This window comes from Rhizobium sp. GW821-FHT14E12 (genome assembly GCF_058803745.1).
This window is the reverse complement of the sequence record NZ_JBXAPH010000010.1, coordinates 115001-172417: the sequence shown is the minus strand read 5'-3', so window position 1 is coordinate 172417 and position 57417 is coordinate 115001. Positions and strand designations below refer to the sequence as shown.

General features: G+C 61.7%; 50 protein-coding genes (1 of these 50 running past the window's edge). 31 read left to right on the top strand and 19 right to left on the bottom strand.

Going from position 1 to position 57417, the window contains the following annotated elements; genetic code table 11:
• Both AC1RO0_RS27515 and AC1RO0_RS27510 read right to left on the bottom strand, forming a co-directional pair.
• Positions 1 to 670: the 5' portion of a carbohydrate ABC transporter permease gene (locus tag AC1RO0_RS27515; RefSeq protein ID WP_498595747.1), read on the bottom strand. It extends 149 nt beyond the left edge of the window; the window shows 670 of its 819 coding nt (coding positions 1-670); it begins with the start codon at positions 668 to 670; its stop codon lies off the left edge, out of view.
• 169 nt (positions 671 to 839) lie between these two features.
• Positions 840 to 2030, bottom strand: coding sequence for an ABC transporter substrate-binding protein (locus AC1RO0_RS27510; RefSeq protein ID WP_498595746.1), 1191 nt, complete (start codon positions 2028 to 2030; stop codon positions 840 to 842).
• 202 nt (positions 2031 to 2232) lie between these two features.
• Here AC1RO0_RS27510 and AC1RO0_RS27505 point away from each other — a divergent pair, with 202 nt between their 5' ends.
• Positions 2233 to 3147: a helix-turn-helix domain-containing protein gene (locus AC1RO0_RS27505; protein WP_498595728.1), complete on the top strand. Its 915-nt coding sequence runs from the start codon at positions 2233 to 2235 to the stop codon at positions 3145 to 3147.
• Between the two features lie 34 nt (positions 3148 to 3181).
• Here the strand turns inward: AC1RO0_RS27505 and AC1RO0_RS27500 are convergent, their stop codons facing one another.
• Positions 3182 to 3628, bottom strand: a complete 447-nt coding sequence (locus AC1RO0_RS27500) for an anthrone oxygenase family protein (protein WP_498595727.1) — start codon at positions 3626 to 3628, stop codon at positions 3182 to 3184.
• Between the two features lie 65 nt (positions 3629 to 3693).
• Positions 3694 to 4062 carry an antibiotic biosynthesis monooxygenase family protein gene (locus AC1RO0_RS27495; RefSeq protein WP_498595726.1) on the bottom strand — a complete coding sequence of 123 codons (369 nt, stop codon included), beginning with the start codon at positions 4060 to 4062 and terminating at the stop codon, positions 3694 to 3696.
• Positions 4063 to 4157: 95 nt separating this feature from the next.
• Here AC1RO0_RS27495 and AC1RO0_RS27490 point away from each other — a divergent pair, with 95 nt between their 5' ends.
• Both AC1RO0_RS27490 and AC1RO0_RS27485 read left to right on the top strand, forming a co-directional pair.
• Positions 4158 to 4631 (top strand): MarR family winged helix-turn-helix transcriptional regulator, encoded by a 474-nt coding sequence (locus AC1RO0_RS27490; RefSeq protein ID WP_498595725.1) that lies wholly within the window; start codon positions 4158 to 4160, stop codon positions 4629 to 4631.
• A complete protein-coding gene (locus AC1RO0_RS27485) occupies positions 4615 to 5142 on the top strand; it encodes a cytochrome b (protein WP_498595724.1) in 528 nt (175 codons plus the stop codon). Before AC1RO0_RS27490 ends, AC1RO0_RS27485 begins: the two co-directional genes overlap by 17 nt.
• An 80-nt stretch (positions 5143 to 5222) precedes the next feature.
• Here AC1RO0_RS27485 and AC1RO0_RS27480 read toward each other — a convergent pair whose 3' ends face one another.
• Positions 5223 to 5852 carry a TetR/AcrR family transcriptional regulator gene (locus AC1RO0_RS27480; protein WP_498595745.1) on the bottom strand — a complete coding sequence of 210 codons (630 nt, stop codon included), beginning with the start codon at positions 5850 to 5852 and terminating at the stop codon, positions 5223 to 5225.
• Between the two features lie 129 nt (positions 5853 to 5981).
• Between AC1RO0_RS27480 and AC1RO0_RS27475 the strand changes: the two genes are divergently transcribed.
• From AC1RO0_RS27475 to AC1RO0_RS27460, 4 genes are all read left to right on the top strand, one after another.
• A complete protein-coding gene (locus AC1RO0_RS27475; protein ID WP_498595723.1) occupies positions 5982 to 7061 on the top strand; it encodes an efflux RND transporter periplasmic adaptor subunit in 1080 nt (359 codons plus the stop codon).
• Positions 7058 to 8143, top strand: a complete 1086-nt coding sequence (locus AC1RO0_RS27470; RefSeq protein ID WP_498595722.1) for an efflux RND transporter periplasmic adaptor subunit — start codon at positions 7058 to 7060, stop codon at positions 8141 to 8143. The genes AC1RO0_RS27475 and AC1RO0_RS27470 overlap by 4 nt, the downstream gene beginning before the upstream one ends.
• A complete protein-coding gene (locus AC1RO0_RS27465; RefSeq protein ID WP_498595721.1) occupies positions 8140 to 11208 on the top strand; it encodes an efflux RND transporter permease subunit in 3069 nt (1022 codons plus the stop codon). The genes AC1RO0_RS27470 and AC1RO0_RS27465 overlap by 4 nt, the downstream gene beginning before the upstream one ends.
• Before the next feature lie 199 nt (positions 11209 to 11407).
• The gene (locus tag AC1RO0_RS27460) at positions 11408 to 11821 is read left to right on the top strand and encodes a hypothetical protein (protein WP_498595720.1); all 414 of its coding nucleotides are present in this window, start codon (positions 11408 to 11410) and stop codon (positions 11819 to 11821) included.
• Between the two features lie 64 nt (positions 11822 to 11885).
• Here AC1RO0_RS27460 and AC1RO0_RS27455 read toward each other — a convergent pair whose 3' ends face one another.
• The 10 genes from AC1RO0_RS27455 to AC1RO0_RS27410 all read right to left on the bottom strand — a co-directional run bounded on the left by AC1RO0_RS27455 (position 11886) and on the right by AC1RO0_RS27410 (position 22734).
• Complete coding sequence (locus AC1RO0_RS27455; protein ID WP_498595719.1) at positions 11886 to 13388, bottom strand: aldehyde dehydrogenase; 1503 nt, start codon at positions 13386 to 13388, stop codon at positions 11886 to 11888.
• 11 nt (positions 13389 to 13399) lie between these two features.
• Positions 13400 to 14983 carry a GMC family oxidoreductase gene (locus tag AC1RO0_RS27450; protein ID WP_498595718.1) on the bottom strand — a complete coding sequence of 528 codons (1584 nt, stop codon included), beginning with the start codon at positions 14981 to 14983 and terminating at the stop codon, positions 13400 to 13402.
• A gap of 92 nt (positions 14984 to 15075) precedes the next feature.
• A complete protein-coding gene (locus AC1RO0_RS27445; protein ID WP_498595717.1) occupies positions 15076 to 15375 on the bottom strand; it encodes a putative quinol monooxygenase in 300 nt (99 codons plus the stop codon).
• Complete coding sequence (locus tag AC1RO0_RS27440) at positions 15375 to 16889, bottom strand: amidase (protein WP_498595716.1); 1515 nt, start codon at positions 16887 to 16889, stop codon at positions 15375 to 15377. Before AC1RO0_RS27440 ends, AC1RO0_RS27445 begins: the two co-directional genes overlap by 1 nt.
• A gap of 77 nt (positions 16890 to 16966) precedes the next feature.
• Positions 16967 to 17668 (bottom strand): ABC transporter ATP-binding protein, encoded by a 702-nt coding sequence (locus tag AC1RO0_RS27435; protein WP_498595715.1) that lies wholly within the window; start codon positions 17666 to 17668, stop codon positions 16967 to 16969.
• Positions 17665 to 18393, bottom strand: a complete 729-nt coding sequence (locus AC1RO0_RS27430; protein ID WP_498595714.1) for an ATP-binding cassette domain-containing protein — start codon at positions 18391 to 18393, stop codon at positions 17665 to 17667. The genes AC1RO0_RS27435 and AC1RO0_RS27430 overlap by 4 nt, the downstream gene beginning before the upstream one ends.
• Position 18394: 1 nt before the next feature.
• Positions 18395 to 19444: an ABC transporter permease subunit gene (locus AC1RO0_RS27425; protein WP_498595713.1), complete on the bottom strand. Its 1050-nt coding sequence runs from the start codon at positions 19442 to 19444 to the stop codon at positions 18395 to 18397.
• Positions 19444 to 20310, bottom strand: a complete 867-nt coding sequence (locus tag AC1RO0_RS27420) for a branched-chain amino acid ABC transporter permease (RefSeq protein ID WP_498595712.1) — start codon at positions 20308 to 20310, stop codon at positions 19444 to 19446. The genes AC1RO0_RS27425 and AC1RO0_RS27420 overlap by 1 nt, the downstream gene beginning before the upstream one ends.
• A gap of 67 nt (positions 20311 to 20377) precedes the next feature.
• A complete protein-coding gene (locus AC1RO0_RS27415; protein WP_498595711.1) occupies positions 20378 to 21616 on the bottom strand; it encodes an urea ABC transporter substrate-binding protein in 1239 nt (412 codons plus the stop codon).
• Positions 21617 to 21684: 68 nt separating this feature from the next.
• A complete protein-coding gene (locus AC1RO0_RS27410) occupies positions 21685 to 22734 on the bottom strand; it encodes a substrate-binding domain-containing protein (protein WP_498595710.1) in 1050 nt (349 codons plus the stop codon).
• Positions 22735 to 23023: 289 nt separating this feature from the next.
• On the opposite strand from AC1RO0_RS27410, the gene AC1RO0_RS27405 reads away from it, so the two are divergent.
• From AC1RO0_RS27405 to AC1RO0_RS27395, 3 genes are all read left to right on the top strand, one after another.
• Positions 23024 to 23434, top strand: coding sequence for a MarR family winged helix-turn-helix transcriptional regulator (locus tag AC1RO0_RS27405; RefSeq protein WP_309550658.1), 411 nt, complete (start codon positions 23024 to 23026; stop codon positions 23432 to 23434).
• 293 nt (positions 23435 to 23727) lie between these two features.
• Entirely contained in the window at positions 23728 to 24237 is a 510-nt protein-coding gene (locus AC1RO0_RS27400; protein ID WP_498595709.1) for a (2Fe-2S)-binding protein, read from the top strand.
• Complete coding sequence (locus AC1RO0_RS27395; protein WP_498595708.1) at positions 24234 to 27791, top strand: molybdopterin cofactor-binding domain-containing protein; 3558 nt, start codon at positions 24234 to 24236, stop codon at positions 27789 to 27791. Before AC1RO0_RS27400 ends, AC1RO0_RS27395 begins: the two co-directional genes overlap by 4 nt.
• Before the next feature lie 39 nt (positions 27792 to 27830).
• On the opposite strand, the gene AC1RO0_RS27390 is transcribed toward AC1RO0_RS27395, so the two are convergent.
• Together AC1RO0_RS27390 and AC1RO0_RS27385 are read right to left on the bottom strand one after the other, a co-directional pair.
• Entirely contained in the window at positions 27831 to 28673 is an 843-nt protein-coding gene (locus AC1RO0_RS27390) for a ferredoxin--NADP reductase (RefSeq protein WP_498595707.1), read from the bottom strand.
• A 141-nt stretch (positions 28674 to 28814) separates the two neighbouring features.
• Complete coding sequence (locus tag AC1RO0_RS27385; RefSeq protein WP_498595706.1) at positions 28815 to 29261, bottom strand: MarR family winged helix-turn-helix transcriptional regulator; 447 nt, start codon at positions 29259 to 29261, stop codon at positions 28815 to 28817.
• 341 nt (positions 29262 to 29602) lie between these two features.
• Here AC1RO0_RS27385 and AC1RO0_RS27380 point away from each other — a divergent pair, with 341 nt between their 5' ends.
• From AC1RO0_RS27380 to AC1RO0_RS27350, 7 genes are all read left to right on the top strand, one after another.
• Positions 29603 to 31096, top strand: a complete 1494-nt coding sequence (locus AC1RO0_RS27380) for a 6-hydroxynicotinate reductase (RefSeq protein WP_498595705.1) — start codon at positions 29603 to 29605, stop codon at positions 31094 to 31096.
• Positions 31097 to 31115: 19 nt separating this feature from the next.
• Positions 31116 to 32057: a UPF0280 family protein gene (locus tag AC1RO0_RS27375; RefSeq protein ID WP_498595704.1), complete on the top strand. Its 942-nt coding sequence runs from the start codon at positions 31116 to 31118 to the stop codon at positions 32055 to 32057.
• A complete protein-coding gene (locus AC1RO0_RS27370) occupies positions 32050 to 32634 on the top strand; it encodes an amino acid synthesis family protein (RefSeq protein WP_498595703.1) in 585 nt (194 codons plus the stop codon). Before AC1RO0_RS27375 ends, AC1RO0_RS27370 begins: the two co-directional genes overlap by 8 nt.
• Entirely contained in the window at positions 32631 to 33215 is a 585-nt protein-coding gene (locus AC1RO0_RS27365) for an amino acid synthesis family protein (RefSeq protein WP_498595702.1), read from the top strand. Before AC1RO0_RS27370 ends, AC1RO0_RS27365 begins: the two co-directional genes overlap by 4 nt.
• A 73-nt stretch (positions 33216 to 33288) precedes the next feature.
• Positions 33289 to 35388 (top strand): hydantoinase/oxoprolinase family protein, encoded by a 2100-nt coding sequence (locus AC1RO0_RS27360; protein ID WP_498595701.1) that lies wholly within the window; start codon positions 33289 to 33291, stop codon positions 35386 to 35388.
• Positions 35385 to 37130 carry a hydantoinase B/oxoprolinase family protein gene (locus AC1RO0_RS27355; protein WP_498595700.1) on the top strand — a complete coding sequence of 582 codons (1746 nt, stop codon included), beginning with the start codon at positions 35385 to 35387 and terminating at the stop codon, positions 37128 to 37130. The genes AC1RO0_RS27360 and AC1RO0_RS27355 overlap by 4 nt, the downstream gene beginning before the upstream one ends.
• 43 nt (positions 37131 to 37173) lie before the next feature.
• Positions 37174 to 38355: an acyl-CoA dehydrogenase gene (locus tag AC1RO0_RS27350; protein WP_498595699.1), complete on the top strand. Its 1182-nt coding sequence runs from the start codon at positions 37174 to 37176 to the stop codon at positions 38353 to 38355.
• Between the two features lie 54 nt (positions 38356 to 38409).
• Here AC1RO0_RS27350 and AC1RO0_RS27345 read toward each other — a convergent pair whose 3' ends face one another.
• A complete protein-coding gene (locus tag AC1RO0_RS27345; RefSeq protein WP_498595698.1) occupies positions 38410 to 38910 on the bottom strand; it encodes a MarR family winged helix-turn-helix transcriptional regulator in 501 nt (166 codons plus the stop codon).
• Between the two features lie 253 nt (positions 38911 to 39163).
• Here AC1RO0_RS27345 and AC1RO0_RS27340 point away from each other — a divergent pair, with 253 nt between their 5' ends.
• From AC1RO0_RS27340 to AC1RO0_RS27325, 4 genes are all read left to right on the top strand, one after another.
• The gene (locus tag AC1RO0_RS27340) at positions 39164 to 40351 is read left to right on the top strand and encodes an ABC transporter substrate-binding protein (RefSeq protein WP_498595697.1); all 1188 of its coding nucleotides are present in this window, start codon (positions 39164 to 39166) and stop codon (positions 40349 to 40351) included.
• Positions 40352 to 40458: 107 nt separating this feature from the next.
• Positions 40459 to 42372, top strand: a complete 1914-nt coding sequence (locus tag AC1RO0_RS27335) for an ABC transporter permease (protein ID WP_498595696.1) — start codon at positions 40459 to 40461, stop codon at positions 42370 to 42372.
• The gene (locus AC1RO0_RS27330; protein WP_498595695.1) at positions 42369 to 43151 is read left to right on the top strand and encodes an ABC transporter ATP-binding protein; all 783 of its coding nucleotides are present in this window, start codon (positions 42369 to 42371) and stop codon (positions 43149 to 43151) included. The genes AC1RO0_RS27335 and AC1RO0_RS27330 overlap by 4 nt, the downstream gene beginning before the upstream one ends.
• Positions 43148 to 43852 carry an ABC transporter ATP-binding protein gene (locus tag AC1RO0_RS27325; RefSeq protein ID WP_498595744.1) on the top strand — a complete coding sequence of 235 codons (705 nt, stop codon included), beginning with the start codon at positions 43148 to 43150 and terminating at the stop codon, positions 43850 to 43852. Before AC1RO0_RS27330 ends, AC1RO0_RS27325 begins: the two co-directional genes overlap by 4 nt.
• Positions 43853 to 43894: 42 nt before the next feature.
• Here the strand turns inward: AC1RO0_RS27325 and AC1RO0_RS27320 are convergent, their stop codons facing one another.
• Positions 43895 to 44650 carry a GntR family transcriptional regulator gene (locus AC1RO0_RS27320; protein ID WP_498595694.1) on the bottom strand — a complete coding sequence of 252 codons (756 nt, stop codon included), beginning with the start codon at positions 44648 to 44650 and terminating at the stop codon, positions 43895 to 43897.
• 128 nt (positions 44651 to 44778) lie between these two features.
• On the opposite strand from AC1RO0_RS27320, the gene AC1RO0_RS27315 reads away from it, so the two are divergent.
• From AC1RO0_RS27315 to AC1RO0_RS27270, 10 genes are all read left to right on the top strand, one after another.
• Entirely contained in the window at positions 44779 to 46101 is a 1323-nt protein-coding gene (locus AC1RO0_RS27315; RefSeq protein ID WP_498595693.1) for a M20 family metallopeptidase, read from the top strand.
• A gap of 12 nt (positions 46102 to 46113) precedes the next feature.
• On the top strand, positions 46114 to 47664 hold the full coding sequence (locus AC1RO0_RS27310; protein ID WP_498595692.1) for an ABC transporter substrate-binding protein: 1551 nt from the start codon (positions 46114 to 46116) through the stop codon (positions 47662 to 47664).
• Positions 47665 to 47781: 117 nt separating this feature from the next.
• Positions 47782 to 48729, top strand: coding sequence for an ABC transporter permease (locus AC1RO0_RS27305; RefSeq protein ID WP_498595691.1), 948 nt, complete (start codon positions 47782 to 47784; stop codon positions 48727 to 48729).
• Positions 48722 to 49552 carry an ABC transporter permease gene (locus AC1RO0_RS27300; RefSeq protein WP_498595690.1) on the top strand — a complete coding sequence of 277 codons (831 nt, stop codon included), beginning with the start codon at positions 48722 to 48724 and terminating at the stop codon, positions 49550 to 49552. The genes AC1RO0_RS27305 and AC1RO0_RS27300 overlap by 8 nt, the downstream gene beginning before the upstream one ends.
• Position 49553: 1 nt before the next feature.
• Positions 49554 to 51191, top strand: a complete 1638-nt coding sequence (locus AC1RO0_RS27295) for a dipeptide ABC transporter ATP-binding protein (protein WP_498595689.1) — start codon at positions 49554 to 49556, stop codon at positions 51189 to 51191.
• A 23-nt stretch (positions 51192 to 51214) separates the two neighbouring features.
• Positions 51215 to 52435 (top strand): M20 family metallopeptidase, encoded by a 1221-nt coding sequence (locus AC1RO0_RS27290; RefSeq protein ID WP_498595688.1) that lies wholly within the window; start codon positions 51215 to 51217, stop codon positions 52433 to 52435.
• Between the two features lie 6 nt (positions 52436 to 52441).
• On the top strand, positions 52442 to 53563 hold the full coding sequence (locus AC1RO0_RS27285; RefSeq protein ID WP_498595687.1) for a M24 family metallopeptidase: 1122 nt from the start codon (positions 52442 to 52444) through the stop codon (positions 53561 to 53563).
• 359 nt (positions 53564 to 53922) lie between these two features.
• Positions 53923 to 54141: a hypothetical protein gene (locus AC1RO0_RS27280; RefSeq protein ID WP_498595686.1), complete on the top strand. Its 219-nt coding sequence runs from the start codon at positions 53923 to 53925 to the stop codon at positions 54139 to 54141.
• Between the two features lie 107 nt (positions 54142 to 54248).
• A complete protein-coding gene (locus AC1RO0_RS27275; RefSeq protein WP_498595685.1) occupies positions 54249 to 56009 on the top strand; it encodes an ABC transporter permease in 1761 nt (586 codons plus the stop codon).
• 23 nt (positions 56010 to 56032) lie between these two features.
• Positions 56033 to 57364 (top strand): ABC transporter ATP-binding protein, encoded by a 1332-nt coding sequence (locus AC1RO0_RS27270; RefSeq protein WP_498595684.1) that lies wholly within the window; start codon positions 56033 to 56035, stop codon positions 57362 to 57364.
• Positions 57365 to 57417: the final 53 nt, after the last annotated feature.

The window sequence follows — 57417 nt, the reverse complement described above, 5'->3', positions numbered from 1 at the left end:
GAACCCGGCTCGATCCGTAGGGACCGCCGGCCGTCATGACGGAGACGAGGTCGAAGGACCGAAGCGCGCCGATGACCGTCACCACCACCGCGATGAAGGTGGCCGGCCGCAGCTGCGGCAGGACGATGTTCCAGAACAGGTGCCAGCCTTTGGCGCCATCCATGCGTCCGGCTTCGATCTGTTCCGAATTGATGTTGTTGAGGCCCGTCAGATAGAGGATCATGCAATAGGCGATCTGCGGCCAGAGGCCGGCGGCGATAATGCCGTAAGTCACCAGGCGCTCATCCGCGAGGATGGCGATCTGCGTTCCCGTCAAAGCCTCCGTCAGCACCGAGAACAGCCCGAAATTCGGCGCGTAGAACCAGGTGAAGATCAGGCCGACGACGACCTGGCTGATCACGAAGGGGAAGAAGAACAGCGATTTATAGATGCGGATGCCGGCAACGGTCTGGTTCAGGAACAGGGCCGCGGCGAGGCCCGCCGGGACCGCCAGCAGATAGAGGACGAGCCAGATGATGTTGTTTTCCAGCGACGTATAGAAGGCGTCGTCGGAGAAAAGCTCGACGTAATTTCCAAGACCGATCCAGGTTTTTGGCCCCAGACCATCCCAGTCGTGAAAGCTGATCCATACGGACTGGAAGACCGGGAGGATCACATAGACCAGGAACATCAGGGCGCCCGGTGCAAGAAAGAGCCAGGGTGCGAAGGTCCGCTGATTGCGTTTCCAGAACCCCGGTAGAGCGGTGCTGCTCGTGCCCACTGTCTGCTCCTATGCAAATGCGAGTAAGAACGCTGCCGGACGTCGTGAACGTCCGGCAGCGGGTCATTGTTGGAATGGGCTATTTGTAAGCGCGGGCGCGCACCTTATCGAGGCGTGCCAGGATCGCGTCGAGCTTGTCGGGCTTCACCATGAATTCCTGGAAGCCTTCCATGCCGGCCTTGGCCATGTCAGCCGGGGCGTCGCGGTCGTAGAACTGCGAGAGAGCCTGAGCCTTCGACACCAGCTCGAAGCCGGCCTTCAGGAACTTGTCGTCCGCAGGCGTCGACTGGTTGTTGACGGGCAACTGGCCGAGGGTCGCATTCATTTTCGTCTGCGCTTCCGGGGATGCCAGATAGGCGAGGAACCTCTTCGCGTCTTCCTTGTTCTTCGCACCCGACGGGATGTGGAAGGTGTCGAGCGGCGCTTCCTCGGCGGCAGGCAGGCCAGCCGTGATTTCCGGGAATGGCAGGAAGCCGATCTGGTCTTCCTTCAGCCCGCCATCCTTCATCGGAGCGACGGCGAAGTTGCCCATGAGATACATGGCCGCCTTGCCCTGAACGAACTGCGGCATGGCATCCTGCCAATCGAGCGCCGCATGGTTCTCAAGGAAATAGCCAGGCTTCACCAGCTCTGCCCACTTGGCGAACACGGCCTTCACCTTTGGATCGGTATAGGGCACCTTGCCGGAGGTCAGGTCCATGTGGAACTGGTAGCCGTTGACGCGCAGATCGAGATAATCGAACCAACCGGCCGTCGGCCAGAGTGCCTTGCTGCCGATCGTAAACGGCGTGATGCCGGCGCTTTTCAGCTTGGCGCAGGCGGCCAGCAGCTCGTCCCAGGTCTTCGGCGGCGTAATGCCCTTATCCTTGAAGATGTCGGCGCGGTAGTAGATGCCCCACTGATAGTAGGTGTAGGGAACGCCCCACTTCTTACCGTCGATGGTCATCGATGCCGCGGCGGACTTCAGCTGGTCGTTCAGGCCGTTTGCAGCCCAGACGTCGCTAACATCTTCGAAAAGCCCTGCCTTGACGAAAGGCTCCATGCGGTTGCCGGCGTACCAGGCAACGACATCAGGCGGCGTAGCCGTGAGAAAGTTGCGGATCGCGGACTTATAGCCTTCGTGATCGAAATTGTTCCACTTGACCTTGATATCAGGGTTTTTCGTCTGAAAGTCCGCAATCAGCTGCTCCATTGCCTTTTTCGGCACAGGATCCGACTGGTCGGAATTGAGAACGATTTCACCGGCGCAAGCCGCCGAGGCGACCAGCATGTAGCTCAATGCGATCGAGCCGAGATTCTTCAAAAGGGTCACGTATATCCTCCACTGACCTGTTGCGGCGCGAAGCGCCAGCGCGCACATCGCCCCCAATGTGCGGCGTTGATATTCATCATTCAAATTCGTAGACCTCTACCGCCATATTAAAGTTCGTTTCCGGTTTTCTAAGATCGCGACCGCAATGGAGACTCTTGCAATGCTGATCGAAGACGAGTCAGTTCCAGTTCACGATGGCCCGACGCGCCATCCCCTCGTCGTCTTCGGCGATCATCGCTTCTGTGCCGGCGAACGGTTGGACGTGCGGCGAATGAGTGGTCCGCACATGCACAGCCAGGTGGAGCTCAACTATGTCCTGGACGGCCGTATCACATATTGGTTCGACGGCCGCAGGCTTCAGATCTCGCAAGGGCAGCTCTGCCTTTTCTGGGGAATGATCCCGCACCAGGTCGTCGATGTCACCGAGCCGGCGAATTTCGTCTGTCTCTATGTCCCCATGTCCGTGCTCGTCAACTTGCACAGCATGGGCGCCTTTCGCGACGCCGTCTTCCGTGGCGGGTTGATAGAGGCACTGAGCGTCAGGGCACACGACCGCGATGTTTTTCTGAAATGGCGCGAAGAGCTGCTATCGGGAGATCCGGAGCTAGAGCAGATCGTCCGTGACGAACTTGTCGCCCGCATACGCCGGATTGCACGAGAGGGCTGGCAGGACTTGCGGGAACAGGGCTCCGCCATCGAAGCCTCGCGCAACCAGGATCCCGATCGCCTGCCGAGGGTGGAAAAGATGCTCCGCTTCATTGCCGAACGCGCGCTGGGCGAAATATCGGCCGTTGACGTCGGATCGGCTGCCGGACTGCATCCCAACTACGCCATGTCGATCTTCAAGAAGACCGTGGGGCTGACCGTCAATCAGGCGATCACCCGCCATCGGCTCGACACCGCCCAGTCTTTGCTGATCTCCAGCGACTTGCCAGTGGCCGCGGTCGCATTCGAATCCGGATTTGGCTCTCTGTCACGATTCTATGAAGCCTTCGAAGAGCGCTTTTCCACGACGCCGGCCAAATATCGCAGCGGCTTCGGTCTGGTGACGACAAAGGGAGCTTCAGTGGCCTAGCATCGCCATTTTGCACTTGGGGCCTGCCCGCCTCTCAGCGTGCGACCGCCAGAATGCCGAGCACCGAAGCCATGGCAGCAAGCGCGATCCGTACATTGTGGATCAAGAGCCAGGTGTCGAGCCGCGCGGAGACCTGATCGAGAGGCACCGACTTGGCGGCAAATTGCCCGTTGCTCGGGACGAACCAGGCAAGGGTGAGCACCAGAACAGCCGCGATGCAGGCGATCGCCCCCAGCCAGAACACTCGTGCTCCTCCCTCGCTCCAGCCAAGCCAGAGAGAGCCGATGAGACCAATGAGGGTCGGGGCGACCACGAGCGGAATCGCGCGCGCAACAAACTGACCATTCTGGCTGAACCAATCAAGAAAGTCGGAGGCCGGGAGGCTTTTCCAGTAGCCGCCAAGCGTCACGCCGATCGCCAGCATGACGCCGGCGAACATCGCGGAGCCGGAGATGGCGAGAATGTTGAATAGGAGCCGCATCGGACTCTCTCCTGTCGTCGTTGATTTCATTCTTGATGATGCCAACGCTACGGGTGACGTTGGCTCTAAGCCACGCAAATGCCCGGAACGGCGATCTTCTGGAACAGATGCGGGGAGGCAATCGCCGAGGATGGATAGGTCGAGAGCTTCTCCCTGAACTCCGGATGCGTGAACGCGGCGCGAAAATCAGCCATCGTCTCCCAGACGGCATAGTTGAAATAAGTCGGGCTTTCGCCGATCGCGCGGTGAAGCTGGGTCGAGATGAAGCCCGGTTGCCGCTTCATGAAGGCCGCGTCGTCCTGCCATACCTTGAGGAAAATCTGCTCATCCGCCTTATCGAGCGTGAAGACGTTCACGAGGATGACGGGGGCGGAATCGACCGCGACCTGGCGTTCGATAGGAAATGAGGGGTCCATTGGACGCATTTGCGACATGGCATACTCCGTTCGATGTGGTTACATGATGTCAATCTGGCATGACAGAGATAATATATTGACATGATGATGTCAAATTGATTATATGGTGACAAATGAGCGAAACCAAACTGACCCCCGCCGCAACTGCCTTGACCGACCTGATGCTGGACCTGTTCAGGCTCAACAGCCGCGTGCTCGCCTCCGGCGACAGGCTTGTTGCCCCCCTTGGCCTGACGAGTGCCCGCTGGCAGATCCTCGGCGCCATCATCACGGCTGGCCGACCGCAGCCAGTCGCATGGCTGGCGCGCGACATGGAAGCCAACCGCCAGAACGTCCAGCGCATCGTCAACGATCTGGAAAAGGATGGGCTCATCGCTTTTGAAGCCAATCCGCATCACCGGCGGGCGCAACTCGTCGTGCTGACAGACAAGGGCAAGCAGACATTCGACGCCGCCATGCGCCTGCAGGCGCCGTGGGCCAACGAACTCTCGGACGGGCTGCAGGTCGAGGACATCGAAACGATGCGCAGGGTCATGGCCGCGATGCGCAGCAAACTGGAAGGAAACGGAGATGAAGAGCACGCCTGATCGTTACGGCACGGTCGCAATCTCAATTCACTGGATCAGCGCCATTCTGATCCTGGCTCTGCTCGGCTCCGGTTTCCGGGCCGCCAATGCCATGGATGCCGCCACCAAGGCCGGTCTCCTGCGTTTTCATATTCCGGTGGCGATCACCGTTCTGCTTCTCACCATCTTGCGCATCATCTGGTGGCGGTTCGATCGGAAGCCGCTTCCGGTGAAGGGATCGCCGGCATGGCAGGAGCGCGTCGCCCGCTGGGTCCATATCGCCTTCTACATCGTCATTCTTGGCATGATTGCCAGCGGCATTGGCATGATGGTCCTGAGCGGTGCCGCCCCGGCGGTCTTTGGCGAAGCCGGTGCCGCGCTGCCGAACTTCACCGATTATCCGCCACGCGCGCCACATGGCCTGGGCGCCTTCCTGCTGGTCGGGCTTCTCATTTTCCACGCGGGGGCAGCCCTCTACCACCAGTTCGTTCGTCACGACGGGCTGCTTCGGCGGATGTGGTATGGCGGCTGATCAGGAATATCCTCAATCTACCCTGTCGCTGCGTCCTGCTCGAAGGCCGGCGATCGACAGCCGTCTCATTCGCAACCGGCTCAGTCCCTTGCGATCAATCCGTGGAGAATGACATCCACATGCGCCTCAAAAAACGCTTCCACGTCCTGCGGCTTGCGATCGGCAAAGAGCATCTGCCATACGGACAGCATCATGGTCGCCCCTATCGCGGCATCCGGGATCTTGATGACCGGCGCATTTCGAAATTCGCCGGCAGCAACACCTCCTTCAAGGATATCCCTTGCCGCCTCTATGAGTGGCTTGATGAATTCATCATGGTTACGGTCCACCACATGCGGGAACCGCGAGCCTTCCGTGAGAACGAAGCGCAGCAGTTCTCTCGTATTCCGGTCCATCACGATACGATCGTAAAACAGGCGGATAAATGCCCGGATCCTCGAGGAATAGGGTCCGCTCAGGTTTTTCGCGCCGGCGCTGACATCGGAGAACGGGACGGAGATATGGCGGATCATCTCTTCAAACAGCCGCTCCTTCGTCTCGAAATAGAAATAGATCGTCCCTTTGGTAACGCCGACACGACTGGCGATGTCCTCGATGCGCGTCGCCACATAGCCGCGCTCGACGAACTCCTCAAAGGCGGCTTCGAGAATTTCCTGAGGACGCTGTGCTTTGCGTTGCGCCCGCTGTCCAAGTTGTTTTTCCGCCGGCATGCAACCTCCTCGTTTTCTTAGAAAATCATGATATAACAATCTTGATTGTAACACATTATTTCATTGACTAGTCAGTCAGTCAATAATATTGGACAAGCGCAATCGCAAAAACCCGAGCTCGGGGGAAGTATGAAAAGATCAGCACCCATCATGGGGTTGCTCACACTGACGCTGGCCCTATCGTCCTGCGATCAGAAAGACGCGCCCGCCGTACAGGCGTCACAAAACGTCCGAACCATCGCGACAACGCTCAGCAAACCCACCGCACAGACAACCGTCACCGGCGAAGTGAAGGCCCGCATCGAATCGGAGCTTTCGTTTCGCGTCAGTGGCAGAATCATCGAGCGCAGCGTCGATGTCGGCGCCAGGGTCAAGGCAGGCGATCTCTTGGCGAAGATCGATGCCGAGGAGCAGCAGGCCGACGTCGACGTTGCGACGGCAAGCCTCCAGGCCGCCGAAGCGCAACTTACCCAGGCGCAACTCGCCGCGACCCGCCAGGAAAGCCTCTTCAAGAATCAGGTCACGACCCGCGCCGCCTATGATTCCGCCAATGAAGCGCTTCTGACTGCCCAGGGATCCGAGGAAGCCGCAAAGGCTCAGCTTGAGACCGCCAAGGATGCGCTTTCCTACACGGAACTGCGCGCCGACGCGGACGGGATCATCACGGCGCGCAACGCCGAGGTCGGTCAGGTGGCGCAGGCGGCGCAATCCGTCTTCACGCTTGCCCATGACGGCCCGCGCGACGCGGTTTTCAATGTCTTCGAATCGCTATTTCTGAAGGAACAGCCCGACAAGCAGGTCGTGGTTACCCTGCTGTCCGGTACACCCAAGCAGGTAACGGCAACGATCAGGGAGATATCGCCGACGATCGATGCCTCGACCGGCACCATTAAGGTCAAGGTCGGGCTGGATAATGGCGCGGACCTGCCGCTTGGCGCGGCCGTCTCCGGAACATTCAGCAAGCCGTCGCCGGAAGCCATCCTTCTGCCCTGGAGCGCCATGACGTCGGCGAGCGGCCAGCCAGCGGTATGGGTCGTCGACCCCGCGACGAGCGAAGTCTCCTTGCGGAAAATTCAGGTCGCCGAATATGAGACCGGACAATTCGCGGTCAGCGGCGGACTGAAGCCGCAGGAAGTCGTCGTCACCGAGGGTGGCAAATTCCTGCGCGCCGGCCAGCGCGTGGCCAGCTCCCAGGAGTCTGCGAAATGAGAAACGCCCTGATTGCAGCATCGCTATTGCTGGCCGCATCGACGTTATCTTCCTGTGACAGCAAACCCGCCGAGGCCGAGCAGAAAGTACGGCCGGTTCTTTCGACCATCATCAAATCGGTGCCGGTCGTCAGCCTGCAACTGCCGGGCACGATCGAGCCGAGGATCGAGACGGATCTTGGTTTCCGCGTTCTCGGGCGGGTCATCGCGCGCGACGTCAATGTCGGCGATCTCGTCACCAAGGGGCAAGTGGTCGCCGCCATCGATCCGCTTTCCCTCGAACTTGCCGTCCGCAGCGCCCGCGCCGATCTTTCGAACAGCCAGGCGCAATTGACCAATGCTTCGGCATCGGAGGAACGCCAGCGCGCGCTTGCCGAATCCAGATCGGGCAGCGAGGCAGCGCTTGAAAGCGCCGAGCAGGCGCAGAAATCGGCCGTCGCATCCGTCGCCAAGGCGCAAGCCAATCTGGCGAAGGCGGAGGAACAGCTTGGCTATGCCCAGCTTAAGGCGGAATTCGACGGCGTCGTCACCGCAACCTCGGCGGAAGTCGGTCAGGTCGTCTCGGCGGGACAGACCGTCCTCACGGTCGCCCGCCCCGACGTGCGCGAAGCGGTCATCGACATTCCGGAGGCAAGCCTCGACGGGCTGAAGCCGGGATCGCCCTTCGAGATCTCCCTGCAGCTCGATCCGACCATCAGGGTCACCGGCATCGTGCGTGAAATCGCCCCTGAATCGGAGGCAACCACGCGGACGAGACGGACAAAGATCACGCTCAGCAATCCGCCGGACGCTTTCCGCCTGGGCTCGATCATCACCGCAAGCGCCGTCATCAACGCGGAGCCCACCGTGTCCCTGCCATCGACCGCCATTCTGATGCAGGACGGCAAGCCGAATGTCTGGGTGATCAACACGGAAAACGCAACTGTATCCCGCAAGCCGGTCACCCTGGACAGCTCCTTTACCGATCCTGACCGCGTGCGGATTCTCGACGGACTCAAGATCGGCGACCATGTCGCGATTGCCGGCGTTCATCATCTGACAGACGGCCAGAAGGTCAAACTTACGCAGGAGAACCAGCTTTGAAGACCTTCAACCTCTCCGACTGGGCGCTCGAACATCGTTCGATGGTCTGGTATTTCATGATCGTCTTCATTCTCGCCGGCGTGTTTTCCTATATGGGGCTTGGCCGCGAAGAAGACCCTTCCTTTACCATCAAGACCATGGTCATCCAGGCACAATGGCCGGGAGCCTCCGCCGAGGAAGTCACCAAGCAGGTGACCGATCGCATCGAGAAAAAGCTGGAGGAACTCGAAACCCTCGACTACACCCATAGTGAAACCGTCGCAGGGCAGACGACTGTCTTCGTTGATCTGTTGCCGACGACAAAAGCCAAAGATGTCGACAATAACTGGGTTCGCGTCCGCAACATGATCGCGGATATCAAGGGCGATTTCCCGTCCGGCGTGGTCGGTCCGTTCTTCAACGACCGCTTCGGCGATGTCTACGGCAACATCTTTGCCTTCACCAGCGACGGCCTCACCCAGAGGCAGCTTCGCGACCGCGTCGAAGACGCGCGCGCCAGAATCCTGACGGTTCCGAATGTCGGCAAGGTCGATATCATCGGCGCGCAGGACGAGGCCGTCTACCTGGAATTCTCGACCCGCAAGATCGCGGCGCTCGGCATCGACCGATCCGCCATCATCTCGACGTTGCAAGCGCAGAACGCCGTCACCCAATCCGGCTTCGTGGAGGCAGGGCCTGAGCGCATCGCGCTCAGGGTCGGCGGCCAGTTCTCCTCGGAAGAGAGCCTGCGGGCCATCAACCTCAGGGTCAACGACCGCTTTTTTCCGCTGACCGATGTCGCGACCATCAAGCGCGGCTATGTCGACCCGCCATCCTCGCTCTTCCGTGTCAACGGCGAGCCGGCAATCGGTGTCGCCATCGGTATGAAGCAGGGCGCCAACCTGCTCGAATTCGGGAAGGCTTTGGAAAAGAAGGTCGACGAGATCGTCGCCGACCTGCCGGTGGGCGTCGATGTCCACCGCGTCTCGGACCAGCCGGCCGTGGTCGACGAGGCCGTCTCCGGCTTCACGCGTGCCCTGTTCGAAGCCATTGCCATCGTGCTTGCGATCAGCTTCGTCAGCCTCGGCCTGCGAGCAGGTCTCGTGGTCGCAATCTCCATCCCGCTCGTCCTTGCCATTACGTTCCTGGTGATGGCCTACTTGGGCATTTCGTTGCAACGCATTTCGCTCGGCGCCCTGATCATCGCGCTCGGTCTGCTGGTCGACGACGCCATGATCGCGGTCGAAATGATGGTGGCGCGCCTGGAGGTCGGCGACGACCTGCGCAAGGCTGCCACCTATGTCTATACCTCGACGGCATTCCCGATGCTCACCGGCACGCTCGTCACCGTTGCCGGCTTCATTCCGATCGGCCTCAACGACAGCTCGGCCGGCGAATTCACCTTCACCCTCTTCGTCGTCATCGCGGTGTCGCTGCTCGTCTCATGGATCGTGGCGGTTCTCTTCACCCCGTTGCTGGGGGTGACGATCCTGCCCAAGACCATGAAGAAGCATCACGACAAAAAGGGCTGGTTTGCCGCGCTGTTTTCGCGATTGCTGACGACGGCGATGCGCTTCCGTTGGGCAACCATCGCCCTGACCGTCCTTGCATTTGCCTTTTCCATCTTCGGCATGGGCTACGTGCAACAGCAGTTCTTCCCGTCATCGGATCGTCCGGAGCTTATCGTCGACTGGAACCTGCCGCACAACAGCTCGATTACCGAGACGAACCGGCAAATGGCCCAGTTCGAACGGGAAAAACTCGCGAACAACTCGGGCATCGACCACTGGACCAGCTATGTCGGCCAGGGCGCGCCGCGCTTTATCCTGTCGTTCGACGTTCAGACGCCGGACGTGACCTTCGGCCAGACGGTCATCGTCACGAAGAGCCTGGAGGTGCGCGACAAGGTGCGGGTGGAGCTTCAGGACTACCTCAACAAGACCTTCCCGGGCACCGACGCCTTCGTGAAGCTGCTCGACATCGGCCCGCCCGTCGGCAAGCCTGTTCAATACAGGATCAGCGGCCCGGACATCCAGAAAGTCCGCGGCATAGCGCAGGACTTTGCCGGCGTAATGGGTAGCAATCCGTCGCTGGCCGGCATCAACTTCGACTGGAACGAGCCGGCGCGGGTCGTCAAGATCGATGTTCTCCAGGATAAGGCGCGCCAGCTGGGCGTTTCGTCCGAAGACATCGCGACGGCGCTCAACAGCATCGTCGAAGGATCGAGCACCACCCAGATCCGCGACGACATCTACCTGATCGACGTGATCGGGCGTGCCCAGACGGCGGAGCGCGGTTCCATCGAAACGCTCCAGAACCTGCAATTGCCGGCCTCGAACGGAAAAGCGGTTCCCCTATCGGCCGTGGCGACCTTCCGCTACGAGCTGGAACAGCCGACCATCTGGCGTCGCGCGCGCATCCCGACGATCACGATCAAGGCCGGCGTCGTCGGTGCGATCCAGCCAGCAACGGTCGTCAGCCAGCTCGACGCCAAGGTCAAGCAGTTCGAGAAGACATTGCCGGTCGGCTATTCCATCGTCGTCGGCGGTGCCGTCGAGGAAAGCGCCAAGGCACAGGGACCGATCGCCGCCGTTGCACCCATGATGATTTTCATCATGGCGACGATCCTCATGATCCAGCTGCAGAGCTTCAGCCGGCTGTTCCTGGTCTTTGCGGTCGCCCCCACAGCCCTCATCGGCGTGGTCGTCGCACTGTTGATGAGCAATGCACCGCTTGGCTTCGTTGCGATATTGGGCGTGCTAGCGCTGATCGGCATCCTGATCCGAAACTCGGTCATCCTCGTGGTGCAGATCGAGCATCTGCGAGAAACCGGGGTCAGCGCATGGCATGCGGTGATCGAGGCAACCGAACATCGCATGCGGCCGATCATGCTGACGGCCGCCGCCGCGACCCTGGCTCTCATCCCCATTTCGCGAGAAGTGTTCTGGGGGCCGATGGCCTACGCCATGATGGGCGGCATCGTCATCGGCACCGTCCTGACGCTGCTGTTCCTCCCCGCCCTTTACGTGGCATGGTTCCGGATACCGAGAGAAGAAGCGGTCAAGGAACCGGAAGTATCCGCATAACCCAAGATAACAGACCCACGCCGCGCGCTATCGAGCGGCGTGGGTCTGTTGCCAGGCTCTAGACCGCTGCCCATGCGTCAAGGATCGGTGATGATCTTCCGTGGTGGGCAAGCGCAACCAGATAGCGAAAAACTGACTTTACTAATACCGTATTTATTGCAACATTCCCGGCATTCAAAAAATCGTTCGGGATGCGAATATGAAACGAGTTGTTGGAATGCTGATTGCTTTCGCCATGTCGGCCGGCGTGGTCAACGCAGCCTCATGCGAAAGCAATTTCAAGACGAGCGGAGTGCCGATGGTCACGGCTGTCAGCTACAAGACCTGGCAAGAACTCCCGAAGGCAAAGGCGGCAACGGTTCTGAAAACGCTTGCCCAAGCCGTTGCGGCAGAGGGTTTTTCCGGCATCAAAGTCGACCGGGAACTTTCGGCCATCGACGCTTATCAGGAAACCACAGGGTCCGGCAGAATTCAGACTCTCCGAGTGGTCGCGCGCCAAAAGGGCGCCGGCGTGCGCGTCGACGCGATCTTCGATATTCAAGCCGGCCAGGTTACGTCCAACAATGCTGTCCGTACGGGCCTTTGCAACATCGTGAACTCCGTATCGCGGTGAAAACCGGACGTTTCAGCGCGTAAACGATGCGGAAACGCCGATTGCCCGTTGACGATCTCGCGCCCTATCCGATCGTCGCCCAGACGCCCTTGGTCTGGGTGTAGGATGTAAGCGCATCCATGCATTTGTCGCGGCCGTTGCCGCTTTCCTTCCAGCCGCCGAAGGGAAGCTGCATGTCGCCGGTCATATAGCTGTTGATGTAGACCATCCCGGCCTCCACATCGCGCGCGAAACGATGCGCCTTGCCAAGATCCGAGGTCCAGATGCCGGCGGCAAGGCCAAAGCTGGTGTCATTGGCGATCGAAACGGCCTCCTCGAAACCATCGAAAGCGATGATGCTGGCGACGGGACCGAAGATCTCCTCGCGGGCGATGGTCATCTGGTTATTGACGCCGGTGAAGATCGTCGGCGAAACAAAGGCACCCTTTTCCAGCCCTGCCGGAATGCCGCCGCCGAGCACGCATTCCGCGCCCGCCTGCCTGCCGATGCCGATATAGTTCAACACCCGCTTCTGCTGGCCGAAATCCACCAGCGGTCCCATGCTGGTGTTCGGGTCCAGCGGATCGCCGGGCCGATAGCCCGTTTCGGCCTTTTCGCGGAAGATGTCGGTGAAGTCCTTGAGGATCTTGCGCTCCACCAGAATGCGCGAGCCGGCGCAGCAGACCTCGCCCTGGTTGCCGAAAATGCCCATGGCCGCCCAGGAGGCTGCGGCCTGGAGATCGGCGGCGTCAGCCATGATCACATGCGGAGACTTGCCGCCGCATTCGGTCGAGACCTTCTTGAGGTTCGACTGGCCGGAATAGACCATCATCAGCTTGCCGATCTCGACCGAGCCGGTAAACGCGATCTTCTCGACGTCGCGATGAAGCGCGAGCGCCTTGCCGGCCTCTGGCCCGAAACCATTGACGACGTTGAGCACGCCCTCGGGGCCTCCCGCCTCGACGAAAAGACGCGCGAGAAGAATGGCCGACAACGGCGACTGTTCGGCTGGCTTCAGCACCACCGAATTGCCGGCCGACAGCGCCGGAGCGATTTTCCATGCGGTCATCAGCAACGGGTAGTTCCAGGGCACGATGCACCCGACGACTCCAAGCGGCTGGCGCAGCACATAGGAAAGGATGTCGGGGGAGGTCGCGCCCACGCTTCCCTGCACCTTGTCGATGCATTCGGCGGTGAAACGAAAGCAGAGAAGCGCAAGCGGAATGTCCACGTTCAACATCTCGCTGATCGGCTTGCCCATGTCCATGGTGTCGATCAGCGCGAATTCCTCGCGATGCGCCTCGATGAGATCGGCAAAGCGCAGCATTATCGCCATGCGCTCGCGCGGCGCCTTTCGCGACCAGATACCGGATTTGAAGGCCTTTAGGCCGGATGCAACGGCGCGATCGATATCGGCGGCATCACCCTCAGCCACTTCGGCGATCACTGCGCCGTTCGCCGGATTGATGCTTTCGAACAGCTTGCCGGATCTTGCCGGCAGCAGCGTGCCGTCGATGAACAACCCTCCTTCGAGCTTCAGTTTTTCGGCCTTCTGATGCCAGGTCGCATTGGTGGAAACAGCGGTCATTTTCATTCTCCTCAAGCCGCAAGTATTTTCTGGCAGGTACGCTCGGCAAGCATGATCGTCGGCGCGTTGAGATTGCCGGACACCATTTTTGGAATGGCGGAGGCATCGGCGACGTGCAGACCTTCAAGGCCGTGTACCTTCATGGTGACGGGATCGGTCACGGCGAGCCTGTCGATACCCATCCGGCAGGTGCTGGAGGGATGGTAGAGCGTCGTCATGTGCCCACGGACATAATCAGCGATCTCGGCATCCGTCTCGCACTCCGCACTCGGCGACAGCTCGTAGTCGATGAGCTCTCTTATCGGCGATTGGGCGAGGATATCGCGGTTGATCCGCACGCCGGCGATCATGGTCGCAAGGTCCATGCCGTCGGAATCGGAGACGAAATACTTCGGATCGATCGCCGGATGCTCCATGGGGTCCGCCGAGCGCAGCCTGATCTCGCCCCGGCTGTTCGGTCGCTGGAGAACGCAATGGGCGGTGATGCCGGAGCGGCCGCCGAGGAAACGGGCATAGTCGCGATGCGGGCTGATGGCGCCGTAAAGCTGGAGATCGGGCTCGACGCCTTCCTGGCTACAGACGTGAGCACCCGCCGCTACCCAGGGCGAGGTGCGAATGCCGCTCCGATGGTCACGCCATTCCGCAAAACTGTCGTCAAGGATTTCCTCCGTCCACGCCCCGATCCCCATCGGCTCCCGAGCGTAGAAGGATATCGGGATATTCAGATGATCTTGTAGATCCTTGCCGACGCCGGGGAGATCGTGAACCGGCGTAACGCCTGCCGCTTCCAGCTCCGTGGCCGGGCCGATGCCGGACAGCATCATGATCTGGCATGTCCCGACGGCACCGGCCGCCATGACGACCTCGCTCGCCGCATAGGATGTGTCCGGAATGCCGTTCACCAGGTAGTTCACACCAACGACCCGGCCCTTCTCGATGATCAGACCGGTGACGAGAACGCCCTTCTTCAAGGTCAGGTTCGGCCGGTCGAGCACGGGGCGCAGATAGGCCTTGCCGGTCCCCCATCGTTCGCCATTGCGGATCGTGAACTGGAAGAACCCGACGCCCTCCTGGCTCTCGCCGTTGAAATCCGGGTTGAGCACAAAACCGGCCGCCTGGGCGGCTTCGAGCCAGAGACGCTCGTGCCTGTCGACATAAGGCACGTTGCCGACATGAAGCGGCCCGTCATTGCCGTGATAGGGATTGGTCTGGAAATTGGCATTGCTCTCGGCGGCGAGGAAGGCCGGAAAGACATCTTTCCACCCCCAACCGGCGCAGCCCATCGCCTGCCAGGCATCATAGTCCGACGGCAGGCCGCGAATGTAGATCATGGCGTTGAGCGCGCCGGACCCGCCGACCATTTTGCCGCGCGGCCAGAAGATGCGACGGCCCCGGCAACCGGGCTGCGGCTCGGTATAGTAGCTCCAATCGGCGCTCGTGTTGAACATCGTCACCCAATCGGACGGGATATCGGAGGCGACCAGCGCATCCCGCCCGGCCTCCAGTACCAGAACCTTTCGCTTCGCATCCGCGCTCAGGCGGTGGGCCGCCACGCAGCCGGCGGAGCCCGCACCGATAATGATCGTATCGAACATCATCCCATTCTTTCGTTGGAAAATCGGCAAACAGCCATGCGTTGTCCCGTGCCGGCGAACGCGACGTCGCCGGCACCTTGGGACGGTCAAAATCAGGCTTTCGCCGATGCTTCGAGCGCCGTCACCAGCGTCACCGGCCCGTCCAGGATCGGGCTTGCGATGGCAAAAAACACACCCACCGCATCCGAACCATTGTGGCGATCCATGGCGGCGCGATCCGTGAAGCGTTCATAGGTGGTGAACAGGCATGGATCGTCCTCGCTCTGGGAAATGAAGAAGCCGAGAGTTTCCGGCTCGTTCATGTTCACATGTGAAGCCACCGCCATCAGGGCGTCGCGCATGGTCGCCTCCTGCCCGGCCTTGACCCGGATGATCGCGCTGATGGTGTGCATCAGAACGACCTCCAGTCACCGTCGGCCTCAAAGGCGCTAGCCGCACGATAGATCGTGCTCTCGTCGTAATCCTTGGCGATCAGCATCAGCCCGACCGGCAATCCGTCCACGAGGCCGCAGGGCAAGGACATGGCCGGATGGCCGGTGACGTCGAAGGGGCTGGTGGACGCGGTCATCTCGAAGGCGCGCTCGATGATCTCGGACAGCGGCGCATCTTTCTCGGGCAATTTCGTTGCCACGCAAGGCAGGGTCGGCATCAGCAGCAGATCGTATTCACCGAAGACCGCGTCATAGGCAGCCTTCGCAGCAATAGCGATGTTGCGGGACTTGGCGTAGTAGCGCCCGCGATAGTGGGTAAGGCCCCACTGACCGACCAGCATGCAAAGCTTGAGGGTCTTCGACAGATCGTCAGCCCGGTTCCGCCAGGACGAATGCGCGTCCAAGAGACCGACATCATAGAGCCCCTTCCAGTTGAAGCCCATGCCGTTGCCATGCATCATCTGCACCATGAAGCCTTCCAGCGTGATCGGGTTCCAGGCCGCAAGCGCATTGAGATGATCAGGAATGGAGACCTCGGAGATTTCGGCGCCGAGGCCAGCCAGACGCTCGGCGCCCGCCCGCACCTTGTCGGCAACCGCCTCTTGCATGTTCGACACGGCAAAGCCTTCCTTCAGCAGGCCGATCTTCAGACCCCTGACACCCTTGCCGAGCGCCTCGGTATAGGACGAAACCTTCGGCGCATATTGGCGCGGATCGAAACCGTCGGCGCCGGCAAGCACTTCGAGCAACAGGGCATTGTCGGCCACGGTCGCAGTCATTGGCCCGGTATGGTCGATGGTCGATTCAATCGGCATGACGCCGGTATAGGGAACGAGACCATGCGTGGCCTTCATCCCGTAGATGCCGCAATAAGAGGACGGAATCCGGATCGAGCCGCCCTGATCGCCGCCGATCGCCATGTCCACTTCGCCGGCCGCCACCAGTGCCGCGCTGCCGGAGGACGAACCGCCCGCCGAATAGCCCATGCGGTGCGGGTTATGCACGGGGCCAGGATCCGAGGTATGGCTGCCGCCGGAGAGGCAGAAGTGCTCGCACACCGCCTTGCCGACGATCGTCGCGCCGGCATCGAGCATGCGGGTGACGATGGTCGCGTCGGCCGCCGGCACGAAGCCTTCGAGCGTCGTGGAGCCGTTCATCATCGGAACGCCGGCGAGCGCGACATTGTCCTTCAGCGCGACGGTTCGCCCCTTGAGCTTGCCCTCGGATGCGCCCTTTACCTCGCTCTTATAGGCCCAGGCCCCGTATTTGTTTTCCTCGAGGCCCGGCTTGTAGCCCGGAGTGCGCGGATATTTGGCCGGCGGCAGGGGATTGGGCAGCGAGTCGACCACATCATAGGCATCGAACATGCCGCCCATCAGAGAGTGATAGCTGGCGGCCTCCTCGGCGGACATATTCATGTGCAGGCTGGAGGCCAGCTCGACGACATCGGCAACGGTTGGACGGGTAATGGACATGAGTCATCCTTTCTTGTGAAGACAAGCGTTTCAGGTCGGATTTTCAGTGGGAACGGAGCCGGGGCGGCTCCGGTGAACTAGACGGGGGCCATGCCTACCTCCCCGGACAGGATCGCATCCCGATCGATTTCGCCGGTGATGCGCCCCTTCTGGATATGCAGGATCCGGTCGGACAGTGACGTAATGAATTCGAGGTTCTGTTCGACGACGATCAACGACAGTTTCCAGCGGCTCTTCAGCGCAATCAGCGTCTCGATGATCTCCTCGATGATCGACGGCTGAATGCCTTCAGTCGGCTCATCGAGAAGGATGAGCCTCGGCTTGGTGCACAGGCAGCGGGCAAGGGCCAGAAGCTGCTGTTCGCCACCGGAAAGCGCTCCGCCACGACGATCGAGCAGACGCACGAGACGTGGAAAATCCTGAAGAACGGTATCGATGATCGATCGGTCTTCCTTCCGCGCCGCCACAAGCCCCATCCGCAGGTTTTCATAGACGGAAAGCTCCGGAAAGATTTCACGCCCCTGCGGCACCAGCCCCATGCCGAGCCTCGACCGCTCGAAAGGTTTCATCCCCGTCACGTTGCGGCCGGAGAACTCCACCGTGCCGGCGGTGGCGGGCAGATGCCCCATGAGAGTCCGCATCAGCGTCGTCTTGCCCATGCCGTTATGGCCGAGGATGCCGAGATATTCGCCCTCCTCCATCACCATATCCACACCGGCGAGGATCGGAATCCGCCCATAGCCGGATCGCAGGTCCTTCACGCTCAGAAGCTGTGTCATGCGACCACCTTCTTTCCGAGGTAGATGTCCCGCACCCTCTGATCGGCAAGCACGCGGTCGATCGTGTCTTCCACCAGCACTTTGCCCTGATGAAAGACCGTGACCTTCTTGGCGATCAGCTTGATGAAAGCCATGTCGTGCTCGACGACGATGATGGCACGCGACTGGTTGATGTCGCGGATGATCTCGGCGGTTCTGAGTGTCTCTTCGTCCGTCATGCCGGCGGCGGGCTCGTCGAGCAGGATGAGATCCGGCTCAGCGGCGAGTACCATGCCGATCTCGACCCATTGGCGCTGGCCGTGCGACAGCGTCGCAACGACCCTGTCGGCGAAGTCGCTCAACCGGATCAGGGAAAGCACGCTCTCCACCATGGGTGCGAGCCCCCTGGGCGTCGCCTTGCGGCGGGCCGCCATCCAGATATTTTCGCGGACACTCAACCCGTTGAAGACGCTCGGAACCTGCGTCTTGATGCCGATCCCCATGCGGGCGATCTCATGCGGGAGCTTTCCCGCTATCGGCTGGCCCCGGAAGGCGATCGTCCCCGATGTCGGCGTCTGCTGGCCGGTGAGCGATTTGAAGAAGGTGCTCTTGCCGGCACCGTTTGGGCCGATCAGGCAGCGTAGCTCCATCTCGTCAAGGGTGAAGTTGATGTCGTCATTGGCGACGACGCCGCCGAAACGCATGGTCAGATTTTCTGTCTTGAGAAGCAAAGTGGGGGCTGGCATGTCACTTGGCTCCTACAGGCTGGACGGAGGGTTCCTGCGCTGGATTGGCCGATCTCGGCTCGATCTTGGGAACGAGACGCAGCAGAAGGTCGCGGACGGTCGGCACCAAGCCCTTGGGCAGCAGCAGCACGAAGAAAATGAGAACCGCGCCCAGGACGAGGTTCGAATTCAGGGTCTGCTGCGAGCCGATGGCGGCAACGGCATATTCGATCAATATGCAGCCGATGATCGGGCCGAGGAGCGTACCAAGACCGCCGATGGTGATCCAGATGATGATCTCGGCCGACAGCGACAGGCTGAAGATCGTCGGCCCGACGAAGGCGCCCCAATTGACATAAAGGGCGCCAGCCAATCCCGCGATCGCGCCGCCGATCACGAAAGTCACCAGCTTGATCAGACGTGGGTCATATCCCAGCAGGGAGGCACGAACCTCGTTTTCCCGGACGGCGACCACGACACGGCCGAAAGGGCTCGCCAGAATGAGGCGCAGCAGGAGGTAGACAGCAATGAGCGCACCGCCGGTCACCCACCATGATTGCTCCGGCGACAGCGGGGTCGAAGGATCGAAAGGCATATTGAAGGTCGGCACCGCCGGGATGCCGTTGAAGCCTCCCAGCATCGCGGTGCCGATGTGATATTCGTTCCCCGACGTCGAATTGATGACGTTGAACAGGATCAGGGTCACCGTCAGGGTGATGACCCCGAGATAGACATCGGAGATCCGCCCGTAGAAGACGAAGTAACCGAGCAGCGCCGAAAACACCGCCGGGATGAACAGGGCCAGCATGATGCCTTGCGTGGAATCCTGGAAATTGATTGCGGAGATCGCATAGACATAGCCGCCGAGGCCGAAGAAGGCCGTCTGTCCGAAAGACAGAATGCCGCCAAAACCCCAGATGAAAGCTAGGCTGAGCGACAGCACCGCCATGGCGGCAAACAGCGTGAACTGCATCAATGTAAAGAGTTCGAGCTGGCCGGGTGCGATGGCGACGGCGATGATGGCGGTGAGAACGGCCAGGCTCTGGGCAATCAGGCGAAGACGCGGCGTCATCACAGGTTCCCCTTGAAAAAGCGCCCGGAAACGCCCTGGGGCAACAGCCGGATCAGGACGATAGCCGCAGTGAAGACGATGACCTCGCCATAGACGGGGGTGGTGAGATAGGCGCCGATCTGGTTGATGCTGCCGAACAGGGTCGCCGCCGAAAGTGTTCCGGACAGAATGGCCGCGCCGCCGCCGACAACCGTGATGAAGGCCTTGGCGACATAGGCGCCGCCCATGACCGGCGTGACGCCCGATACCGGCGCCAGCAGGCCGCCGGCAAGGCCAGTAATGGCAGCGCCGGCCGCGAAGGTCGTCATATAAACACGGGCCGGATTGACGCCGAGCGTGTTGGCCATGGCCGGGTTCTGCATGGTGGCGCGCGCGATCAGGCCGAACCTAGTGTAGCGCATGACGGCATAGACCAGGGCTATCATGATGATCGCCATCGCCAGCAGGAACAGCGTGTAATAGCTCGACCGATAGGCGCCGATCGAGAAGCCGCCGAGCGGCGTCGGCACGCCCTGAATGGTATTGCCGAAGATCGTCGTGACGATGCCGATGATCAGCAGGCTCAATCCCCAGGTCGCCAGCATGGAATCGACCAGCCGCCCGTAAAGAAAGCGGATCAGGCAGCGCTCGACGATAAGCCCGACCAGTCCGACGAAAAGCGGCGCGACAACCAGCATGGCGACCCAGATGTTGACGCCCGCATTGGCGGAAATAACCGTGGCATAGGCGCCGAGCATGATGAACTCGCCATGCGCCAGATTGATGATCTTCATCATCCCGAAGATGATCGCCAATCCCAGGCATAGGAGGAACAAAGAGGCCGTGCCGTTAATGACGTCGAGCGCCACTATGATGTAGATATCCAAAATCGAGCTCCTTTCTCGCGAAGACTGCGGATTGCCCAGGCTTTGCCGCGCAATCCGCCGGCGGGCTTCAGAAGCTGATGACGTATTGCTTGTTGTCGGCCGGATTCTTCACCAGATCGCAGACGCTGGCCGTGTCGAGTGGCTTGACGTCGGGAAAGCTCTCGAGAACGCTCCACTTGCGATCCTTCACCTCTGCGAGGAAGGCGTTGCGCGTAGTGTGATGGGTCGCGTGATCGAGGGTGGCGGTGCCGGTAGGCCCGGCAAAAGAGAGACCCGATTCCAGCGCATCGACGACCTTGGCGCGGTCGATGCTGCCGGCCTTGCGCACGCCTTCGGCCCAGAGCTGCGCCCCTTCATAGGTGGCCGCGGCAAGCTCGCTGATATAGGGCGTATCCGGATGGGCCTTCTTGATCTTCTCGACGAAGCTTTTGCTCGCGGGCGTATCCAGTTCCTCGAAATAGCCGTAGGCGCCCAGGATGTTCTCACTTTCCGCCGCATCCAGTGTCGTCGGCTCGTTGACGAGGCCAAAGGTGGTGGAGGCAATCGGGATCTGCCCCTTCATTCCGGCGGAAGTCCACTGCCGATAAAAGGCGGTGTGGTTGCCGCCCACGAGAGCCGACAGGATGAGATCGGGCTTGGCCGCCTGGATCTTGGAAATGGTCGGGCCGAAATTGGTGACATCCAGCGGGAAGAAGTCGATAGAAGCGACCTCACCACCATTGTCCTTGACATATTTGGTCATCCACTTCGCGGTGATCTGACCGTAATTATAGTCGGCGGCGATGATGTAGACCTTCTTGCCGCCCTTCTTCATGGCTGCGGGTACCAGTTTTTCGACGGTCTGCGCCGGCGTCGTGCCCGTGCAGAACGTATTGCGGTCGCAGACGCCACCCTCATAAAGCACGTTGTAGAAATAGAGCACCTTGAATCGGTCGAAGGTCGGGCGGACGGCCTCGCGCGAGGCCGAGGTGATGCCGCCGTGAACAACGGCGACCTTGTCCTTCAAGGCCAGCTGCTGGGCATATTGCGAATACATCTGGATGTTCGATTGCGTGTCGTAATGCACGATCTTGACCGGCCGACCAATAAGGCCGCCTGCCGCATTGATCTCATCGACCGCTAGCTGAAGCGCATGCACCATCGGTACCCCGGACGCCGCAATCGGGCCGGACTGGTCGTGCAGGCTGCCGATCAGGATGGGGTTGTCCGCGCCAAGAGCCGAATGACGAAGGATCATGGGGGCGGTGAGGAGCGTGGCGGAGGCGAGCGCGGAGCGATGCAGAAAGCGGCGGCGAGACAGGTGCATTGAAGAGTTCCCCTTGTTGCTTATGGCGGGGATACTTAAATCCGCAATATTTGAAAAATCAAGTTATTTTATGCACTGGTGAGAATTCTGAAATCGTAGCCGTCCAGACGCGCGACATGCACAGGATGGCGCCCGCCGACCACCGCCCGGGGCTCGCTGCCACGAGCGGTGCGTTGCTGCAGGATGCGGCCATAGAGGCGTCCGAGCTGTTTGGTATCGAAGCCGCCAGCCTCTTCGACAAGGGCGGCCAGGGAATAGACGCCTTCGTAGCAGGATTGCCCGAAGGCATTGGCCGGCGGCGGATTTTCACCATAGGCCATGTGATAGCGCTCCAGGAAAGCGCCGTTGTTGCGAGACCGGATCGATGAAAAATAGGCTGAACTGGCGTAAAGATTTTCCGTCTCGTGCGGCGCAAGGCCATAGACGATGGTCTCGTCGATCGCCGAGGTGAAGCGCAAGACGCTGGAGCTCAGGCCCGCCGCACAAAAAGCCCGGTTGAAGACAATGGCGTCGGAACCGAGGAAATAAGGCAGGACGACATCCGTGCGCGTCGTCTTGATGCGATCCAGGATTTCATCATAGTCGAGCACGCCGACGGGAACGAAGCCCTCTCCCGTGACAATACCGCCGGCACGCTGGATAAGTTTCCGCGCGATGGAGAGGCTCGAGCGCGGCCAGACATAATCATTGCCGCAAAGAAAATAGCGGCGCGCGCCCGTCTTTTCCGAAAGCCAATTGATCGCCGGTGCCAGGAGCTCGTCGGCCGTCTCTCCGGTGGTCATGACCTGCCGCTCCGGCGCAAAGCCTTCGAATTGCGGGGTATAGACGAACGGCACCGTGTCATTGGTCGCGGCGGCGACGGCTTCGCGCGCATAGCTCGGCAGCATTCCGATGATTCCATGAATGCCATCGAAGCGGATCGCATGCTCCGCCGCGCGGCCGGCGGTCTCGCTCGTCGGCCCGGCATCGATAACCGAAAGCTCGACAGGCCGGCGCAAGATTCCGCTCGCACGGTTGATCTCGTCAACCGCCAGACGGCCGCAAGCCTCGGCAGACGGCGCCCATAATCCCGCCGAACCACTTTGAGGAGTGAGCAGACCAAGCCGAATCGTGAACAAGACCGTTGCCTTTCATCTTCGTCGCTTCGCCAGGAATTTATGAAAGCAGGAAATGTGCCAACCCTTCTTGGCCGTCTGTTTGCACCCCTCGGACGGCCATGGACCGCCGCAAGCCATCAGATTCAGACCCTTGAGAGGCGCCGACAGCGATTGTGCACAAAAAACGACAGGACCGGATGCTCAGTTGTTAAGCATATTAGCCCAATCGCCGGCTTGATCATTTGAGTTTGAAAATTTATATGGAAAGGAAAATATTGAAAATGAATATATGCACGCGAGGATCAACCAAGTGCAACTGACGCGCCTCATTTGCGGCGTCAACCGCAAGCTCGAGCAGGCCATGGAGGCACATCTGAGACCGGTTGGCCTGTCCATAGAACAATACAGGGTCCTGGAAGCGCTCGACGAACATGACGGCATGTCGATGGGAGAGCTGGCGGCCAGGGTTTTCGTCGATTCACCGACCCTGACCAAGATCATCGACAAGATGGTCGCATCTTCCGACGTCTATCGCGCGCCCGACGCCAAGGACCGGCGCAAGGTCCTTATTTTTCGCTCGAACAAGGGCAAGGACATTTTCCTGACACTACAGGGCCTCAGCACGAAGGCCCAGCAGGATGTGATGAACATATTGGGCCACAAGGAAGCAGCCGATCTTTCCAATCTGCTTTCCGAGGTTTTCCAGAAGCTGGATCAGTAAGCAATCGGTTAGAACCCAAAGATATCGGGGCACTCAGAACTGAAGTCTTCCGGATGACGTCCCGCATGCAAGATAAAGCAACATCGCCATAAATAGTTTTCAAGCTCTGCCCATTGACAGATAGCCGCCCCGCGGCAATCATTCGTATACAAACGAAGGGCGATTAAGACCCTTGGGAACAGAGCGATGATTATCTTGACAAAGCGCGGCGGCGACTGCTCGGTTTCGCATGGCTTCTTGCCGTCGGGGCGGATGAGTATCCATTTCATCGCGCTTGCAACGGGAAGGGAGACGTGGTGAAGACTCGTCCGATCGCCCTGGATGTCAATGGGCACCGCCACACGCTCGATCTGTCCCCCGAAACGCCACTCCTCTACATCCTGCGCAACGATCTCGGTCTCAACGGGCCGAAATTTGGATGTGGTCTCGGCGAATGCGGCGCTTGCGCGGTGCTGATCGGCAAACGCGCCGTGCGCGCCTGCACGATATCGGTCGCCGCCGCCGAAGGACGCGCCATCGTCACCCTTGAGGGTCTCGGCACGGAGGATAGACTGCATCCGGTGCAGCAGGCCTTCATCGAAAAGCAAGCCGCGCAATGCGGCTATTGCCTGAACGGCATGATCATCGCGACGACAGCCCTGCTCCTTCGTAACGCGCAGCCGGACGAGACCGCCATTCGCGCAGCCCTCAGCCGCCATCTCTGTCGCTGCGGCACGCATATCGAGATCCTCGCCGCCGCCCGCCGCGCCAGCGAGCTGATGGCCGCCCTTCCCTCCTCGGCAATCGCGGAGGATGCGCCATGACCGCGCCGCAGGAGATGCCTCGCGCCCGCTATCTCGAAGCCAATGAAATCCTGCTGGTGGTCAAGCCTGGCGATGCACTCCAGCCTGACATCTTCCTCGCCCTTCATCCCGACGGGACCGCCAGCGCCTTCAATGGTCATGTCGATCTCGGCACCGGCATCCGAACGGCTTTGGCGCAAATCGTCGCCGAAGAGCTCGATCTGCCTTTCGAACAGGTCCGCATGGTGCTCGGCAGCACGACGGCAGCGCCCGATCAGGGTGCGACGATCGCTAGCGAAACCATTCAGGTGACGGCGATCCCGCTGCGCCAGGCCGCGGCAACCGCGCGGCGCTGGCTTCTCGAACAGGCGGCTCTTCGCCACGGCGTCACGCCACAGACACTCTCGATCGAAGACGGCATCATTCGTCCGGATGCATCGGCCAATTGGTCGATCACCTTCGGAGAGCTGATCTCAGGGCGCCACGAGCGGATCGCCATCGACGTCACCGCGCCGACAAAGCCGGTGGAGAACTACCGGATCGTCGGCAAGCCGCAACCGCGTAACGACATCGCCGCCAAGGCGACGGGACAATGGACCTATGTGCATGACGTCCGCGTACCGGACATGCTGCATGGCCGCGTCGTCCGCCCGCCCTATGTCGGCTTCGACCATGGCCCGCATGTCGGCCATAGCTTGATCTCCGTCAACGAGGCCTCGATCGCCGATATCCCCGGTCTGGTCGGGGTGGTGGCGATCGGCGATTTCGTCGGCGTCGTCGCCACGCGCGAGGAGAATGCCGCCGAGGCCGCGCGCCGGCTCGAAGTCGTCTGGCGCGACCCGCCGCTATTGCCCGACCTCAACGATCCGGAACAGGCGCTCCGCGACAACCCTGCCACGAAGCGCATTCTTGCCGATCAGGGCGATGTCGAGCGCGCGCTCGAAGGGGCGTCACCGCGTTTCGACCGCAGTTACATCTGGCCCTATCAAATGCACGGCTCCATCGGTCCATCCTGCGCCGTCGCCGATTGGCACCCGGAGCGGCTGGTCGTCTGGTCGGGCACGCAGAACCCCTATCCGATGCGTCGCGATCTGGCGCTTCTTCTCGACATGCCGGAAGAGGCCGTGCTCGTCGAACGGCTGGAAGCGGCCGGCTGCTACGGGCGCAATTGCGCCGACGACGTGACAGCCGACGCCGCCCTGCTGTCACGCGCGGTCGGCCGACCGGTGCGCGTACAACTCACCCGCGAACAGGAGCACGGCTGGGAACCGAAGGGCGCTGCGCAGGTGATCGACGTGCGCGGCGGGCTCGATCTCGAAGGCGGGCCGGCGGCCTATGATTTCGAAACGCGCTATCCGTCGAACCTGTCGCCGACGCTTGCCCTGATCCTGACCGGCAAAGCCTCGAACATTGCGACCGTGGCGGAGATGGGCGACCGCACGGCGATCCCGCCCTATGCCTTCAGCAATATGCGTATCGCCGTGCAGGACATGCCGCCGATCGCGCGGGCCTCGTGGTTTCGCGGCGTTTCGGCCATGCCGAACAGTTTTGCGCACGAAAGCTACATCGACGAACTCGCCTTCGCGGCCAAGGTCGATCCGGTCGAATACCGGCTGCGCTATCTGAAGGATCCAAGAGCCGTCGATCTGGTCCATGCCGTCACCGAACGCGCCGGCTGGACGCCGCGCACTGAGCCGGGAACGATGGGCGGCGAAGGCGACCTGCTCTATGGCCGGGGCTTTGCCTATGCGCTCTATGTCCACGGCAAGTTCCCGGGAACGCCGGCCGCCTGGTCGGCCTGGGTCGCCGATGTCGCCGTCAACCGCAAGACCGGCGAGATCGCCGTCACACGCGTCACCGTCGGCCAGGATTCCGGCATGATGATCAATCCGGACGGCGTGCGCCACCAGATCCACGGCAATGTCATCCAGTCCACCAGCCGCGCGCTGAAAGAGAAGGTGGATTTCTCCAGCACTGCGGTCGAAAGTGCCGAGTGGGGCGGCTATCCGATCATCACCTTCCCGGAAGTGCCTGAGATCGACGTGCTGATGTTGTTGCGCCAGGACGAAGAACCGCGCGGCGCCGGCGAATCCGCCTCGGTGCCGTCAGCTGCCGCCATCGTCAACGCCGTCTTTGATGCGACCGGCATCCGGTTCCGCGAACTGCCGCTGACACCGGAGCGCGTGCTTGCAGCCCTTGGCGAAACACGCCCGGCACTCGCTCCGCCGGCACCAGTCAGGAAATCATGGTGGCGGAGAGGATCGATGTTCGCCGGAGCAGGCGGCATCGTCGCTGGCGTGCTCGCCGGCGGCATTCTTGCCGCCTCGCCCTGGCGCGGTGCCTACCCCGAAATCACGCGACCGGACCCCGGCACCTACAGCGCCGCCACGATCGAACGCGGACGGTTGGCGGCGGCGGTCGGCGCCTGCAATGTCTGTCATACCGGAACGGACGGAACACCCTTTACCGGCGGCCGCGCCTTCGACACGCCGTTCGGCGTGGTCCATGCCACGAATATCACGCCCGACGCTGAAAACGGCATCGGCGCCTGGTCCTATCCGGCTTTCGAACGGGCAATGCGCCAAGGCGTGCGCCGGGATGGAAAGCATCTCTATCCGGTCCATCCCTACCCCTCCTTTGCCGGCGCTACCGACGCGGATCTCCAGGCACTCTATGCGTTCCTGATGACGCAGACACCTTCTGACGCAAAGGCTCCGGAGAATGCCTTGCGCTTCCCCTTCAACATCCGGCCCTTGCTGGCCGGCTGGAATATGCTTTTTGCTGGCGGACGGACGGTGCCGGCGGATGCAACGAAGAGTGAAGGCTGGAACCGTGGCGCCTATCTCGTCGAGACGCTCGGCCATTGCGGCGCCTGCCATACGCCGCGCAATGCGCTTGGTGCGGAAAAGAAGGGCGACTTCCATCTTGCGGGTGGCATCGCGGAGGGCTGGGATGCACCGGCGCTGAACGGCGCGGGCCCCGCCCCCGTCGGCTGGAACCAAACCGCTCTCTACGACTATCTGCGCACCGGTACAGCCAAGGGCCACGGCAGCGCCGGCGGGCCGATGGGTGCAGTCGTCAAGGCGCTCGCTCCGCTTCCGGACAGCGATATCCAGGCCATGGCGACGTATCTGGCAAGCTTCTCGGGGCAGACTGAAGAGGATGTCGCCGCGCAACAGACTGCCACACTTACCAACGTGAAGGCGGCGGAGGCCACGGCAGCACGGATCGCGCCGGTGGGGGCAAGGCTGTTCGAGGGTGCCTGTTCAGCCTGTCACACTGAGACCTCGCCGCTCGGATCGCTCGCTCTCAATAGCAACCTGCACGCTGACAGGCCCGACAATGTCCTGCTGACGATGCTGCACGGAGCGGAGGCGCCGGCGCTGCTTGCCCATAAGGCGGGCACGGATGCCGCCGAGATCATGTCGATGCCGGCTTATGGCGAAAGCCTTAGCGATCGCCAGTTGACCGACCTCGCAACCTATCTGCGCGCCCGCTTTGCCCCCGGCAAGCCTGCATGGCAGGAACTTGGCGTGGCGATCGAACGCGCTCGCGCCGTCCAGCCGATGGATTGAGATAGACGCGAATTCCGCCTCCGCGCTTTAACGGCTCACTTAACCGACGAAGGCGCGCTCGATGACGAAGGTGGCCGGGGCATTGTTGGCGCCTTCGATGAGACCGAAGGATTCCAGAACAGCCTTGGTATCCTTCAACATCGCCGCCGAACCGCAGATCATGCCGCGATCCTCATTCGGATTGATGCGCGGCAGGCCGGTCTCTTCGAAGAATTTACCGCTGGTCAAAAGATCAGTGATCCGGCCCATGCGCGCAAAAGGCTCGCGCGTCGTTGTCGTATGCAGGCGCAGCCGCTCGCCGACAAGCTCGCCGATCAACGGATCGTCCTTTAGCGTCTCGACCATCTGCGTAATATAGGTGAGCTCTTCCACGTCACGGCAGGTCTGGATGAGGACGATTTCCTCGAATTTCTCATAGGTTTCCGGATCGCGGATCAGGCTTGCGAAAGGCGCAACGCCGGTACCGGTCGACAGGAGATAGAGCCGCTTGCCCGGGATCAACGCGTCGAGCACCAGTGTGCCGGTCGGCTTCTTGCGCATTAGCACGGTATCGCCGGGGACGATTTTCTGCAGGTGCTCTGTCAGCGGACCGTCCTGCACCTTAATGGAATAGAATTCGATCTCCTCGTCCCAGAAGGGGCTGGCAATGGAGTAGGCGCGGAAGACTGGCTTTTCGGCATTCGGCAAGCCGATCATGATGAACTCGCCCGAACGGAAGCGGAATTCCGCCGGCCGCGTGATGCGGAACTTGAACAGCCGGTCGGTGAAATGCCGGACCTCGGTCACCGTCTGGACGAAGACATTGGCGGGGATCGGAAAGGCCGGCGCGGAACCTGCCTGCTGACCGTCAATGATGACTGCTTCTTCCGTTGACAAGCTCATCCGTCTTCCCTCGCCTTGGTCACTCATATTCATTTGTACACGAATGAATTTTACTGCGCAATCCATTCCTTGCGCCGACGACATGATGTTTCATCATCGACGAACGCAGAGGAATGGGAGCGAGGGCTTTGGGCCGGCTGGTCAGCAGATTTTCTGCAGCAATTCGAGGAACATCATCCGCTCGCCGGAGGTAAGCGGCGCCAATGTCCCCTCGGTTGCCACAAGCGCCGCGCCGACATTCGCGGCGATGACGGCAAGGCCGTCTTCGGTCAGCGACAGGACGACCCGGCGGCCATCATTCCGGTCCGGCGCGGTGGCAACGAAGCCGCGCTTCACCAGGCGATCCACCACTCCTTTGATGGTCGCGACGTCCATCGCCGTCTCGCGCCCAAGCTGGTTTTGCGAGCAGGGCTGGATTTCCTTGAGCTTCGAAAGCGCCGACCATTGCGTCGTCGTCAGCTTGTCGCCGATGGCACTGGCGAAGATTGCCACATGCCGCTGGTTGGCCTGCCGGAGGAAGAACCCGACCTGCCGATCGACATGGTATTCGGGCGCGGCGGATTGTTTGTCTTCAAGCGATTTCTGCATTTGTCCCGCCCCGGTTCCGCGCATATGGCTGCGACGTCGATAAGCTGCTCTAGATTCAAAAGATTAGAGCGCCATTGCTCGATGATGTAAACGCTCGAGGTTCCAAGCGTCTACTTTGAAGTCAGCATTTGTCAACGCCGCAGGCTCGCTAAGAACCGAACCGGTCGAAGGCAGAGACAGCATTTTTGTCCGACCTCCCCGCCCTCGCTTGACAGGATCGATAGACGGGCTGATACTCATTCGCATACAAATGAAAAATGGGAACAATGACGGTCAAATATCTGTCCATGGGCTGATGGCAGCACCACCAGACGAGCGGCCGCGTTAAAATGGAGAGTGCCATGGTCAAGCAACGCGTGGAAAGCGTCGCGAACGGCAAGATACGCTGCGATGCCTGTCCCGTCATGTGCTACATTTCCGATGGTCGCTCCGGCGCCTGCGATCGCTATGCCAATCTCGGCGGCGAGCTGATCCGCGTCGATCCGCTGACAATCATCGAAAACACCATTTCCGAAGGCGGCAATGTCGTGCCATTCCTCGCCCAGCCGGACGAGAGCGAATGGGACGGCGACATCGTCCACGCCACCAGACGCTTCGTTACCGCCGTCGGCGCCGGAACGACTTATCCCGATTACAAGCCGGCACCCTTCATCGTGTCGCAGAAGGAAAACGGCATCGATATGGTGACCGTCGTCACCGAAGGCATCTTCAGCTATTGCGGCGCCAAGGTGAAGATCGACACCGACCGCTTTCTCGGCCCGGAAACGGCGACTGTGCTGGTCGACGGCGAAGCGATCGGCCATGTCACAACAGGCGAATACGGCTCGCAGATGCTGTCGCTCGGAGGCGTCCACCACCTGACGGGTGGCTCGAAGAAGGAAGGTCGCGTTACCTGCGACGCGCTGTTGAAACTCTGTAATGGCGACGCCGTCGACATGCAGATCGACGGCGGGGTCAGCCTGACCATCAAGGCAGGCGCTGCACCAGTGATCAACGATGTCGAGGAAAGCCGCATGCGCGTCGGCTGCGGTTCGGCCACCATTGGGATGTTCGCCAAGCAGTGGATGGGCCATGTCGACGAGGTCGTCGTTGTCGACGACCATATCACCGGCGTACTCTCCGAACATCAGGCCGGACGGCTGCTCGATGTGCCGGCTACCGGCATTCGCATCAAGGGCCGGCGCTCGACGCCAGGTCGTTACTTCCAGGTGGCCGAACCCGGCATTGGCTGGGGCGGCACCAACATATCCGATCCCCTGACCATCCTCGGCGATTTCGACCCCAAGACCGCCTGGCCGGGCATGCGCATGCTGATGGTGTCGACCACCGGCGAGCAATACGGCTACTACATTCTCGACGACAATCTGCGGCCGGAGCTGCAGACGATCCTTCCAGCAGCCTTGCAGGAATCGGTCGAGATCATCGCCGAAAACTGCGAACCGGCACTCACCTCGGTCCTGTTCATCGGCGGCGCTGGCGGCAGCCTGCGCGCCGGCGTCACCACGAACCCGGTCCGCCTGACGCGCTCCGTCAAGGAAGCGCTGACCCATGTTTCCTGCGGCGGCGTCCCGGCCTATGTCTGGCCGGGCGGCGGCATCACCGTCATGGTCGACGTGACGCAGATGCCAAGCAACGCCTTCGGCTATGTACCAACGCCTGCGCTCGTCGCGCCGATCGAATTCACCATGCGGCTCGATGATTACCGGGCGCTCGGCGGCCATATGGAGGCCGTGATGCCGATTGAGCAGGCGCTGGAAATGGCCGAACGCAAGGTGACGCCGATCGGCCGTGGCCCCTGGCCGACAGAAAGCCGAAACTTCAGATGGGGCGCCTGACGGCAAAGGGAGCGATAGCATGTCGCGGCCTGTTGCCCGATATCTCGATGGCGATCCGAACGGCCGGCTGCATCTGCAGCACGGGCCGATCGATCTCGTCATTGGCGTCGATGACGGCGGCGCGGCCCGCAAGGGCGAAGCCGAACGACGCGTCCGTGCCTTCGCGGCTGCCATTGCCCGTTTCCAGACTGTCCTCGACGAATTGGTGAGCGAACTGCCGCTGCTGCGCACTCCCGCGGAAATTGGCGGCCTAGTGCCTGCGGGCGCGATCGCCCGACGCATGGTCGCCGCAGTCCGCCCCTTTGCCGCTGATCATTTCATCACGCCGATGGCAGCCGTTGCCGGTGCCGTCGCCGACGAAATTCTGGCGTCGCTGCTGGCGGCATTCGATAACGACGACCGCCCTCACCGCGCCTATGTCAACAATGGCGGCGACATCGCCGTCCATCTTGAAGACGACGCGGAATTTCATGTCCGCATGGCGCGCGAAGACGGCGCAGCACTTGGCGATTTCGCGCTCCACGCTTCTGGCCCAACGCGCGGCATCGCCACCAGCGGACGCGGCGGGCGCAGTCTGTCGATGGGGATTGCCGATTCCGTGACCGTGTTGGCGACGAATGCGGCGGCGGCCGACGCGGCGGTCACGCTTATTGCCAATGCCGTCGATCTCCCCGGCCATGCCGCCATCAGCCGGGCGCGCGCCATTGACGTCGTCGATGACAGCGATCTCGGCGAGCGCCTTGTTGTCACCGACTGCGGCCCCCTGACGGATGCGGAAATCGACACGGCTCTTTCGCGTGGCCTTGCCAGAGCCGAGCGCTTCATCGCGCTCGGCCTCATCGATCGCGCCGGTCTCTTTCTCGCGAAGCAGGGCCTGCTCGCCATGCCGGCCGCAGCTGAGCCACTTACAGCCTCACCTCTTTCAATCGATCAATCCATGGAGCGGTTTTCCAATGCCTGACGTCAAGATCCGCAAGTTCCTCACCGTCATCGAGGAGATTTATCACGAGGGCGGCAAGCCCGTCGCAAAACCGCTGAAGCGGGGAGCGATCGTCGCCGTCATCGAGAACCCGTTCGCCGGCAGCTATCATGAGGAAATTACCGGCTTCATGAAGGATCTGGAACCGCTCGGCCTCGATATGGCGAACCGGCTGGTCGCGGCACTTGGTGGCGATCCCACCATAGTCGAGGGATACGGCAAGGGTATCATCGTCGGTCAGGCCGGCGAACTGGAGCATGGCGCGCTCTGGCATGCACCGGGCGGCTACGCCATGCGCGAAGTGCTGGGCGGCGCCAAGGCGATCGTGCCTTCCTCGAAGAAGGTCGGCGGCCCCGGCACGCGGCTCGACGTGCCGGTCACCCATATCAACGCCTCCTACGTACGCAGCCATTTCGACTCGATCGAAGTCGGCGTACCGGACGGTCCGCGCGCCAACGAGATGGCGGTCGTGCTGGTGATGACCACCGGCCCGCGCGTTCATGCCCGTAGCGGCGGCCTCAAGGCCGAGGACATCAAGGGCGAGGACGGCCTGCGTTGACCGCCGAGATCCGCAAGATCACCGTCTTCATCGAGGAGACACTGAGCGAGATGGGCCAAACCATCTCGCCGCCGACGCGCAAGGCGGCGGCCGTCGCCGTGATCGCCAATCCTTTCGCCGGCCGCTATGTCGAGGATCTGACGCCGCTGATCGACATCGGCGCCGAACTCGGTGGCCTGCTTGGCCGCAAATGCGTCGAAGCACTCGGGATTTCGCCGGCGCAGGCCGAGAGCTACGGCAAGGCGGCACTGGTTGGTGAGGATGGCGAGCTGGAACATGCAGCCGCCCTGCTCCATCCCTCGCTCGGCAAGCCGCTGCGCGAGGCCGTGGAAAAGGGAGCGGCACTTGTGCCCTCCTCAAAGAAACGCGGCGGCCCCGGCCGGCCTCTCGACATTCCGCTCGGGCACAAGGATGCCGCCTATGTGCGGTCGCATTTCGACGGGATGGAAGTGAGCCTCGCTGACGCACCGCGTCCGGCGGAAATCATCGTGGCCGTCGCCGTGACCGATAGCGGCCGGCCGCTTGCCCGCGTCGGTGGGCTGAAGGCGTCCGAGGTCGAAGGCACGGATGGCCTGCGCTAGGGGCGTGCTCCAGGATACTCGCGCTTGACAGGCAATCGATCAGGTCCGTAAATTCATTTGTATACAAACAATAATGGGAACAGTCGTGACTCAGCCTTCTTCGAATGAACCATCGAGCCCGACACCTGAACAATCGCAGGTCGCGGGTATCGATGTCGGCGGCACATTTACCGATCTCGTACTCTTCGACACGATCTCCGGCAAGGTTCGCCTCGCCAAGACGCCCACCACGCTCGACAATCAGGCGTTTGGCGTCCTTAACGCGCTGGATGCAGCAGAAGCCGATGTCGCGGCGCTCGACCTCATCGTTCACGGCACCACCACCACCACGAATGCCGTTCTCGAGCGCAATCTCTGCCGAACGGGTCTGATCACCACACGCGGTTTTCGCGACGTGCTGGAGCTCGGCCGGCGCACCCGCCCCAACCCCTATGGTATGAAGGGCGAATTTCTCCCGATCATCCCCCGCGACCTCCGGCTCGAAGTTCCCGAGCGCATGGATGCCGCCGGCAACGTGCTGATCCCTCTCGACGAAGAGGCGCTTCGCATCGCCTTGAAAGCCCTGGTGGATACTGATTGCGAGTCGCTGGTCATCCACTTCCTGCATGCCTATGCCAATCCGGCGCATGAATTGCGCGCCGGCGAGATCGCCGCCGAGATCTGGCCGAACGACAACATCACGCTCGGCCATGCGCTTCTGTCCGAAAGCCGTGAGTTCGAGCGCGGCGTGACGGCGGCCGTCAATGCGTCGGTGCAGCCGCTGCTCGCGCGCTATATCGAGCGCCTGGCCGACCAGCTCGCCACCAAGGGCTACAGGCACGACGTTCTCGTCATGAACGGCAATGGCGGCATGGTCTCCGCGCGCCACGTCGCCAAGGAAGCGGCAAAGACTGTCATGTCCGGCCCCGCCTCCGGCGTCATGGCCGCCGCCTATACCGGCCGGCGCGCCGGTATCCCGAACCTCATCACCTATGACATGGGCGGCACATCCACAGACGTCGCCCTCATTCGCAACGCCGAACCGGCAGTCTCCAACGAGATCGAGATCGAATACGCCATGCCGATCCATGTGCCGATGGTCGATGTCCGCACCGTCGGCGCCGGCGGCGGTTCGATCGCCAAGATTACCGCTGCGGGCCTTCTCCAGGTCGGCCCGGAAAGTGCCGGCGCCATGCCGGGGCCGATCTGCTATGGCCGCGGCGGCACGACGCCAACCATTTCAGACGCCAACCTTTTGCTCGGCCGCCTCAACCCTTCCAAGCTCAACTCGGTTCCGGGCGGCATTTCCATCGATGGTATCCGCGACCTGTTCGAAGAAAAGCTCGGCCGACCGCTTGGGCTTGACGCCACGGCGGCCGCCGCCGCCGTCATCCGCATCGCCAATGCCCGCATGGCCGACGCCGTGCGCATGGTGTCTGTCAGTCTCGGCGAGGATCCCCGCGATTTCGCTCTATTCTCCTTCGGCGGCGCCGGGCCGCTGCACGCAACCTCGATCGCACGCGAGCTCGGCATTCCCAGGGTGCTGACGCCGTCCCGTCCGGGGATCACCAATGCGCTCGGCTGCGTCGTCGCCGATCTCCGGCATGATTTTGTTAACACGGTCAACCGCCCGCTCGATGTCGCCGATATGGATGTCGTGCACGCACTCTTTGAAAAGCAGTCGGCGGAAGGGCGTCGTCTGATCGGCAAAGAAGCTGTCGCCATTCGCGAGATCCGCGAGATTTACTCCGTCGACATGCAGTTCATTGGTCAGACGCATCTGCTGCGCGTGCCGCTGCCGAGCGCCATGCCGACGAGGGTCGAATTGCAGGCGCGGTTCGAGGAGGCTTATTTCAACCGCTTCCATGTCGAGCTTCCGGAAATCCGTGCCAGCCTCGTCAACGTCAACACCTCGGTCATCGGCCGACGCACAGAGATCGATCTGTCCATGCTGATCGATGCGGCGGGGCGCAAGGCGACGCTTGCCGAGGCGCAGACGGGCACACGCTCGGTCTGGTTCGACGGCTGGCGGGAAACGCCGATTTACTGGCGCGATCACCTGCCGATCAAGGCGACGATATCGGGACCGGCGATCATCGAGCAGATGGACACGACCATCATCCTCGAGCCCGGCGACGTCGCCACCCAGGACGACGACGGCAATATCATCATCACGATCGGAGCCGGCCAATGAGCATCGACCCCATCACGCTGAGCGTCATCCAGTCCGGCCTGCAGCAAGTCTGCGATGAGATGGACCTGACCTTCTCCCGCGCTGCTTTTTCCCCGGTCATCGCCGAGGCCAATGACCGCTCCGACGGCATCTATTCAGCCGAGGACGGCTCGCTGATCGCCCAGGGCGCCGGCGGCCTGCCGGTCTTTGTCGGCACCATGCAATATTCGACGCGCACGCTGATCGAGATGATCGCGTCGGGCAAGGCGGCCGCGCCGAAGCCGGGCGATATCTATATCGTCAACGACCCCTATCTCGGTGGCACGCATCTGATGGACGTGCGCTTTGCCATGCCGGTCTATCGCAATGGCGAGATCTTTTGCTGGCTATCGAACACCGGTCATTGGCCGGATACCGGTGGCGCTGTCCCCGGCGGCTTTTCGGCCTCGGCCACCTCCGTCGAACAGGAGGGCCTGCGCCTGCCGCCCGTCCGTCTTTTCAAGGAAGGCAAGCTCGACACCGAAATCTATGCCATCATCTGCTCGAACATCCGCGTCTCCGAGCAGCGCATCGGCGATGTGAAGGCGCAAGCCGCCGCCCTTCTGGTCGGCCAGGAGCGGCTGGTGCGTATTCTCGAACGCTATGGCGACGATACGGTCAGCCAAGCCATCGGCGAGCTGCGCCGCCGCGCCGCCGAGCAGATGCGCGCCAATATCCGGCTGATCCCGGAAGGCACTTATCGCTCCGTCGCCTATATCGACAGCGACGGCGTGGTCAACGAGCCGCTCGAAATTCGCCTGACGATCACCGCGACAGGTGACGAACTTTCCTTCGATTTCGAGGGATCGTCGAAGCCCTGCGCCGGGCCGATGAATTCGGTATTGGCGACGACGCTATCCTCCGTCTACCTCGCCATGCGCCATATCTTCCCGGATGTTCCGATCAGCGCCGGCGCCTTCGAGCCTTTGAAGGTGAAAACGCCCGAGGGAACCTTCCTCGATGCCCATTATCCGCGCCCGGTTTCCGGCTGCGCTGCTGAAGTCAGCCAACGGATCGCCGAAGCCGTCTTTGCAGCCCTGGTCGAGGCGCTGCCCGACCGGGTGACGGCCTCGCCCGCCGGAAGCTCCGGCAATTTCGCGCTTGGCGGCCACGATCCGGAGCGCGGTCGCGGCTATGTCATGTACCAGATTTCCGGCGGCGGCTATGGCGGCAACAGCGATCACGACGGGCTCGCCAACGGCTGCTCGACCATCGGCATTTCCAAGGCGCCGCCGGTCGAGATCATGGAGCAGCAATTTCCCGTACTTTATCATCGCTATGCCCTGCGCGAGGGATCCGGTGGTGCCGGCAGGCATCGCGGCGGCTTCGGTCTCGACTACGAAATCGAGCTGAGGCGCGGTGCAGCGACCGCGAGCTTCGTCATGGATCACGGACGCTTCGGACCGCAGGGCGCACTAGGCGGCAGTGACGGCCGAACGAACAGCGTCACGGTCTGGCGCGGCGGCGAAGCGATGACGCCGGAGCATCTGTCGAAAGCGCAGGATATAGCATTGAAACCCGGCGACCGCGTCCGCGTCGGCACGCCGGGCGGCGGCGGCTACGGCGACCCGTTGACACGCGACCCGCAAGCCGTTGTAGAAGATGTGCGGCTCGGTCGTTATACATCGACCGAAGCGCTCGATCTGTTCGGCGTTGTCTTAACAGCGGATTGCCATCCGGATGCGACCGCCACCGAGCGAGCCCGCGCCAGCCGCAAGGCATAGACTACGCCATGATTGAGAAAAGAGAGAATTGGGAGACGAGAGCATGAGCCGCGAGATATTCGACTGGGCCGATCCGTTCCGGCTGGTGGATCAGCTGAACGATGACGAACGCATGGTGCTGGACACCGCCCATGCCTATGCGCAGGAGAAGCTGGCGCCCCGCGTGCTCGACGCTTTCCGCCATGAGAAGACCGATCCTTCGATCTTCCGCGAGATGGGCGAACTCGGCCTGCTCGGGCCGACCATTGCCCCCGAATATGGCGGCGCCGGCCTCGGCTATGTCGCCTATGGCCTGATCGCCCGCGAAGTGGAGCGCGTCGACAGTGGCTATCGCTCGATGATGAGCGTGCAGTCCTCCCTCGTCATGGTGCCGATCGATGCCTTCGGCTCGGAAGCGCAGAAGCAGAAATACCTGCCCAAGCTGGCCACCGGCGAATGGATCGGCTGCTTCGGCCTGACAGAGCCGAACCACGGTTCCGACCCCGGCTCGATGGTAACACGGGCGAAGAAGGTCGATGGCGGCTATAGCCTCACCGGCGCCAAGACCTGGATCTCCAATGCGCCGATCGCCGATGTCTTCGTCGTCTGGGGCAAGACCGAGGATGGTGTCATCCGTGGCTTTATCCTAGAGAAGGGCTGGAAGGGACTGTCCGCGCCCGCCATTCACGGCAAGGTGGGCCTGCGCGCCTCGATCACCGGCGAAGTCGTTATGGACAACGTCTTCGTGCCGGAAGAGAATCTGCTGCCCAACGCCTCCGGCTTGAAGGGCCCGTTCACCTGCCTGAACTCGGCGCGCTTCGGCATTGCCTGGGGTGCGCTGGGTGCTGCCGAGGATTGCTACGCCAAGGCGCGACAATATGTGCTCGACCGCAAGCAGTTCGACCGGCCGCTGGCCGCCAATCAGCTGATCCAGAAGAAGCTCGCCGACATGGTGACCGAGATCACGCTGGGGCTTCAGGGCTGCCTACGTCTCGGCCGCATGAAGGAAGACGGCCATCCGCCTGTCGAGCTGACCTCGATCCTGAAGCGCAACAGCTGCGGCAAGGCGCTCGATATTGCCCGTGCTGCCCGCGACATGCTCGGCGGCAACGGCATATCCGACGAGTTCGGCATCGCCCGCCATCTCGTCAACCTCGAAGTGGTCAACACCTACGAGGGCACCCACGACATCCACGCCCTCATCCTCGGCCGTGCCATCACCGGCATCGCCGCCTTTTCGAACTGAGGCCGAATAGCCAAAAAAGAGAGATGCTGTCGAGCGATAGCATCTCCTGCCGGCCTATTTCTCGCCTGCCTGTTTCTCTGGCGCGCTCGATGATCTGTCATCATGGTAGTTCAGGATGCGGCGGAGCAGATAAAGCAGGGCCACTCGTTCGGCGGGATTGAGGTCGGCCATAGTCAGCTCGCTGATGAGGCGGGCCGCCGGTATCATCTCCTCCAGCAGCTGTTCCGCGACCGGCGTCAGGGACATGATGATCTTGCGTCCGTCCTGCTCGTCCCCCGAGGTTGTGATCAGCCCCCGCGCGGACAGCCGTTCGATGATGCCCCGGATCGTGCCCTGATCGACGGCCGTGGCCTTGACGAGTTCGGTCTGGGAACTCGGCCCGTGATCGCGAAGCGCGCAGAGGGTGACGAACTGGACGGAGGTCAGATTGGGGTCGGAGGCGTTTTCCTGAAAGATCGAAAGATGCCGTTGATACACCCTGCGCAGCAGATGGCCCACCTGCTGCGTGACATCGTAGTCGTCCGTATCCGGCCTATCGTGCTTCACATCAGCCATCCATTGCCAAGATTAGTGTGTACACGCGAATTTCCACGTTCTCCGACCGATTGGCAAGCCAGGAATACTGGATTTTCATGCAATTTTGCCTAAAGAATACACAGAGAAAGACCTTGCATTTATAGTGAACACACCAGATCATACCCTCAGGCGACACACTATGGATCGCGATTGCACGCGCTCGAAATTCGATGCCGCCGATGACGTGCCGTAATAACAAGAATCAAAACAGATCAATCCAGAGAGGACGGAAATGAGAGGACTTTTTGCGATTATGGGTACGGCCCTTTGTCTGGCGGCCGGGACACAGGCGATGGCTGGCGAGATCAAGGTCGGCGAGATCAATAGCTATTCCGCCCTTCCTGCTTTTACCGATCCCTACAAGAAGGGCTGGCAGCTGGCGCTTGACGAGATCAATGCGGCCGGCGGCATCAACGGCGACACGCTGGTAATCATTTCCAAGGATGACGGCGGCAAGCCCGGCGACGCACTGACGGCCGCGAACGAGCTGGTTGCAAAGGAAGGGGTGGTGATGATCTCCGGCTCCTTCTTCTCGAATGTCGGTATGGCCGTTGCCGATTTCGCCAAGCAAAAGAAGGTCTTCTACCTGGCCGGAGAGCCGCTGACCGACGCGATGATCTGGTCGAAGGGGAACGACTATACCTTCCGCCTGCGCCCGCCGAACTATGTGCAAGCCGCCATGCTCGCGCAGGAAGCCGCCAAGCTGCCGGCGAAGCGCTGGGCGACCATCGCGCCGAACTATGAATACGGACAGAGCGCCGTGGCGGTGTTCAAGGAATTGCTCCAGAAGGCCCGGCCGGACGTCGAGTTCGTCGGCGAGCAATGGCCGCCCCAGGGTAAGATCGACGCCGGCTCCGTGGCGCAGGCCATCGAGGCCGCCAAGCCGGATGCGATCCTCAACGTCGAGTTTGGCGCCGATCTGGTGAAGCTGATACGCGAAGGCACGACCCGCGATCTCTTCAAGGGCCGCTCTGTGGTTTCCTTCCTGACCGGCGAGCCGGAATATCTCGATCCGCTGAAGACCGATACGCCGGAAGGATGGATCGTCACCGGCTACCCTTGGTATTCCGTCGACACACCAGCGCATAAGGCTTTCCTCGACGCTTACCAGAAGCGCTACAACGACTATCCACGCCTCGGCTCGGTGGTCGGCTACGCGCTGGTGAAGTCGATGGCCGCGATCCTGACCAAGGCCAAGTCGACGGATACGGACGCGCTGATTGCCGCCGCCAAGGGTATTTCGGTCGACACGCCGTTCGGCCCGATCACCTATCGTGCCGCGGACCATCAATCAACGCTCGGCGCTTTCATCGGCAAGACCGCTCTCAAGGATGGAAAAGGCGTGATGGTCGATTTCCAGTACCATAGCGGCAACGACTTCCTGCCGAGTGAGGCCGACGCCGCCAAGCTCCGCCCCTAGCTGCACCGTCAAAAGCCGGCGGTCGGGATTTCATACTCTCCCGCCGGCAGGATGGACACGCTATCGAGCCGGCATTCGCTCCATTGATCGAATGCCACCCTTGTTGAATGGGCAGGGAGCCTCCGTTGGACCTTTATATTCTGCAGTTCCTGACCGGGCTCTCAAACGCCGCCTCGCTGTTTCTGGTCGCGTCCGGGCTGTCGCTGATCTTCGGCGTGACACGCATCGTCAATTTCGCCCATGGCGCCTTCTATATGCTCGGCGCCTATATCGCCTATAGCCTGACGACCCGCTGGGAGAGCGCCTTCGGCTTCTGGGCAGCACTGCTTGTTTCCGCCGCGATCGTCGCGGTCTGCGGCGGCCTGCTGGAAATCCTGCTGCTGCGCCGCATCTACCGCGCGCCCGAACTGTTGCAGCTTCTGGCTACCTTCGGCGTCACGCTCGTCGTCGAGGACGGCGTGCGGCTGATCTGGGGACCGGAAGATCTGGTCGGGCCACGGGCACCCGGGCTGTCCGGCGCCATCCAGATCCTCGGCCGACCCTTTCCAGCCTATGATCTCGTGCTCATCGCGCTTGGACCCGCCGTTCTCGGCATGCTGTGGCTGCTGCTGCACCGTTCGCGCTGGGGCATTCTGGTGCGCGCCGCCACCCAGGACCGCGACATGGTCAGCGCGCTTGGCGTGAACCAGAAGTGGCTTTTCACCGGCGTCTTCGCGCTCGGCGTCTTCCTCGCCGCCTTCGGTGGCGGCCTGCAGATCCCGCGCGATGCCGTTACGCATTTCATGGATCTGTCGATCATCACCGAGGTTTTCGTGGTGGTGGTGATCGGCGGGCTCGGCAGCATCGGCGGCGCCTTTCTGGCCGCCATCGTCGTTTCGGAGCTGAACGCCTTCGGCATCCTGGTATTTCCGGGCATTTCCCTCGTGCTGATGTTCGTGGTGATGGCGGTCGTTCTTGTCCTGCGTCCCTGGGGCTTCTTCGGCAAGCCGCTGCCCCCTTCCCGCGCCGGCTATGCGGCAAGGACGACATGGCAACCGCTTGGTCCACGCAGCCGCGCCGCCGCCGGTCTACTCATCCTTGGCGCGGTCCTGTTGCCGCTGGTGCTCGGCAATTACGGCCTCGGGGTCGCGAGCGAAGTCCTGATCGCCGTGATCTTCGCCACCAGCCTTCAGTTCATGATGTCGGTGGGCGGGCTGGACTCCTTTGGCCATGCCGCAAGCCTCGGCCTCGGCGCCTATGGGGCGGCGCTGTCGGTCCAGTGGCTCGGAGCGCCGATGGAACTTGCTCTCGTCATCGGGCCGGTCGTTGCGGCCGCCATATCCCTCGTCTCGGGGTGGTTCTGCGTCCGGCTGTCCAACATCTATTTCGCCATGCTCACGCTGGCCTTCGCGCAGATCTTCTGGTCGATCGCCTACCAATGGGTCGACGTCACCGGCGGCGACAACGGCATTGTCGGTGTCTGGCCGTCTGACTGGGCAAGCGGAGCCAAGGCCTTCTATTGGTTGGCGCTAGCGGCAGCTGTGCTGTCGGTCGGCTGTATTCGCTACCTGACCTTTGCGCCGTTTGGTCATGCCCTGAGAGCCCTCAGGGATTCGCCGCAACGCGCGGCGGCAACCGGCATTCCACGCCGCACCGTTCAGCATACGGCATTCGTCGTCTCGGCCTTCTTTGCCGGGCTTGCCGGCTCGCTCCTGGCATTTCAGAAGGGAAGCATCTTTCCCGAGGTGCTCGGCATTCCGATGTCGATCGACGGGCTCGTCATGGTCCTGCTTGGCGGCTTCGGCACGGTATCGGGCGGCATCGTCGGCGCGATCGTCTACAAGACGGCCTCCATCTGGCTGATGAGTAATACCGATCTCTCCCGCATGATCCTCGGCGGCCTCATCATCCTTCTCGTCGTCGCCTTTCCGGAGGGGATCGTCGGCACGCTTAGCCGCGTCTTCGGAGCCCGCAAGCAGCAACAAACAATCCTTCCGCAAACCCTTTCGCAGCCGCTCGCCAAGATGGGGGATGCGCCATGAGCCAGCCGCTTCTGTCGGTATCGCATCTGAGCAAGAGCTATCAGGGCGTCAAGGCGGTAACCGACGTCTCCTTTTCACTCGTTCGCGGAGAGCTGATGGCGCTGATCGGCCCGAACGGCGCCGGAAAAAGCACCTGCTTCAACATGTTGAACGGGCAGATCAGGCCCGATGCCGGATCCGTCATTCTCGACGGGGTCAACACATCCGGTCTTTCACCCGCCCGGATCTTCCGCCTCGGCGTCGGCAGGACATTCCAGATCGCGGAAGTCTATCTGTCGATGACAGTTCGTGAAAATGTGCAGGTGGCGATTCTGTCCCATGCCGGACATCTTTCCGGATGGACCGGCTTCTTCGGACGGTTGGACCGCAAATTCCGCCGGGAGGCCGAAGAGCTGATCGGCCTGATCGGTCTCGGCGACCAAGCCGATCGCCCCTGTCGCGAACTTCCCTATGGCGACGTCAAGCGGCTGGAGCTTGCCATCGCCCTGGCGGGCGATCCGAAGCTGTTGCTGATGGATGAGCCCGCCGCCGGCATGGCCCCTCGGGAGCGCATCGAGCTGATGAAGCTGACCGCCCGGATCGTCGAGGAAAGACAGATCGGCGTTCTCTTCACCGAGCATGACATGGATATCGTCTTCGAACATGCGTCGCGGATCCTCGTGCTCAATCGCAGCGCGATTATCGCGGAAGGATCTCCCGAAGCGATCCGGACCAATCCCGACGTCCAGGCCGTCTATCTCGGCTCCGGCCTGCTTTACGCCAACAGATCGGAGGGCTGATGCTGGAAGTATCGCGTCTCAATAGCTGGTACGGACCCGCCCATATCCTGTTCGACGTGGAGCTGCAGGTTGCCGAAGGCGAAGTGGTCGCCCTGCTTGGCCGCAACGGCGCCGGCAAATCGACGACCTTCAAGTCGATCATGAGTCTGCTGACGTCGAAGCAGGGTGAAGTCCGGTTTCGCGGCGAGGATATTTCCAGGCTTCCTCCCTTCGACATCGCCCGCAGGGGGCTCGGCTATGTGCCGGAAGATCGGCGCATCTTCACTGGACTGACGGTGGAGGAAAATCTCGAAGTCGGGCGGCAGGCGGTGCGGGACCATCGCGCGGTGTGGACGCCCGAGCGCATCTACGAGATCTTCCCGAACCTTGGCGGCATGCGCAAGAGACCGGCCGGCAACATGAGCGGCGGTGAGCAGCAGATGCTGACGATCGGCCGCACGCTCATGGGCAATCCCCATCTGATCCTGCTTGATGAACCATCCGAAGGGCTGGCGCCCAAGATCGTCGAGCAGATGGCGGAGGCGATTGTCACGATGAAGCGCGAGGGATTGTCCATCCTGCTCTCGGAACAAAACTTGCATTTCGCCCGGCTGATATCCGACCGCGCCTATATTCTGGAAAAGGGCGGGATCCGATATTCCGGCACCATTGCCGAGCTCGAAAGCCGCGAGGATATTCGCCAAGCCTATCTCGCCATGTAACGGACGAATATGGCGTGCGCTGCGTGACCAACCCTTTCCGCCCTACTGCACCTCATGCACATAGCGGTGGCTTCTCGTCGTCGCCCGATGGCGCGCGACAAGGACCGGGGCGGCGGACTGATCGTAGGACACCTCATCGATCGTCAGCACCGCATCCGGCAGAGTGAGCTTCAGCAGGCGGGCATCGTCTTCCGTCGCAAGCGTTGCCGCGATCTGTTCGCGAACCGCGGAAATGCGGATGCCGTAGCGATCGAGAAGAAACAAATAGAGCAGCGCGGGAATGTCCTCTTTCTTTTCGGGGAAAGCTGGCAGCAAGTGCGCCGGAAGGGTGATGACCTCGTGCATGACCGGCACGCCCCCGACGCTGCGCAGGCGGTGAAAAGTGATCACCTCCGTCGGGCTTTCCAGTTGCAGGCTCGCGCTCTCGTCCTGGTTGGCCAGGCGCTTCTCGAGCGACAGAATTTCCGAGGTGGAATTCTGCAGTGAGCCGTCGAGGCCGTGAAGGCGGAAATACTGAAAGAAGAACCGCAGGCTGTGCTGCGGTGTGCGCCCCGTCACCACCGTTCCCGTCTTGCGCCGGCGGCTCAGCAATCCTTCATTGGTCAGATCCGCTAAAGCCCGCCGAATGGTGCCGACCGCCACTCCGAACATCTGCGACAGCGCGATCTCGCTCGGCAGGATGGTCCCGGCCGGCCATTTGCCCATCATGATCGCTTCCGTGATCTGTCGTTTGACGACCTCGTAAAGCGGCAGGGAAAACTCCGACGCTCGCGATGTGTCTGCTAAAAAATTGGGCATTTCGCGCAATTAATTGCCTCTTATTTGGAGTTGACTCGCGGAAGGCGAGGAAGCATCATTACTATATAGTTTATATGAATACGAGAGCAGAGCAAACCTCCATTCCGCGCATCTTTTCGGAACTCAACGTGAGCAATCAAGCCTTATCACCCCAGTCGATATCATTTGCAAACGCCTTGGCGGCAATCGAACGCGATGTCGAAAAAGCGGTCGAGGATCTGGCGCGGATGATTGCCATCGACACCTCCTTTCCGCCCGGCATGGGCTATCCCGCCTTCGCGGACCTGATGGAAGAACTGCTGGCACCTCTGGGCTTTCACACCAGGCGCGTGACGGTGCCGGACGAGCTATGGCGCGTCGCCAATGGCCCGGCTTGTGGAGAGCGCGTCAACCTCATCGCCGAGCGTCCGGCAAACAAGCCGACCTGCGGCCTCTATTATCATGTCGATACAGTTCCCGTGTCTCCCGGCTGGCAGCGTCATCCGCTGCGCCTGACGCGCGAGGGAGGCCAGCTTTTCGGGCTGGGTGCCGCCGACATGAAGGGAACGATTGCCGCAACCCTGCTTGCGCTTCGCGCAGCTGAAGAATGCGGCGTCGAGCTTGCCTACGATCCCATGCTGCTGCTTTGCACGGACGAGGAAGGCGGGCTCTATCCCGGCATCCGTTACCTCGCCGAGCAGGGCATGCTGAAGGGACACATCATCAATTTCAACGGCTCTGCCGCGCCGCGCATCTGGGCCGGCTGCTTCGGTGTCTTTAATCTACAGATCACCATCAAGGGGCATGCCGTTCATGCCGGCGAAGGCAATCGCACCGGTTCGGGCATCAACGCCATCGAGGGCGCCCTTCCCCTCCTCAATGCATTGCAGGCACTGAAGCCGAAAGTCGCCGCGTTTGAATCCGCGCTGCCCCCGCCGTCACATGCAAACGGCCCGTTGCGGCCGCAACTGTCGATATCCGCCGTCAACGGCGGCACCTCGGGCGGACAGGTCGCGGCCGAGATCAAGATCCTCGTCAGCCGCCGCTATGCCCCCGAGGAAAGCTACGAAGCAGCTCGTGCAGAGATCGAGGATCTGGTGCGCGCCTGCGTGGCGCAAACGCCGGGCCTTGGCTTCGACATCGATCTCGTCGGCCATCTGATCCCGACGGCGGACCCGGATGGTCCCCATTGGCCGCGCTGGCAGAAGGCATTGAGCCTCGGCTTCGGCTACCAGCCTTCCGACTTCAGCAAATGGGGCGCCGCGAGCTGCTCGGATTTCGGTTACGTGCAACAGGCGGGTGTCATGCAGGAGGTACTGCTCGGCGGGCTTGGCCGTCCCGAAAGCTGCATCCACAGCCCGGAAGAACATACGACAACGACGGATATCATCGCGCTGGCGAAAAGCATTCTCGCCTATCTCGCGCGTGATTTTTCCGCCGATCTCATTCCTGAATACTCTGCGTCAAAATAAGGGGAACACCAGATGCTGAAGTTGAACCGACGTTATTTTCTGGCCGGAACGGCAGCGCTGCTGACAGCACCGTCTCTCGGCCTTGCTCAAGCCGCCACGCCCACCAGGGGAGGAACCTTGCGGATCTCCGTCGATCAGGCGGCAAGCGTGATCCATCCGCTTCTCACCCGCGTCAATCCGGAATACATGGTCACCGAGTTGCTCTACAGCAACCTGACGCGGCTGAAGGTCGACATGACCATCGAGCCGGACCTTGCCGAATCCTGGAGCGCCAACGATGCGCTGACCGAATGGACGTTCAAGCTCCGCGCAGGTGTGAAATTCCATGACGGCACGCTCTTCACCGCGACCGATGTCGTCGAGACCTTCAAGGCGATCCTCAACCCGAACAATGCGTCACCGGCCCGCAACAATGTCGGCCCGATCGCCGATGTCACGGCCGCCGACCCTCTGACCACCGTCTTCAAGCTCTCCGGTCCCTATGCCGACTTCCCGGTCGCCATGGCCTATACGGTAGCCCGCATCATTCCGGCCTCGATTGCGACCGGAGATTTCAAGAAGCTCTCGACCACGGCGAACGGCACCGGCCCCTTCAAGCTCGTATCCTATGAGCCCGACCGCCTGATCGTCGTCGAACGCAATCCGGACTATTACGATCCGAAGCGCCCCTATCTCGACCGCGTGGAAATCCGGGTTTTCCCGGATACATCGGCGCAGACCTCAGCGCTTCTGGCCGGCGACATTGACGTCGTCTCCACGGTCCAGCCCACCGAGTTTATGCGCATGAAGGACGCCCAGGGCGTCAATGCGTTGCGCATTCCGTCCGGCCAGTTCTGCAACATCAATTTCGGCTGCGACACCAAGCCGTTCAACGATCCGCGTGTCCGGCGTGCCCTGGCGCTGACCGTCGACCGGCAGGCTATGGTCGATTTCGTCACCGAAGGCTTCGGAACGCCGGGCAACGACACGCCACTGAATTCCTCCTATCACTTCTACACGGACCTGCCGCTGCGCCAGGCCAATATCGAGGAAGCAAAGAAGCTGCTCACCGAAGCGGGCTATCCCGACGGGTTCGAAGCCACTCTGATCGCTTCCGACAAGCCAAGCCAGCGGACGCAGCTTGCCGTCGCGCTCCGCGAAATGGCCAAGGAAGCCGGCATCAGGATCAATGTCCAGACGATGCCGCACGCCACCTATCTCGATCAGGTCTGGAAGAAGGGCAGCTTCTATGTCGGCTTCTACAACATGCAGCCGACGGCCGATGCCATCTTCAAGCTTCTCTACACGTCCGACGCAGCCTGGAACGAGACGCGCTGGAACAACGCGGCCTTCGACAAGGTCGTCAACGAAGCACGCGGGATCACCGACGAGGCCAAGCGCAAGGCGCTCTATGCGGAAGCGCAAAAGCTGATGAACGAGGAAGTCCCCTCCATCATCCCGGTCTTCTTCGACGTGCTCGCGGCCAAGCGCGACTGGGTCTCGGGCTTTGAAGTCCATCCGCGTGCATCCGTCTTCCGCCTCGATTACACCGCCCTGACCGACAAGGCGCCGAAGCGGAGCTGATCTCGCTTAAGCTCGAAGCCAATATAGGCGTTGCGCGTCGTTTTCCGGCGCGCAACGCAGATCAAAGGTCGGCCGCACAATCCGCAGCCCACCACAGGAACGCCAGGGAACAAGCCCTTGTCACCGCATTATCTCATCAAGCGACTATTGATGATCGTCTACACGCTCTTCGTCGTGTCGCTCGTCGTCTTCGCCATTACCCAGGTTCTGCCGGCCGATGCCGCCGTGATGATGCTGGGCGAAAACGCCACCGCCCAGGCACTCGACGCCCTGCGCCAGCAGATGGGTCTGAACGACCCTGTCTGGCTACAATATCTCCATTGGCTGGGTGGTGTCCTGCATGGCGATTTCGGCCATTCGCTGCGCACCGGCCAGCCGATCGCCCCCGTGATGTTCGAAGCGCTGGGACGGTCCCTGCTTCTCGCCTGCCTGTCGATCAGCCTGATGCTGGTGCTGGCCATTCCGCTCGGTGTTATCGCCGCAATGCGGCGCGGTCGCCTGACCGACATGCTGGTGAGCCTTGTGTCCTATGCCGGCGTTTCCTTGCCAGAATTCGTGACGGCAACGGTCGCGGTGCTGGTCGTCTCCGACTGGCTGAAATGGCTGCCTGCGACGGGCTACGTGCCGCTCACCGAGAATTTTCTCGATGGCCTCGCGCATCTGGCGCTGCCAGTCTGCGTCATCTCCATCATCCTCATCGCGCATGTCTCGCGCATGGTCCGTTCGGAGCTCGTGGATGTGCTGCACACCGACTACATCCGCGCGGCGCGGCTGAAGGGCCTCTCCGGTTCACGCGTTCTGTTCGGCCACGCCCTGCGCAACGCTCTGCTGCCGACCATTACCGTCGTCGCGCTCGATGTCGGCTATCTACTCGGCGGCATCATCGTCGTCGAAGAGATCTTCGCCATTCCCGGCATCGGGCGGCAGTTGATCGTCGCCATCCAGACGCGCGACCTGCCTTCTATCCAGGCCGGTGTCCTGCTCATGGCGGCCACCTATTCCATCGTCAATTTCGCCGCCGACCTTCTCTATGCCTGGCTCGACAAGAGGATCCAATATGGTTGAGCTTCTCAAGCGGCTGTTGCGCACACCGCAGGGCGCCACCGGTCTGATCCTCATCATTCTGGTGTTCATTGTCGTCGTCTTCGGCCCATGGCTTGCGCCGCGCGATCCCGAAGCCATGTCGATCCTTGCCCGCTACAAGGGGCCGAGCATGACCTTTCTGCTCGGAACGGATCAATATGGCCGCGATATTCTCAGCCGCCTTCTGATCGGCGCCCGCGCAACGGTGATCACGGCGGTGGTCGCCACGCTCGCCGGAACCTTTGCCGGCGCCTTCATCGGCACCGTGTCCGCCTATCTGGGAGGTCGCGCCGACGAGATTATCATGCGCACGATCGATGCGGTGATGTCGATCCCGAACCTTCTGTTCGCGCTTCTGATCGTCAATCTGCTCGGCTCCGGCAGCGTCAATGCGCTGGTGGCGGTCGCCGTCGCCTTTGCGCCCGGCATGGCGCGCATTACTCGCAGCGTCGCCCTTTCCATCCGCAAGCAGGACTATGTCAGCGCGGCAATCGCCCGCGGCGAAAGCTCGTCCTATATCATCCTGCGCGAAATGCTGCCCAACGTCATCGCCCCGATCATCGTCGAGACGACCATCCGGATTTCCTTCGCGGTGATGCTGTTCGCGACGCTGAGTTTTCTCGGGCTCGGTGCCCAGCCGCCGGCAACGGAATGGGGACTGATGATCTCCGAAGCGCGCCAATACATGCATATCAGCGCCGGCATCCTGATCTGGCCGAGCCTGGCAATCGCAATCGTTGCCGTCGGCTTCAACCTGCTCGGCGATGGCCTGCGCGATGCCCTCAACCCGCGCACGGGAGGATGAGATGAGCGAACCCGCACAGAACAGTGTTCTCCAGATCCGCAACTATTCGCTCGATTATCTCACGGTGAACGGCGTCTTCCACGCATTGAAAAATATCGACCTGGAGATCGCCGCCGGGGAGATTCTCGGCCTCGTCGGCGAATCCGGTTCCGGCAAGACGTCGCTTGCCTGGTCGATCATGCGCTATCTACCGGACAATGCCCGCGAAGCCGGTGGTGCCATCCGGCTGCGGGGCGAGGATCTCGCGGCGAAATCGCCGGCCGAAGTCGGCCGCATGCGCGGCAAGCAGATCAGCATGGTGTTCCAGGATCCCGGCACCTCGCTCAATCCCACCCTTTCGCTCGGCACACAACTGACGGAGGCGCTAAGGCGTCATCGCGGACTTACGAAGAGACAGGCATGGAGCGAAGGCGAGGCGATGCTTGCCCGCGTCGGCTTGAAGAACCCGACCCAGATGATGCAACGCATGCCGCATGAAGCATCGGGCGGCGAGAAGCAGCGCGTCGTCATCGCAACGGCCTTTGCCTGCAATCCGCAATGTATCATTTTCGACGAGCCGACGACGGCACTTGATGTAATCACCTCACGGCAGATCCTCGATCTGTTTCTCGATCTTCAAGCGGAGACCGGCGTCGCCTCGCTCTATATCTCGCACGATCTGGCGCTGCTGTCCCGCACGGCAAAGCGCGTGGCGGTGATGCGGCGCGGCGAGATCATCGAACAGGGCGCCATCGATGATATCTTCAGGGCACCGCGCCAGGATTACACAAGAGAGCTGCTTGCCGCCGTGCCCCGGCCCGCCAACCGGCTGGTCGAGACGCGCCCCTCCTATCAGGCCAAGCCGCTGATGGAGGTCGAGAATGTCAGCGTGCATTACGGCCGCAAACCGTTTCTCTCGGCGCTGACGGGCCGCGCCTTCAAGCGTTTCACCGGCAATCGCGCCATCAGTCTCACTGTGCAACCAGGCGAAATCCTCGGCATCGTCGGAGAATCCGGCTCGGGCAAGTCGACGCTGGCCAAGGCGATGACAGGGCTCAACCCCTTCGAGGGAAGGATGACCTTCACAGGGCGGACGATCGCCGGACTTGCCGATATGGACCGGAGCTATCGCAAGGATGTCCAGCTGATCTTCCAGCACCCCGACGCCTCGCTCAATCCCCGGCAGAAGATCCATGAAATCCTGACGCGACCATTGAAACTCTATGGCGCGGGCGAAGACGCGTCCCTGTCGCAGCAGATCGGCGACCTGCTGGAACAAGTTCGCCTGCCGCGCACCCATGCCGACCGCTATCCGCATCAGCTCTCGGGTGGGGAAAAGCAGCGCGTCGCCATCGCCCGCGCCTTCGCCTCGAAACCGAAGCTCGTCATCTGCGACGAGATCACCTCGGCGCTGGATGTTTCCGTGCAGGCCTCGATCGTGCAGCTGCTGCTGGAACTGCATCGCAAGCATGGCACCGCCTTTCTCTTCATCACCCACGACCTCAATCTCGTCCGCCAGATCGCGCATCGCATCGCCGTGATGTACCGCGGCGACCTTGTCGAGGTCGTACCATCAGACGAAATCGCCAGCCCTGACCGCGCCGACTATACCCGCCAGCTCATCGCGGCGGTTCCGGCACTCGCGGGCACATCCCTGTAGAATTGCAGATCAAGGAGCATACAATGGACCCGAAATCGCTCGTCGGCACGATCGACGAGAAGAGCTGCCTCGACTTCCTGTCGAACATGGTACGCCAGAAGAGCCATTCCCAGACCGATGGCGAGCGCGAACTTGCCCGCATCATGGCTCGCGAGATGGCGGCGATCGGCCTCCAGTCCGAGCTGCAGCCTTTCGAGGACGGTCAGCGCTTCAATGCCATCGGGCGCCTGAAGGGATCGGGCGGCGGCAAGAGCCTGCTGTTCAACGGCCATCTCGACACCAATCCGGTGACCGAAGGTTGGACAGTCGATCCCTGGGGCGGCCTGGTCGATGACAAGTTCATCTACGGTATCGGCGTTTCCAACATGAAGGCGGGTGATGCCGCCTATTTCTGCGCCGTCAAGACGCTGCTCGATGCCGGCGTGAAGCTCAAGGGCGACATCATCCTGACCTATGTGGTGGGCGAATTGCAGGGCGGCGTTGGTACGCTCGCCGCGATCCGTAGCGGCGTCAAGGCCGACTATTTCATCAATAGCGAGCCGAGTGATCTTGCAGCCGTGACCATGCACGCGGCAGCGCTGAGCTTCGTCATCGAGCTTACCGGCGACACCCGTCACCTCTCCAAGCGCGAGCAATCCGTCGATGCCATCGCCGCCGCCTGTGATATCATTCCGCGCATCAATGCCATGACCTTCAGCGACGCGAAAAGCGAAGTGCATCGCTCGATCAATCGCGGTCATGTCGGCGTCGTTCATGGCGCTCTCGGGCGCGATCTCGAGGAATGGCGGCCGCCGCAGGTCTCCGACTTCGTCCGCATCCGGGGCTCGGCCCGTTACGCACCCGGCCAGACGCAGGAAGGCGTCCTCGCCGATCTCGCCGGCGAACTCGTCGAACTTGAGAAGCGTTTTCCGGGGCTGAAGGCCAAGCTGGTTCCCGAGATGATCGAGGGCCGCCCGCTGATGCCGCCTTTCGAGGTATCGCCGACCTCACGCATCGTCACATCGATCAATGCCGCATACGAGGCCGTGCGCGGCGAGAAGCAGCCAACCGGCGCCATTACGCCGACCCGCTTTTACGGAACGGATGCCGGCCATCTCTATCATGAGCTCGGCATGGAAGGCATCGTCTGCGGTCCGGGCGGGCGCTACAACACCATGCCGGACGAGCGTGTCGATATCGTCGATTACCTCGACATGATCCGTGTCTACATCCTCACCATTCTCGACATTTGCGAGATCGCCTGAGGCCGCATGTTTCCTCGTGACGAATATGACTGGCGGATCGCCAAAGCGCATGCAGCAATGGACGCCGCCGCTGTCGATCTCCTTCTGATCGACAGCGGTGAGCTGCTGGCATGGCTGACGGGCTATACCGTCTCCGAAACCATGTATCGTGCCGCCCTGCTTCCGCGCCACGGCCAGCCGTGGTTCGTACTTCGCGAACTCGACGAGGCGCCCTGCCGGGAGAAAACCTGGATCGCCGATGTCATCGGCTTTGCCGATACCGATGATCCTCATCAGGCCGTCGCGGACAGCATCTGCGCCTATGGTTTCGCTGACGCCCGCATCGGCGCCGATATCAATGCCTATAGCTTTAGCGCCCATACGGCCGCCCGGCTCAAGGCATGCCTGCCGCGGGCGGAATTCATCGCCCTTCCCGGTATCAGCGACAGCCTGCGCTGGATCAAATCATCGCGCGAAATCGCGGTTCTGGCGGATGCGTCTGCCATTGCCGACAAGGCGATGCGGGCCATCGCCGAGACAATCCGCCCGGGCATGTCGACCCGCGATGCGGCAGCGGTTGCAGCGGCAACCTTCCTGCGGGAGGGCGCCGATACGGGCGAGACCGGACCGATCGTCAAGGCGAGCGGCAGCCACGAGTTTCTGCATGGTGCACTCAAGAATGATGTGTTGAGCGAGGGAGACATATTGCATGTCGAGCTGATCCCGCGCATCGGCGGCTACGGCGCGCGTCTGATGCGGCCGATCATTGTCGGCAAGCCCGCGTCCCGGCTTCGCGATGCGGCGTCCCGCATCGTCACGCTGCAGGATGAGCAGATTGCGGCCATGAAGCCAGGGGTGATGGCACGGGATATGGACACTATCGTCCGTAACGGACTGGTCACGGAGGGATGGCGGCCTACCTACAACAACGTTACGGCCTATACGCTTGGCCTCTATACGCGCACGCCGCGCACGAGCGACTTTTCCCGCGTCTTCCTGCCGACCGAGAATTGGGCGCTGGAGGACGGAATGGTCTTCCATGTCTATGCAAGCGCCTGTAGCCTGGGCTTCAGCGAAACAGTCGTGGTGACACCTGAAGGCGGCAAAAGGCTGACATCAACTGCCCGGCAGCTATTGATCTCCGGCTAGCCGCCCGATCACGGCGGCGGCGCTTGCCGCCCCCGATTGGCCTGATCAACGGGGACAAACCTCCCCACCTATACCAAGGTATAATCGCGGTGCACCAACGCCTGATTGACCGCCCATCCCCCTCCATGACATGACGGCCATGCCCCACGACGCAGTGCGCGGGGTTACCGAAACAACAGATCAAGAAGCCAATGGACAGCTACCCTAGTCGCTGTCCGGTTGCGGCATCCGGCCGCCGCCGGATGGTCATCGCAACAACCTGGACCGCTCCCGGCGCAACCGCCCGGGCGAGCGCCGGTCGGGCCTAGCCTGTCCGGTTCGTCGCCCGGACCGCCGTCGGCGGACCGAGGAGGTGAACCATGAACAACATCGTTCTTTTTCGCGGACGCACGTCCGTATCCAGATTTCCAGTTACTCGGGCACTGCCCGCCAATTCCCGACTGCCGCGCCCGGTCCTTGTTGCCGTCTGGCATACCAATCCGCTGAGCGGAAAGCTGGAATGCCGTTGGACCACGCAGGCCCAGGCGCCTGTCGAGGAGGACGGTAGTCGTCGCATGGACAACCATCGGGCGGCTTGAGGGTCGTCCATCTTCCCTTTGACGAACATCGCACCGGCGATTGCAGCCTTTATCACGTCGCGCGGGCATATCGCCGACACTCTCTCATTCTTCCATGAGGTTATCACATGGTCTTTCTTTCCAATGATCGTCGGGGGCACAGCGCCGTTGCCGAACTGGCACGGACCCGCATCCTGCCGAACGGCTACGATCTCGTCGCCTTCGCCTTCGTCGCGGCGTTGGCCGTGCTCGCTGTGCACGGAGCAGCCGAAATGCGGGCGCCGCTAGAAGGCCTGGCAAGCGCCCCTATCTCGCTCGACCCTGCGCGGCTGCCGGAATATGCCCTGCGCACGACGCTGCGGATGTTCGCGGCCATCGGGGCTTCGCTGATCTTCACCTTCGTTTTCGCGACGCTGGCCGCCAAAAGCCGGCGGGCGGAGATGATCATCATCCCGGCCCTCGATATCCTGCAATCCGTGCCGGTGCTCGGCTTTCTCACCTTCACCGTCACCTTCTTTATGGGGATTTTCCCAGGAAGCCAGCTTGGCGCCGAATGCGCGTCTGTCTTCGCGATCTTCACCAGCCAGGCCTGGAACATGGCCTTTTCCTTCTATCAGTCGTTGCGAACGGTGCCGCGCGATCTCGATGAGGTTAGCCGTGGTTTCGGTCTCTCCGCCTGGCAGCGGTTCTGGCGGCTCGAAGCACCTTTTTCGGCGCCTGGCCTCATCTGGAACACGATGATGTCGATGTCCGGCGGCTGGTTCTTCGTCGTTGCCTCCGAAGCGATTACCGTGGGCAATACTACTGTGCAGTTGCCGGGCCTCGGCTCCTGGCTCGCGGTTGCCATCGACAAGCAGGATTTTGCGGCCGTGAGCTGGGCGGTCCTCGCCATGGGCGCCGTCATCGTGCTCTACGACCAGCTTCTCTTCCGGCCGATCGTCGCCTGGGCCGACAAGTTCCGGTTCGAGCAGACCGCCGGGCAGGAAAAGCCCCGCTCGTGGGTCTATTCGCTGATCCAGCGCACGCGTCTGCTGAAATACCTGATGGGACCGCTTGCCTGGGCATGGGGCAGACTGATGCTCGTCCGACTGCCGGCCATGGCCCGCAAGGCACCGGTCGTCAGGCGAGACAATGCCATGGCCACACGCATGCTCGACTATGCCTGGTTCGCCCTGATTGCTATTGTCGGCATCTGGGGTATCTGGACCGCCTTTGCCTTCGTCAGCCAGACGCTCACATGGAGCGACGCGTGGGAAGCCTTTAGCGGCGGTCTCGTCACGCTGCTGCGCGTGCTCGTGCTGATCGCGGTGGCGTCCGTGATCTGGGTGCCGATCGGCGTGTGGATCGGGCTGAGGCCAGCCGTTGCCGAGCGTGTTCAGCCGGTGGCGCAGTTCCTCGCGGCCTTTCCCGCCAACGTGCTGTTTCCTTTCGCAGTCATTGCGATCGTCGCGACCGGTGCGAGCCCGAACATCTGGCTTTCACCGCTGATGGTACTCGGCACGCAATGGTACATCCTCTTTAACGTCATCGCCGGCGCCAGCGCCTTTCCGACAGATCTGAAGGAAGCCTGCTCCGTCTACCAGCTTCGGTCATGGACCTGGTGGCGGCGCGCCATTCTGCCGGGGATCTTTCCCTACTACGTCACCGGCGCGCTGACGGCGTCGGGCGGCTCGTGGAACGCCAGCATCGTCGCCGAGGTGGTGAGCTGGGGCCACACCAAGCTCGAAGCCTTCGGCCTCGGCTCCTACATCGCCAAGGCCACGGAGGCCGGCGACTACCCGCGCGTCATCCTTGGTATCGCGGTCATGTCGCTCTTCGTCACGCTTTTGAACAGAACCCTGTGGCGACCGCTCTACGTCTTCGCCGAACGCCGCCTGCGTCTCAACTAACCATTCCAGTCGGAGTAACAATCATGGAAAACACCGTACTCACGAAGAAGGCAGGAATTGCCGAAGGCACCGTGCTGGTATCGGCCAAGCAGGTCTGCCAGATCTATGACAAGGGCGCCTCCGGCTCGCTGGTCGTGCTGGACAATGTCGATCTGGAGCTTCGATCCGCCGAGATCGTCGGACTGCTTGGGCGCTCCGGCTCCGGCAAGTCGACGCTGCTGCGGGCGATCGCCGGCCTGATCCGGCCGAGCAAGGGCGAGGTCACCTTCGAAGGCAAGCCGGTGACCGGTCCTAACTCGGGCGTCTCCGTCGTCTTTCAGAGCTTCGCGCTCTTCCCCTGGCTTTCGGTCCTGCAGAATGTCGAACTCGGCCTCGAAGCCCAGGGCGTCGCACCGGCCGAACGGCGCAAGCGGGCGCTTGCCGCTATCGACCTCATCGGCCTCGACGGTTTCGAAAGCGCCTATCCGAAGGAACTGTCGGGCGGCATGCGCCAGCGCGTCGGCCTTGCCCGCGCCCTTGTCGTGCGCCCGAAAGTCCTTTTGATGGACGAGCCCTTTTCGGCGCTCGACGTGCTGACGGCGGAGACACTGCGCACCGATCTGCTCGATCTGTGGTGCGAAGGCCGGATGCCGATCGAATCCATTTTGATGGTGACGCATAATATCGAAGAGGCCGTACTGATGTGCGACCGCATCCTGATCTTCGGATCAAACCCCGGCCGCGTCATCGCCGAAATTCGCGTCGACCTGCCGCAGCCGCGCAACCGTCTCGACCCCACCTTCCGGATGCTGGTCGAGGACATCTATGCACGGATGACCGCGAAGACCGGCACCACGGCGCGCGACGGGCTGTTCCCGGGCACCGGCATCGCCATGGCCCTGCCGCGGGTATCGACCAACCTGATGTCCGGCCTGATCGAGACGGTCGCGGCCGAACCCTACCGGGGACAGGCCGACCTGCCGCCGCTTGCAGCCCATCTCCATCTCGGCATCGACGATCTCTTCCCGGTCGCGGAAACACTGCAACTGCTGCGCTTTGCCGATCTGGAAGGCGGCGATATCCGGCTGACGGCCCCGGGCCTGCGCTTCTTCGACAGCGACGTCGACGAACGCAAGCGCCTGTTCGAACAGCATCTCGCCACCTATGTGCCGCTCGCCGCCCATATCCGCCGCGTCCTCGACGAGCGGCCGACCCATCGCGCGCCGGCCCGGCGTTTTCGCGACGAGCTCGAGGATTACATGTCGGAGGATTATGCCGATACCACGCTGAAAGCCGTGACGAACTGGGCTCGTTATGCCGAATATTTCGCCTATGACGAGAATGCAGACCTGTTCACGCTTGAAAACCCGAGCTGAGAACCACGCCTGATCATGGCCGACCATTGGCCCACCGCAATGGTCGGCATTGC

What these genes read in the sequence shown, in the direction of transcription:
- AC1RO0_RS27510 (WP_498595746.1), bottom strand. Translation starts at nt 2,030, where the DNA reads ATGCTGGTCGCCTCGGCGGCTTGCGCCGGTGAAATCGTTCTCAATTCC.
- AC1RO0_RS27505 (WP_498595728.1), top strand. Translation starts at nt 2,233, where the DNA reads ATGCTGATCGAAGACGAGTCAGTTCCAGTTCACGATGGCCCGACGCGC.
- AC1RO0_RS27500 (WP_498595727.1), bottom strand. Translation starts at nt 3,628, where the DNA reads ATGCGGCTCCTATTCAACATTCTCGCCATCTCCGGCTCCGCGATGTTC.
- AC1RO0_RS27495 (WP_498595726.1), bottom strand. Translation starts at nt 4,062, where the DNA reads ATGTCGCAAATGCGTCCAATGGACCCCTCATTTCCTATCGAACGCCAG.
- AC1RO0_RS27490 (WP_498595725.1), top strand. Translation starts at nt 4,158, where the DNA reads ATGAGCGAAACCAAACTGACCCCCGCCGCAACTGCCTTGACCGACCTG.
- AC1RO0_RS27485 (WP_498595724.1), top strand. Translation starts at nt 4,615, where the DNA reads ATGAAGAGCACGCCTGATCGTTACGGCACGGTCGCAATCTCAATTCAC.
- AC1RO0_RS27480 (WP_498595745.1), bottom strand. Translation starts at nt 5,852, where the DNA reads ATGCCGGCGGAAAAACAACTTGGACAGCGGGCGCAACGCAAAGCACAG.
- AC1RO0_RS27475 (WP_498595723.1), top strand. Translation starts at nt 5,982, where the DNA reads ATGAAAAGATCAGCACCCATCATGGGGTTGCTCACACTGACGCTGGCC.
- AC1RO0_RS27470 (WP_498595722.1), top strand. Translation starts at nt 7,058, where the DNA reads ATGAGAAACGCCCTGATTGCAGCATCGCTATTGCTGGCCGCATCGACG.
- AC1RO0_RS27460 (WP_498595720.1), top strand. Translation starts at nt 11,408, where the DNA reads ATGAAACGAGTTGTTGGAATGCTGATTGCTTTCGCCATGTCGGCCGGC.
- AC1RO0_RS27455 (WP_498595719.1), bottom strand. Translation starts at nt 13,388, where the DNA reads ATGACCGCTGTTTCCACCAATGCGACCTGGCATCAGAAGGCCGAAAAA.
- AC1RO0_RS27450 (WP_498595718.1), bottom strand. Translation starts at nt 14,983, where the DNA reads ATGTTCGATACGATCATTATCGGTGCGGGCTCCGCCGGCTGCGTGGCG.
- AC1RO0_RS27445 (WP_498595717.1), bottom strand. Translation starts at nt 15,375, where the DNA reads ATGCACACCATCAGCGCGATCATCCGGGTCAAGGCCGGGCAGGAGGCG.
- AC1RO0_RS27440 (WP_498595716.1), bottom strand. Translation starts at nt 16,889, where the DNA reads ATGTCCATTACCCGTCCAACCGTTGCCGATGTCGTCGAGCTGGCCTCC.
- AC1RO0_RS27435 (WP_498595715.1), bottom strand. Translation starts at nt 17,668, where the DNA reads ATGACACAGCTTCTGAGCGTGAAGGACCTGCGATCCGGCTATGGGCGG.
- AC1RO0_RS27430 (WP_498595714.1), bottom strand. Translation starts at nt 18,393, where the DNA reads ATGCCAGCCCCCACTTTGCTTCTCAAGACAGAAAATCTGACCATGCGT.
- AC1RO0_RS27425 (WP_498595713.1), bottom strand. Translation starts at nt 19,444, where the DNA reads ATGACGCCGCGTCTTCGCCTGATTGCCCAGAGCCTGGCCGTTCTCACC.
- AC1RO0_RS27415 (WP_498595711.1), bottom strand. Translation starts at nt 21,616, where the DNA reads ATGCACCTGTCTCGCCGCCGCTTTCTGCATCGCTCCGCGCTCGCCTCC.
- AC1RO0_RS27395 (WP_498595708.1), top strand. Translation starts at nt 24,234, where the DNA reads ATGACCGCGCCGCAGGAGATGCCTCGCGCCCGCTATCTCGAAGCCAAT.
- AC1RO0_RS27390 (WP_498595707.1), bottom strand. Translation starts at nt 28,673, where the DNA reads ATGAGCTTGTCAACGGAAGAAGCAGTCATCATTGACGGTCAGCAGGCA.
- AC1RO0_RS27385 (WP_498595706.1), bottom strand. Translation starts at nt 29,261, where the DNA reads ATGCAGAAATCGCTTGAAGACAAACAATCCGCCGCGCCCGAATACCAT.
- AC1RO0_RS27380 (WP_498595705.1), top strand. Translation starts at nt 29,603, where the DNA reads ATGGTCAAGCAACGCGTGGAAAGCGTCGCGAACGGCAAGATACGCTGC.
- AC1RO0_RS27375 (WP_498595704.1), top strand. Translation starts at nt 31,116, where the DNA reads ATGTCGCGGCCTGTTGCCCGATATCTCGATGGCGATCCGAACGGCCGG.
- AC1RO0_RS27370 (WP_498595703.1), top strand. Translation starts at nt 32,050, where the DNA reads ATGCCTGACGTCAAGATCCGCAAGTTCCTCACCGTCATCGAGGAGATT.
- AC1RO0_RS27360 (WP_498595701.1), top strand. Translation starts at nt 33,289, where the DNA reads ATGGGAACAGTCGTGACTCAGCCTTCTTCGAATGAACCATCGAGCCCG.
- AC1RO0_RS27355 (WP_498595700.1), top strand. Translation starts at nt 35,385, where the DNA reads ATGAGCATCGACCCCATCACGCTGAGCGTCATCCAGTCCGGCCTGCAG.
- AC1RO0_RS27350 (WP_498595699.1), top strand. Translation starts at nt 37,174, where the DNA reads ATGAGCCGCGAGATATTCGACTGGGCCGATCCGTTCCGGCTGGTGGAT.
- AC1RO0_RS27345 (WP_498595698.1), bottom strand. Translation starts at nt 38,910, where the DNA reads ATGGCTGATGTGAAGCACGATAGGCCGGATACGGACGACTACGATGTC.
- AC1RO0_RS27340 (WP_498595697.1), top strand. Translation starts at nt 39,164, where the DNA reads ATGAGAGGACTTTTTGCGATTATGGGTACGGCCCTTTGTCTGGCGGCC.
- AC1RO0_RS27335 (WP_498595696.1), top strand. Translation starts at nt 40,459, where the DNA reads ATGGGCAGGGAGCCTCCGTTGGACCTTTATATTCTGCAGTTCCTGACC.
- AC1RO0_RS27330 (WP_498595695.1), top strand. Translation starts at nt 42,369, where the DNA reads ATGAGCCAGCCGCTTCTGTCGGTATCGCATCTGAGCAAGAGCTATCAG.
- AC1RO0_RS27320 (WP_498595694.1), bottom strand. Translation starts at nt 44,650, where the DNA reads ATGCCCAATTTTTTAGCAGACACATCGCGAGCGTCGGAGTTTTCCCTG.
- AC1RO0_RS27310 (WP_498595692.1), top strand. Translation starts at nt 46,114, where the DNA reads ATGCTGAAGTTGAACCGACGTTATTTTCTGGCCGGAACGGCAGCGCTG.
- AC1RO0_RS27300 (WP_498595690.1), top strand. Translation starts at nt 48,722, where the DNA reads ATGGTTGAGCTTCTCAAGCGGCTGTTGCGCACACCGCAGGGCGCCACC.
- AC1RO0_RS27295 (WP_498595689.1), top strand. Translation starts at nt 49,554, where the DNA reads ATGAGCGAACCCGCACAGAACAGTGTTCTCCAGATCCGCAACTATTCG.
- AC1RO0_RS27290 (WP_498595688.1), top strand. Translation starts at nt 51,215, where the DNA reads ATGGACCCGAAATCGCTCGTCGGCACGATCGACGAGAAGAGCTGCCTC.
- AC1RO0_RS27285 (WP_498595687.1), top strand. Translation starts at nt 52,442, where the DNA reads ATGTTTCCTCGTGACGAATATGACTGGCGGATCGCCAAAGCGCATGCA.
- AC1RO0_RS27280 (WP_498595686.1), top strand. Translation starts at nt 53,923, where the DNA reads ATGAACAACATCGTTCTTTTTCGCGGACGCACGTCCGTATCCAGATTT.
- AC1RO0_RS27275 (WP_498595685.1), top strand. Translation starts at nt 54,249, where the DNA reads ATGGTCTTTCTTTCCAATGATCGTCGGGGGCACAGCGCCGTTGCCGAA.
- AC1RO0_RS27270 (WP_498595684.1), top strand. Translation starts at nt 56,033, where the DNA reads ATGGAAAACACCGTACTCACGAAGAAGGCAGGAATTGCCGAAGGCACC.